Raw genomic sequence first — 57,671 nt, 5'->3', positions numbered from 1 at the left:
GCAGGCGGGCGGCAGGATCGTCTGGTGCGACGAGGCCGTCGTCGCCGATCAGCTGCCGGCCGAGCGGCTTACGCGCGAGTGGGTGCGTAGGCGCGCGTTTTGGTCGGGAAACTCGTGGGCCGCGGTGGATATTCGCCTCGCGGCCCCGGGCGGACCGCGGCTTGCGGCTCGAATGCGGCAATTGGCCAGGGGCGGTGTGCGGGTAGCCGGGGGCATGGCGAAGATGCTCGCGGCGGGCGCTAAGCGGGATGAGGCGGCACAATCGCGTGCCGTTCGGGTTTATGAGCGCGGCCGCGGGATGTGCGCGGGCGCACTGGGGCGGCGTTGGATGCCCTACCGCCGTGACTGAAGAGATAGCATCGTTAAGCACGCTGCGAGACAGGCGCCCGGCCCTGCGGATGCCTGGACTCCTTCATCCGGGTACCGCCGTATTCAAGCGGTATTGAAACTTACTAAGGAACCCATGCGCATTCTGATCCTCTGGGCCTCGCTCGATCAGCCCAACCTTGGCGTCAGGGCGTTGGCCGTTGGGACCAGGGCGCTCGCCGCACAGGTGTTCCCAGGCGCGGAGGTACAGATCCAGGGCACCGGCCACGGCGACGCGCCCACCTCCCTGTTCATGAGCCGGCGGGGGCTGCTCAAGGAGCGGGTCACCGGTGCGCGGGGCCTGTTCGACTGGCTCGCCTCCTTCGACCTGGTGCTGGATACCCGCTCCGGCGACTCCTTCGCCGACATCTACGGGCTGGAGCGACTGCGCAGCATGTCTCGGGTGCCCGAGGTCCTGCACCACCTGGGGGTGCCGTTGGTGCTCACCCCGCAGACCATCGGCCCCTTCAACACGCGCCGGGGCACGGTGCTGGCACGCCGCGCGCTGCAGCAGGCGCGGCTGGTAGCCAGCCGGGACAGGCGCTCGGCCGCCTGCGCGGCGCAGCTGGGGCGCCCGGTAGATGTGGAGTCCACGGATGTGGTCTTCGCAATCGACCACCCGCCGGTGGCGACCACCAGGGATGTAGTGCTCAACGTCTCCGGGCTCCTGTGGAATGACAACCCGCACGTGGACGCCGCGCGCTACCGCCGCGACATACTTGCGCTCGCGCGCAGGCTCCAGGCCGAGGGGCGTACCGTCACGCTGCTGGCACACGTCGTCGGCCCCGACGATTCCGCCGGCGACAATGACCGCTACCCGCTTGCCGACCTGCGGCGGGAGCTCGGGGACGTGGAGGCCATCGTGCCGCAGGGGCCCGATGCCCTGGACCAGGTGCGCGCCGCCGTGGGCTCGGCCCGGGTGGTACTGGGCTCGCGCATGCATGCCTGCCTGAACGCCCTGTCAATGGGAACCCCCGCCGTCCCCCTGGCGTACTCCCGCAAATTCGCGCCACTGCTAGCCGGAATCGGCTGGGACCACGTGGTGGAGCTGCAGGCCGACGACGTCGTCGACCGCGCCCTGGCCGCGGTTGCCTCGCCGCGGCTGTCCGAGGACGTGCACGAGGTCAGACACCGCGCCGACCGGGACCTCAGCCGCTTCACGCGGGCCCTGGGAGAGCTGCTGTGACCGGCGCGGACTCGGAACGTACTGAACGTGCTGAATGCGCCGAACGTACTGGGGCCCAGCAGCCCCCCGCGTCCCCGCGGCCCGTGCCGCCTCGGCAGCCCCTGCCCGCCTCGCCGCCCGGGATCGGCCCGCACCCGCCGGGCGGGGACCGCGCCGGTCTGGGTAAGCGAGCCGCCAAGGCGGCCGGACAGACGGTGTGGACGCAGGGTCTGCGCATTCTGCTCCAGCTCGGCAACGTCGTGGTGCTGGCACGCCTGCTCGACGACCGCGCCTACGGCGTGGTCGGCATGGTCACGGCCGTGGTTGGTGTGGCCGCCATCTTCCAGGACTTCGGCCTGTCCACGGCAGCCATCCAGGGGCGCACGCTCAGCCACGGCCAGCGCTCCAACCTGTGGTGGATCAATACGGCCGCCGGGCTCGTCCTCACCGGGCTCGGGGTGGCGATTGCACCGCTGCTGGCGGGCTTCTACCACGAGCCCGCAGTGGCCGGGGTCTGCGCCGCCATCGCCCCCACATTCCTCATGGCCGGGATGGTCAACCAGTACCGTGCCGACCTGAATCGCAAGCTCCTGGTGGGGCGGGCACTGGCAGTTGACCTGACCGCCGCGGCCGCAGCCCTGGCCCTCGGGGCGCTGACCGCAACCTGGGGATGGAGCTACTGGGCACTGGTGGTCCAGCGCATTGTCACCGCGCTGGTCCCGTTCATCTGCCTGCCCATAATCGCGGGCTGGCTGCCGCGCTGGTACGACCGGCGCGAGCCCATGCGCGCCCTGCTCGGTTTTGGTGTGCAGATGGCAGGCACCCAGATGGTCTCCTACCTCGCCTCCAACCTGGACTCCATCCTCATGGGGCGCCTATTCGGCGCCGGCACCCTGGGGCTGTACAACCGCGCAGTACAGACACTGCGCACCCCGCTGAATCAGTTCCGCCCCCAAGTCACCACGCTTGGGCTGTCCGTTGTGGCCAAGCTTCAGGACGACGACGAGCGCACCCTGGCCTACCTGCGGCGCGGACAGCTTGCGCTGGGCTACCCGGTCTTCCTCACCATGGGCATCGTGGTGGCCGCAGCCCCGGCGGTGGTCTCGGTGGTGCTCGGGGACCACTGGCTGAGCGTAGTCCCGTACATGAGACTGGTTGCGGTGGGCGAGGGCCTGACCACGCTGTCAATGGTTGGGGGCTGGATCTACACCTCGCGGGCGCTGGGGCGCGCATATCTGCGCTACACGCTGTTCTCCGCAATGATCCGGCTGGCCGCGATCATCGCGGGGGCGCAGTTCGGTGCGCTTGGTGTCGCATACGCCTACGTGGCCAGCCCGCTGATCCTCTGGCCCGTCTCCCTGCTGTGGTCCGGACGCGCCTCCGGGCTCGACACCGCGCCACTGGTGTGGAACGGGATGCGGATTCTTGCCGTGTCCGCCGCGGCCACGGCCGCCGCGTGGGGGCTGTGTGCCGTGGTCCCCGTATCCTCCGCCGTCCTGGCCTGCCTGGTTGCGGTGGCCGGCATGGGTCTGGCCATGGCGCTGCTGTGGCTGGTGCTGCCGGTTGTCCGCTCCGACATGCGCGACCTAGCCACAATGGCGCGGATGATGCTCAGGCGCTGACGCTCCTGCGCACCCCGATTCGGATGAGAGACTCGGAACAGAAAATGACCAGAAGCACCTTGCGTTCCGTGAGCATCGCCACGGAGATTAACCGCGTGGTCGACTCGCTCAACTGCTCGGGGTGCGGCCTGTGCGCCCAGTTCGAGGGCGTCACCATGCAGCTGCATAACGGCTTCATGCGTCCGGTGGTAGATCCCGAAGCGGTTTCCCGCACGGGAGCCGCCGAGTTGGCAGAATTCCGTGCCTCCTGCCCAGGTATCCGGATACAGGCGCAGCGCGGCGCGGGTATCCACTGGGACCCGGACTTCGGGCCGGTGCTAGGCGCCTGGGAGGCGTACGCCACCGATGAGGGCATGCGCCATGAGGGCAGTTCAGGCGGCGTACTCACCGCCATCGCGTCATGGCTGCTGGAGTCGGGACGTGCCTGCCGTGTGGTCGGTGCTCGCAAGGACCAGGCCGATCCCTCCCGCACCAGGTCCGTAAGCGTTCAGGACCCGCAGGAGGCACGCGCCCTTGCCGGCAGCCGTTACGCTCCCGCGGCCAATGCGGCAGCGCCGGATGCGGCCAGCAGCGGGACAGCGTTCATCGGTAAGCCCTGTGAGGCGCAGGCGATACGCAGCCTCAGCCGGGAACGCGGGCAGCGCCCCATCATCCTGAGCTTCTTCTGCGCCGGGACGCCAGACCAGCGTGCCACCGACAGGCTCCTCGACGAGCTCTTCGCAGGAACGGGCGCTGACCGCGACTTGCCGCTGTGCGATATGCGCTACCGCGGCCACGGCTGGCCGGGGGAGTTCACCGCCGTGGCCGCGGACGGCACCACGGTGAGCACCTCCTACTCCGAGTCCTGGGGCAAGGCCCTGGGGCCAACCGTGCAGTGGCGCTGCCGGCTGTGCCCCGACGGCGTCGGGGAGTACTCCGATGTCACCGCGTCGGACTTCTGGCGGGCCACCCCCGACGGATACCCGGACTTCACGGACGGAGAGGGCGTCAGCGCCCTGCTGGCCCGCACCCCGCGGGGCCTGGAGATAATCCGGGAGGCGGAGAAGGCGGGCGTGATCACGGTGACTCCGCTGCGTCTGGACGACTTGCGTCAAGTCCAGCCCTACCAGCACGAGCGCCGGGACTACCTGGTGCCCCGCCGAACGGCCGCCCGGCTCATGGGGCTGCACACCCCGCGCATGCGCGGCTTCGGAGCCTGGCGGCGGGCGCTGGCACGTCCCCGGGACTCATGGCGCCAACTGCGCGGCTCCGTCAGTCGGCTCCGGCGCAAGTTCGCCGTCGACTGGCCCTGGAACAGGTCCCTGAAGCAGGGCGGGCGCGACCGGGGCGGTGCCGGGACCGGGCCGCGGCGGGGCTGACACGGGCCTGCGGTCCACTCGCAGCGAGCGCGGGAGGGGCACGGGCCTCGTACACTCCCCACCGTGCGTCTGACTGCCCTCCTGCCCCCGCTGCTGACCGACCCCGCCATCGACGCCCTGGTGACGAGGGCCGCCGGCCGCTCGCGCACCGACCGCAGCGTCGTCGTCGCCCCCGGCGCCCGCCCCGCCGTCCTGGCTGCCATGGCCCTGGGGGAGGCCGGCATCGCCCGCGCGACCGGGAGCGGCCCGGACGCCTCGGGGCGCATAGCGAGCCCGGGAACCGAAGTACCCGCTGACGGCACGCCCCTGCTGGTGGTCACTGCCACCGGCCGGGAGGCAGAGGAGCTGGCCGCCGCCCTGCGCTGCTACCTGCCCGACCCCGACGTGGCCGTCTTCCCCGCCTGGGAGACCCTGCCCCATGAGCGGCTCTCCCCGCGCGCCGACACCGTCGCCACCCGGCTGGCCGTGCTGCGGCGCCTGGCCCACCCCGAGGACGGCGACCCGGTCGGCCCCGACGCGATGCCGGACCCGTGGCGCGGACCCATCCGCGTGCTCGTGGTGCCCGTGCGCGCCCTGCTGGCCCCGGTGGTCGGCGGCCTGGGGGAGCTGGAGCCGATCCACCTCGCTCCGGGGATGCGCGTCGACCTGGAGCAGCTCGCCACCCGCCTGGCCGAGGCCGCCTACACCCGGGTGGACATGGTCACCGCTCGCGGCGAGTTCGCGGTGCGCGGCGGCATCCTCGACGTCTTCCCACCCACGCAGCCGCGACCGGTGCGCGTGGACTTCTTCGGTGACGAGATCGAGTCCGTGTCCTCCTTCGCCGTCACCGACCAGCGCACCATCGCCGACCTCGGCGCCGTCACCGCCACCGCCTGCCGGGAGGTGCTGCTCACTCAGCAGGTGCGCGAGCGCGCCCGCGCCCTGGCGGAGGTCATCCCCGCCGCCGCCGACATGCTGGAGAAACTGGCTGCCGGCATTCCGGTGGAGGGCATGGAGTCCCTGGCCCCCGTCCTGACCGAGCGCATGGTGCCGCTGCTGGACCTAGTGGGGGAGCGGCTCGTGGTCTTGGCCGAACCGGAGAAGGTGCGCAAGCGCGCCGAGGACCTGGCGGCCACCACCGAGGAGTTCCTCGCCGCCGCCTGGACCTCGGCCGCCTCCGGCGGCACCGCCCCCATCGACCTTTCCGCCGCCGCCTTCGCCCACCTCGCCGAGGCCCGTGCCCTGGCCCTGTCCACGAACCGCGGCTGGTGGTCCTTCACGTCCCTGAAGGCATCCCCGGACACCCTGGAGCTGCCGCTTCGCGACCCCGAGAGCTACCGGGGGCGCCTGGACGCCGCCGTGAAGGACATCGGCGAGTTGACCCGGGGCGGCTGGAGCGTCGTCGTCGCCACCGAGGGACCGGGCCCCGGCCGCCGCATGGCCCAGCTGCTGGCCGACGGCGGCGTGCCCGCACGCATCGTCACCGGCCTGGATGACGCCGCCGACCTGTCCTACCAGGCCCCCGACGGCGTCGTGCGCGTCACCCAGGCCTCTACCGGGCACGGCTTCGTCGCCGAGGGCCTGCGCCTGGCCCTGGTGGCCGAGTCCGACCTGACCGGGCGCGCCCCCGCCGCCGCCCGCTCCGCCAAGACCCTGCCCGCCCGCCGCACCCGCAAGAGCGTGGACCCCCTCTCCCTGCACCCCGGCGACCTGGTGGTGCACGCCCAGCACGGCGTCGGCCGGTTCGTGGAGCTGCTGCGCCGCGACGTCGGCTCCGGGCGGGGCGCGGGCAAGGAGAAGGCCACCCGCGAGTACGTGGTCATCGAGTACGCCCCCTCCAAGCGCGGCCAGCCCGGCGACCGGCTGCTGGTGCCCACCGACGCCCTGGACCAGGTCACCAAGTACGTCGGCTCCGACAACCCCGCCCTGAACCGCATGGGCGGGGCGGACTGGGCCAAGACCAAGCAGCGGGCCCGCAAGGCCGTGCGGGAGATCGCCGGGGAGCTGGTGCGCCTGTACGCCGCCCGCTCGGCCACCACCGGCCACGCCTTCAGCCCCGACACCCCCTGGCAGGCCGAACTGGAGGAGGCCTTCCCCTACACCGAGACCCCCGACCAGCTGGCCACCATTGACGACGTCAAGGCCGACATGGAGAAGACCCAGCCGATGGACCGGCTCATCTGCGGGGACGTCGGCTACGGCAAGACCGAGATCGCCGTGCGGGCCGCCTTCAAGGCCGTCCAGGACGGCAAGCAGGTGGCGGTGCTGGTGCCCACCACCCTGCTGGTGTCCCAGCACGCCGAGACCTTCACCGAGCGCTACGCCGGCTTCCCCATCAACGTCGCCCAGCTCTCCCGCTTCCAGACCGCCGCCGAGTCCGAGCGGGTACTGGCCGGCCTGGCCGACGGGACCATCGACGTCGTCATCGGCACTCACCGGCTGATCACCGGGCAGGTGCGCTTCAAGGACCTGGGGCTGGTGATTATCGATGAGGAGCAGCGCTTTGGCGTGGAGCACAAGGAGACCCTCAAGGCGCTGCGCACCGACGTGGACGTGCTGTCCATGTCCGCCACCCCCATCCCGCGCACCCTGGAGATGGCCGTGACCGGCCTGCGGGAGATGTCCACCCTGTCCACCCCGCCGGAGGACCGCCACCCCATCCTCACCTACGTGGGCGCCTACGAGACCAAGCAGGTCAGCGCCGCCATCCGCCGCGAGCTGCTGCGCGACGGGCAGGTGTTCTTCGTGCACAACCGGGTGGAGGACATCGAGTCCGTCGCCGCCCGGCTGGCCGACCTGGTGCCGGAGGCGCGCGTGGCCACCGCCCACGGGCAGATGCACGAGTCCCGGCTGGAGCGGGTCATCGACGACTTCTGGCACAAGGAGATCGACGTCCTGGTGTGCACCACCATCGTGGAGACCGGCCTGGACGTGTCTAACGCCAACACCCTGATCGTGGACCGGGCAGACCGCATGGGCCTGTCCCAGCTGCACCAGCTGCGCGGCCGGGTGGGGCGCGGCCGGGAACGCGCCTACGCCTACTTCCTGTACCCGGCGGACAAGCCACTGACGGAGACGGCGCTGGAGCGGCTGCGCACCATCGCCACCAACACCGACCTGGGGGCCGGCATGCAGGTGGCCATGAAGGACCTGGAGATCCGCGGTGCCGGCAACCTGCTGGGCGGCGAGCAGTCCGGGCACATCGCCGGGGTCGGCTTCGACCTGTACGTACGCATGGTCTCCGAGGCGGTCGCCGCCTACAAGAAGTCCCTCCAGGTGGGGGACGCGGGCGGCGCGGCGGCGGAGGCGGCCGAGGATGAGGACCTGGAGCTGCGGGTGGACCTGCCCGTGGACGCCACCATCCCCGAGGAGTACGTGCCCCACGAGCGGCTGCGCCTGGAGGCCTACACCAAGTTCGCGGCCGCCCGCAGCCAGGCGGACGTGGCCGACGTGCTGGACGAGCTCACCGACCGCTACGGGCCGGTGCCCGAGCCGGTGCGCCGTCTGGCGGCCCTGGCACGGCTGCGGGCCCTGGCCGCCGAGCTGGGGGTGCGGGAGATCGTGGCGCAGGGCAAGTCGATCCGCTTCGCGCCGGTGAGTCTGCCCGAGTCGGCACGCATGAAGGTCACCCGCCTGTACCCCGGCACGGTGCTCAAGCCCGCCACCCGCACCATTGTGGTGCCGGCCCCCGGCACCGCCCGCATGGGCGGCGGCGCCATCGAGGGGGAGGAGCTGCTGCGCTGGGCGGAGGTGCTGCTGCACGCCGTCGTCGCCGGGGAGGCCGAGTACGAGACCGAGGCGACCAAGTACCGCCGTCGGCGCTGAGACCGGCACTAGTAACGTGCCGAAACCGGCACTTGTTACGTGCCGAGACCGGCACTTGTTACGTGGCGAGACCGGCACTTGTTACGTGCCGAGTTCGGTACCGGCTGCGGGGCGGCCGCGACGCCTCGGCGGCATAGGGGCGTATGGTGACGAACTGTCGTGTGCAGCGTCCGGGACCGGTGACGGTACTCACCACCGCTTCGGAGCCCGCCCGTTGCGCCGGGACTCCTCACCGACGTCGACCTAGCAAGGAGCAGACCGTGACCCGATACGCCGCCCGCCCCGCCCTGCCCACCCGCCTACTCGGAGCCGGCGCCGCTCTGCTGCTCGGCGTCGGCGCCCTCGCCGGCTGTTCCGCCCACCCGGGGCAGGTCGCGATCGTGAACTACACCGACGCCGACGGCGTCTCGCGCACGGTCGCGATCTCCGAGCAGGAGGTGCAGGACGCCGCCGAGGAACTCGGTGAGTACTCCGCCGTTGCAGGCGATCAGGGGTACAGCGCGGTCTATGTGGCTAACGCGCTTATCGATCTGCCGGTGATCGAGCAGCTCGGAGCCGAGTTCGGGGTCGCGGTGACGGATGCTGAGGCGCTGGAGGAGCTGCAGCAGGTAGCGGTCGACGTCGACTACTCGCCGGCCGCAGTCGGGGCCTTCCGCTACCAGAAACTCGCTTTGCTGATCAACACGCTGGAGGACCAGGAGGCTGTCGGCGCCCGGTATCAGGAGCTGTGGAACGGCATCAGCGTCGAGGCCGCGCCGCGCTATCAGGGTGATGGGGGCTGGCTGCTGCAGGACGACACCCAGCTGCAGCTGGGCTGAGGCTGATGCCGGGGCAGGGTGAGTCCCCGGCTGTCGGGGATGGTGGGGCGACGTCGAGGAGGACTGGGGGACGCCGTCGTCACCCGGCCCTGTCTCGCCCGGCGTGAACAAGTTTCGAACTGACCGGGGCAATGCACTCGTGGTGAACGGCGCGGGCCGCTAGGCTGGCCTCGCATGTGCCTGTCCCCAGGCAACACAACTTCAGCAAGGAGCATCAAGTGGCCCTCATCGAGAACGTTCACGCGCGCGAGATCCTAGACTCCCGCGGCAACCCGACCCTCGAGGTCGAGATCCTCCTGGAGGACGGCTCTTCCGCCCGCGCCGCCGTCCCCTCCGGCGCCTCCACCGGCGCATTCGAGGCCGTCGAGCTCCGCGACGGCGACAAGGGCCGTTACCTCGGCAAGGGCGTCGAGAAGGCGGTCGCCAACGTCAACGACACCATCGCCCCGGAGATCATCGGCTACGACGCCGCCGACCAGCGCGGTCTCGACCGCCTCATGATCGAGCTGGACGGCACTCCCAACAAGGGCAAGCTCGGCGCAAACGCCATCCTCGGCGTGTCCCTCGCTGCTGCGGCCGCCTCCGCCGACTCCGCCGGCCTGGACCTGTACCAGTACATCGGTGGCCCCAACGCCCACACCCTGCCTGTCCCCATGATGAACATCATGAACGGTGGTTCTCACGCGGACTCCAACGTGGACATCCAGGAGTTCATGATCGCCCCGATCGGCGCCCCCACCTTCCGTGAGGCGCTGCGCATGGGCGCTGAGGTCTACCACTCGCTCAAGGCCGTCGTGAAGGGACGCGGGCTGTCCACCGGTCTGGGCGACGAGGGCGGTTTCGCTCCTAACCTCGACTCCAACCGTGAGGCCCTGGAGCTGATCGTCGAGGCGATCGAGAAGGCCGGCTACACGCCCGGCAAGGATGTGGCCCTGGCCATGGACGTTGCCTCCACGGAGTTCTTCGACGCCGAGACCAAGACCTACCAGTTCGAGGGCGAGGCCCGCGACAACGCCTACATGGTTGACTACTACGAGAAGCTCATCACCGATTTCCCGATCGTCTCCATTGAGGACCCGCTGTCCGAGGACGAGTGGGACGACTGGAAGGCGCTGACGGACAAGATCGGCGACCGCGTCCAGCTGGTTGGTGACGACTTCTTTGTCACCAACCCGGAGCGTCTGGCCAAGGGTATCGAGCTCGGTGCGGCCAACGCCCTGCTGGTCAAGGTCAACCAGATCGGTTCTCTGACCGAGACGCTGGAGGCCGTGGAGATGGCGCACCGCGCCGGCTACAAGACGATGACCTCGCACCGCTCCGGCGAGACCGAGGACGTCACGATCGCCGACCTGGCGGTTGCCACCAACTCCGGCCAGATCAAGACCGGTGCTCCGGCCCGTGGCGAGCGCATCAACAAGTACAACCAGCTGCTGCGCATCGAGGAGGCCCTCGGCGAGGACGCTGTCTACGCCGGCGCCAGCGCCTTCCCGCGTTTCAAGGCCTGAGCCGAAGCGGTAGCGGAGGCTCGGGGCGGGCACGGCGCACAATGCCTGTCTGAGCCGAAGCGGTAGCGGAGGCTCGGGGCGGACACGGCGCACAATGCCTGCCTGAGCCGAAGCTGACGGTTTCCGGTTTCGTCCCGGGGTATGCACGCGTTGATCGTGTGTATACCCCGGGACTGCGCATTTCGCCGTATTCCTGGCGACGCCGTCGTGCAGCTACTAGCGCGTGTCCGGGAGTGCGTTTCTTTGGGGGTGTCACCGCAAATGTTGCGGTGTGGGTCGGCGTGTGGCGGGGTGCCAGCCGTAGGCATTGTCAGCTGGGCCGCGGTTGTGTACTTGGACCGTCTGAGAGCGCCGCGGAGTTGGACCCAAGTGGAGGCAGGTGGCCGTGTTCGGGGCGATTCAGCGTTGCGGGGCGGTGGCAGCCTCCGGCGCGGCGCCCGGCAGCGGGGTCGTCTGCTACGCCACATCGCCGCCTGCTACGCCACTTCGGGGTTAACAACGCCTGTTAACGGTCTGCTGAAGGGCTGGGAGGTATACAGCAGGCCGTTAAGTAGCGTTGTTAACGTCCAACCGGCGCACCAGACACCACCATCTCGGGACGTAACGTCTACCGACCTCGGGACGTAACGTCTACCGACCTCGGGACGTAACGTCTACCGACCTGTGCACGTAACGTCTACCGACCTCGGCGGTGGGGGACGGTTCGTGACGCGTCGTATCCGACGCACCGGCTTCGCACCCTCGCAACGGGCCGTTCCGTGAGGCAGTATCGGTCGCATGACGCCGCGCCGACCCGTACCTGCACGCCCAGGTGCCCGCAGGACATCCCGCCCCGGACAGGCTCGCGATGCCCGCTCGGCCACCAGCCGGGACCAGGCGGATTCCGCCGCGGCCCGCGAAGCGGGACACGCCGTCGGGGCCGATTCCGAGCGCGCCCGCACGAGCGACTCCCAGCGGGCCGCCGCATACGCCGGCCCCCGCCTGGGCGGCGCCGACGGGCTGTCCACGCCGATGCGTCTGCTGATCCTGGCCGGTGTGGTGCTGTTGGCATTCGTGGTCGTATTCCCGTCATTGCGCGGATACCTCACCCAGCGCGCTCAGTATGATGCCGTGTTGGAGCAGATCGATGAGGCGCGTGCTACCTCAACCGCTCTGGAGGAGGAGATGGCCCGTTGGGAGGATGATGACTATGTCAAGGCTCAGGCCCGCGAGCGTCTGTCCTACGTGATGCCGGGGGAGACTACCTACGTAGTCGTCGGCGCGGATAGCTTTGGTGATGACGCCGACGCCGCCACTTCCAAGAGCGCTGCCGAGGCGCGTCTGCCCTGGTATCAGGAGTTGCGAGAATCGGCCCGCGTGGCCGGGCAGGTTGAGGAGGAGGAGCCCGCGGACCCGGCCCGGCAGGGATGGTCTACTGCCACCCCGACCCCGCCTTCCGCTCCAACCCCGGATGCGACTGCCACGTCCTCTGACAATGCCACCCCGTCCGCAGAACCAGGAGACCAGCAGTGAGTGTCAGTGAAGCCGACCTGGAGACCCTGCGCGTGCAGCTGGGACGCATACCGCGCGGCGTCGTCGAGATCGCGGCTCGCTGTGCGTGTGGACGCCCCACGGTAGTGCGCACGGCTCCGCGCCTGCCGGACGGCTCGCCCTTCCCAACCACCTACTACCTCACGCATCCGACGGCGGTACGAGGCTGTTCCACCCTTGAGGCGGAGCACCTGATGGAGGACTACAACCGGCGCCTGGCTGCTGATCCGGAGCTGGCCGCCGCCTATGCCGCAGCTCATGCCGACTACCTGGCCCGCCGGGCCGAACTGGGCAGTCCTGCGGAGATCGACGGTATTTCGGCCGGAGGCATGCCCACGCGGGTCAAGTGCCTGCACGCGCTGGTCGGGCATGCGCTTGCCGTTGGCCGCGGCATCAACCCGATCGGCGACCTCACCCTGGATGTGCTGCGCGAGCGCGGCCTGTGGGATCCCGCCCAGTGCTCGTGCTGAACGCCTTCGGCAGTCACCATAGAGTCGCCGGTGTAGCCGCCATCCAGAGGGGAACCAACCATGACCCGCGTAGCCGCCGTTGACTGTGGCACCAACACCATTCGCCTGCTCGTAGCTGACATCGTTCGGGACGGGCCCGACGGCGCCGTCCGGCTCCGGCCCCTGCACCGGTCCAGCTCCATCGTCCGGCTGGGGCAGGGGGTGGACCGCACCGGGCGCTTCGATGCCGAGGCCCTGGAGCGCACACTCGCGGTGGTGCGCGAGTACGCCGCCACCTGCACCGCGCTGCAGGTACCCCTGGACGCCGCCCACGCCCGTTTCGTCGCCACCTCCGCCACCCGCGACGCCGAGAACCGGGACGAGTTCGTGGCAGGCGTGCATGACGCCCTCGGCATCCTCCCCGAGGTCGTCACCGGTCAGGAGGAGGCCCGCCTGTCCTTCGCCGGCTCCCTGCTTGGAGCTGGGGGAGGAGCGGTGGCCGGGGACGAGGACGGGGAAGCGGCTGGGGGCGGCGCCCTGAGCAGCCCCAGGCTTGTCGTCGACCTGGGCGGCGGGTCCACCGAGCTGGTGCTGGGGGTTGCCGCCCCACAGTCCGCCTATTCGATGAACACCGGGTCGGTGCGCATAACCGAGCGGCACCTGGCCGACGGCGTCACTCCCGCCGCGGACGCGGCGGCCCGTGCGGAGGTACGGGCGCTGCTGGACCGGGCCGCCGACGCCGTCGACCTGGGCGCCGCGGCCCGGCTGGTGGGCCTCGCCGGCACCATCAGCACCGTCACCGCGCACGCCCTTGGCCTGGAGTCCTTCGACCGCGAGGCCATTGACGGCGCCGAGTTGAGTGTTGAGCGGGTACTGGCCGCATGTGACGCAATCGTCCACTCCACCGCTGCGCAGCGGGAGTCCTGGGGGTACCTGCTGCCGGGGCGCCGTGACGTCATCGCCGCCGGGGCGCTGGTATGGAGCGAGGTGGTCGCGCGGGTGGTGGCTGACACCACGGCCGCCGGGCATCCGCTGACCATGACCGTCACCAGCCTGTCGGACATCCTGGACGGCATCGCCGTCTCGCTCGCACCCGCCGGTGAGGCGGCATGAACATGGGCGGCGGGCGCGGGAGCGAAGCCGCGGCGGCGGGAGGTCCGGTGGATCTGCGCCGGTATGCGCAGAATCTGAGCTCCCGCCTGGAGGCGCGCGGTGTAGCGGTGCCGGGGTCGGCGGCCTGCGCCCGACCGGTCACCTGGCGGGGAGCGGTTCTGGGTGGTGCCCGCCCCGCGGTAGCCGTCGCCACCACGGGGAGCGACCCAGAGGCCTGCGCCGCGCAGGCCCGGGCGGCCCACCAGGCGGGAGCGGACCTGGTCGAGTTGCGCGCCGACCTGCTGGCGGCGCCTGTGTCCGATATGGCGGGGAATGAGCCGGAGCTGCCAGAGGCGTTGGCGGCCCTGTGGCTGCGCGGCGCCGCAGCAGTCGCGCAGGCGCTGCGCGGCTTAGACATGCCGGTTCTGCTGACCGTGCGCACCGCCTCCGAGGGCGGCGGGCTGGACGCCAACGACGCCGTTTACCGGGACGCGCTCGCCCGCGTCATCGAGCGGCTGGGGCGGGAGCGCCCTGCCGCGGCCAACTGTCGGGACGCCGTTGGAGCCGATGATGCATCCGGCGCTTGCGCCGCGGCCGTGGTCGCGGCGGTGGACGTCGAATTGGCCCGCGGCGACCTGCCGCGGATCGTGCAGCTGGCGCGTGGCGCCGGACTGGACGTGGTCGCCTCCAGCCACGATTTCACTGCCACCCCTGACGAGGCAGAGCTGCTACGGCGTCTGCACGCCATGCAGAGTGCGGGTGCCGCCGTCGCCAAGATCGCTGTCACTCCGCGGGGGAGGTCCGATGTGGAGCGAGCGCTGGGCGTGGCGGCGCGTGCTCGGGAGGAGCTGGAGATCCCGGTGGTGGTCATTGCTATGGGGGCCAGTGGCGCTGTGACGCGGTTGGCCGGCGGAGTATTCGGATCGGCGCTGACCTTCGCAACCGCCGGGTCGGCGGCGTCCGCACCGGGCCAGCTGCCTGTGGCTCAGGTGCGTTCGGCCCTGGCCGCGCTCCACCCCTGACGCCGCCAAGCCCCGTCCATTCACCGAGGTCGGTAGACGTTACGTGCCGAGTTCGGTAGATCTGACGGGCATGGGCGGTTGGCGATCGGCAGTGGGGCGGGTCACCGTCGGCGACGTCGTCGGATGGTGCTGTCATCGCGTAGAGTGGCGGCATTGCCCCGGCGAGGGATGCGGCCAACGCATCCGTGATCGACGTGGTGGTGCCGGAAGGTGCTGCACGTCGTCGTGCCCGCCGGACCACCGAACCGCGGGGCGCGCTCCCCGCCGATACCGAGGAGAATGCATGTCCACCAACGCCATCTCGCTTGACGCCACCGACCGCACCGAGTTCGGCAAGGGCTCCTCCCGCCGGGCCCGCCGCGCCGGCCAGGTCCCCGCCGTCGTCTACGGCCACGGCACCGACCCCCGCCACCTGCTGCTGGACGAGCACGCCACCCGCCTGGCCCTGCGCGGCAACGAGAATGCTCTGGTTGAGCTGAACGTCGAAGGGGAGACCCTGCTGGCCATCGCCAAGGACGTGCAGCGCCACCCCATTCGTCCGGGCGTGCAGCACGTCGACTTCCTCCTGGTCAACCGCAACGAGAAGGTTGAGGTGGAGGTGCCCGTCGTCGTCACCGGTGAGTCCGCCCCCGGCACCATCCACATGATCGAGCTCGCCCACGTGCTCGTGTCCGCTCCGGCCATCGCCATCCCGGAGACCATCGACGTCGACATCACGGGCATTGAGGCCGGCACCGCTGTGCACGTGGCCGACCTGGCCCTGCCCGAGGGCGTTGAAGCGATCACTGACGCCGACGCCGACGTCGTCAATGTTGCCGCCGAGGCCACTGCCGCATCCGCCGAGCCCGCCACCGATGAGGCCGCTGGTGAGGCCTCCGACGGCGCCGAGTGACACCGTCGCACGCGGAGTATCCATGAACGCCCCTTGGCTCGTGATCGGGCTGGGGAACACCGGGGCCCGGTACGCCCGTAACCGCCACAACGTCGGCCACATGGTGCTTGACGTTCTGGCTGGGCGTGCCGGGTCCCGCCTATCCAGCCACAAGACTCGCACGCAGGTTGCCGAGGTGCGTCTGGGCTTCCTGCCCGGCGGCGCTCCGGGGCCGCGCGTAATCCTGGCGCGGACCACCGGTTACATGAACGAGTCCGGGGGGCCGGTCAAGGCGCTCGCGCGCTTCTACGACGTCGATCCCGCCACCCGGCTGCTGGTCATCCACGACGACCTCGACCTGCCCGCACACGCGCTGCGCCTCAAGCGCGGGGGCGGGGAGGGCGGACACAACGGCCTGCGCTCGATCTCGACGGCGCTCGGTACGCGTGACTACGCGCGCCTGCGCATAGGGGTGGGGCGCCCCCCGGGCCGGCAGGACCCGGCTGACTTCGTGCTAAGTGACTTCCCCACGCGGGAGCAGGCGGAGCTGGCCGTCACCTTGGAGCAGGCGGCCGACGCCGTCGAGCAAGTGGTTACGGACGGCTTCACTGCCGCGCAGCAGCGGCTGCACTCCGCCTGAGCCGACCGGCGCCGCACCGCGCCATATCGACCGATCTCGGCGGTGGGTTGGGCGCATCAGCGCATGAGGCCGGTCTCGTAGGCGACGACGACGGCCTGCACGCGGTCGCGCACGTTCAGTTTGGTCAGCACATTGCCTACGTGCGTCTTCACGGTGGTGGCGGATACGACCAGGTGGTCGGCGATTTCCGAGTTGCTCAGGCCCTGTGCCATCAGGGTCAGGATCTCGCGCTCGCGCGGGGTGAGCGAGGCGATGCGCTCATCCTCCTGCGACTGGGAACCGCCGCTGTCAGGGAAGTGCGAGGAGAACATTTCCAGCATGCGGCGGGTGATGCGCGGGCTGACTACCGCCTCGCCGTCGGCAACAGTGCGGATCGCCTCCGCCAGCTCGCCCGGGCGGGTGTCCTTGAGCAGGAATCCACTCGCCCCGGCGCGCAGGCCGGCGAAGGCGTACTCGTCCAGGTCGAAGGTGGTCAGGATGAGGATCTTCGTGTCCGGGCACTGCCGGGTGATCGCGGCCGTGGCGTCGATCCCGTTCATTCCCGGCATCCGCACATCCATGAGGATCACGTCGGGCTTCAGGGCGCGCGCCTGCGTTACGGCGGTGGCTCCGTCGGAGGCCTCCCCGACGATCTCAATGTCCTCGGCCGGATCCAGCACCATGCGGAAGCCCATACGCATCAGCGCCTGGTCATCGGCCAGCACCACCGTGATCGGCCGGGTGCGGCCGGGAGTGCTGGTGGCCTCAAGCGGATCCGGGCCGTCGGCCCCGGTCGGATCGGATGCGTCACTCACTGCGGCATCTGCCACGGCGCTGTCCCTTCGTCGTAGTCGTCCCAGTCCTCGTCCCAGTGCAGTATGGCGCGCACGCGCCACCCGGTCGCGGTCGGCCCGGCCTGCACAGTGCCACCATAGACGGCTGCACGTTCCCGCATGCCGATCAGGCCCTTGCCGGACCCGTGCAGCGGCTTCGATCCGGGGGCGGCGTCGTTGTCTATGGTCAGGACGGCCGTGCCCGCGTACCTGTCAACGGTGATGGCGACCTGGCGCGTAGTGGGGGCGTAGCGCAGCACATTGGTCAGCGCTTCCTGGGCGATGCGGAACAGTGTCAGCTGCAGGCCCTTGTCCGCGGGAAGCTGCCGCCCGGTCCACCGATAGGTCACGGGCACCCCGGCGGCACGGAAGCGCTCCACCAGCACCTCCAGGTCGGCCTGCTCGGGTGCGGGAGCGAGTGGCGTGTTCCCGCCGGACACATCCGCGTCAGCTGCGGTCGCCTGCCGGCGTAGGTCTGCGATCTCCTGGCTGGGTTCTACCGGGGCGACGGTTCCGGGCGGGGCGAATTCTGGAACCGGAAGGTCACGGATGGTTGCGCTCGCGGCGGCGGCGGTGACGGCGCCGTGCGGGTGTTGTGCCGTGGCGTCGGCGTCAACAGGCGCGGGCAGGCTCGCGCCGTTACCCGGGGACGACGTCGTATCCGGCGAGGTGGGGGAGAGGGCCGGGTCCTCGCGCAGAACGCCCACGAGCCGGCGCGTGTCAGCCAGGGCGGCGCGGCCGGTCTCGGCCAGGGTGGTGAGCGCTTCCCTGGCCATGGCGGGGTTGCGGTCGACGGCGGCGGCAGCGCCGTCGGCGAGGGTGATCATCACGGCCAGGGAGTGGGCGACTACGTCGTGCATCTCGCGGGCGATCCTGCTGCGCTCGTTGGCGGCGGCGAGCGCAGCCTCCTGCTCGCGGGCCAGCATCAGGCGCGCCGAGCGCGTCTCGGCCTCCCGCAACTGGGCCGCCTGAGCGCGGATCACCGTGCCCACGAGCACGCCGATGATATTGGTCAGCCCGTAGGGCATGATCAGCGCCCCGAGCGTGTCGATCGCGTAACCGCCGAGCAGCGCCTGGCCGATCACGGTGACGAAGGTGGAGACCACGCAGGCGGTCCACACCCAGGCCGAGCGGTAGCGCATGGCGAGCGTGGCCAGGGTGAACGGCACGCCCAGCAGGGTGAAGGCCCGCAGGGCGTCGGCTACGTAGCCGATCTCGACGATTCCCATATCGGCGAGGCCGAGCGCTATCACAGCTTCGTGCAGGATCGGCAGGAAGGTCAGCACCGCCCAGGTGGACACCAGGTGGCGCCGGCGGAAGACCAGGGAGAGGGTGCAGATCAGGCATGCCGCCAGGGTGAGTGGCAGCCAGGAGCTCGCGGAGGGGATGCCGGCCTGGCGCAAAGGCCACAGGCCCATGAAGACGTTCAGTACCAGCACCACCGTGGCCATGGCGGCGTCGGCCAGGTAGGGATGAGCGGTCTGCCAGCGCAGCAGGTGAGCTGCGGTAGACGGCGTACTCATCACATAGGCTCCCCTCTGCTCGACGGGCTAATTGTGCCCCGTGCCGGTGATGTATCGGTAAAGCGGTGCGTAGGCGGACTAGCTGCCGAGAGGTGGTGGCGCCGCCCGGGAAAACTGGGCTTCACCACCACCTCTCGGGGCGCGCTCAGGCGTCGCGACGGGTGAAGACCACCCAGCCGAGTGCGAGCGGAACGAGCGCCCAGGCGCCGAACACCAGCGCCGCCTGCCACTGCTGGAGGAAGTAGATGGAGCCTGCCGTGCCCCAGCTCACGATGTGGTGGAAGGGATCGTAGACCGCCATGGCGGTCTGCAACGGCTCGAGGCCCTGCAAGGAGACGGCCCAGTCCCACTTGATGCTCATCGCCGAGAGTGGGATGTCGACGACGAACAGTAGCGTGATCGCCAGGGTGATCGCGCCGGCGGTTGAGCGCAGCAGGAAGCCCAGCCCCAGGGACATAAGCGCAATCCCGGCGAAGGACAGCCCGGTGCCCCACACGAATCCGAGGTACTCCGGGTCGGTCAGTGAGCCTCCGTGCCCGTCCATGAAGGGCGTGGACACCGCCCAGGTCAGCAGCGTGGACACTGCACCGATGGCGAAGCTCAGCGCGCCCACCACGATGGCCTTGGCCAGCAGCAGCCGCCAGCGGTGGGGTACGGCTGCGAGCGAGGAGCGGATCTGCCCGGAGGAGTACTCGCCGGTGATGATGAGCGCCCCCAGCACGGCTACAACGATCTGGCCGAACTGGTTGCCGGCGATCACCGCGTCGGCGGCGGAGTCCGCAGCCTCCGGGATGGAGGCGTAGGCAATGGAGATGGCTGTGCTGAACAGCACCGTGATGGCGACTGCGATCAGCGAGGTGATCCAGGTTGAGCGCAGGGAGGCGACCTTGATCCACTCGGCGTGTACCGCGCGCGCAAAGGTCTGTCCGTCGGCGAGCTCGGCGGGACGGGTGGATGCGGAGCGCTGGGGCGGGCCTGCCTCGGTGCGAGCGTCCTGCGTGCGGGTCCGCTTCCGGCCGCCTGATGCGACGGCAGAGTCCGCGACGGCGCGTGAGTCGGCGGGGCCTGTGGATGCGGCGGATCCAGTTGTGTCGGTGGTGTGGGATAGGGCGGTGGTGGTCATGAGGCTGCTTTCGTGTATCAGAAGGCTTGCGGGATGCTCGGAAGGGACTGCCGTGCCCGCGTACGGGCGGCGGAGTCGTCTTCAGGCGCGGGCGCTGGCCGGGGCGGGCGCCTGCTCTGATCCGGTGGTGTATTCGACGTCGTTGCCGGTCAGCTCCAGGTAGGCGTCCTCCAGGGAGGCGCGCTGGGTGGCCAGCTCGTGCAGCACGATGCCGTGGGCCGCGGCTATCTCGCCGATGCGGGTCGCGGGGGCCATCGTGGTGGTCAGCACTCCCGGCTCGGGGGTGGAGGTATCGATGCCGGCGGTGTTCAGCGCGGCCGCCAGGTCGGTGGCCTGCGGTGAGGCCACCCGGACGACGTCACTGGTTGCGGAGGCGATTACCTCGCCGACGGGCCCGGAGGTGAGGATGCGGCCCCGGCCGATGACCAGCAGGTGATCGGCGGTCTGGGCCATCTCGCTCATCAGGTGGGAGGAGATGAATACGGTGCGGCCCTGCCCAGCGAGGTGGCGGCAGGTGTCACGCACCCATTTCACGCCCTCGGGGTCCAGGCCGTTGACAGGCTCGTCAAAGATCAGCACCTGCGGGTCGCCCAGGAGGGCCGCGGCAATGCCTAGGCGCTGGCCCATACCCAGGCTGAAGCCCTTGACCCGCTTCTTGGCCACCGGGGTCAGCCCGGTCAGTTCCAGCACCTCGTCCACGCGGCGGGTGGGGATGCCGTTGGAGACGGCGAGCTGAGTCAGGTGGGCGCGGGCAGAGCGGGAACCATGCAGGCCCTTGGCATCCAGGAGCGCGCCGACCTGGCGCAGCGGGGCGGACAGCTCCTGGTAGGCGTGGCCGTTCACCTTCACCGACCCCTCGGTGGGCTTGTCCAGCCCCAGGATCAGGCGCATGGTGGTGGACTTGCCCGCCCCGTTGGGGCCCAGGAAGCCGGTTACGGTGCCTGGCTCAACGGTGAAGGAAATGTGGTCGACGGCGGTCTTGGAGCCGTAGCGCTTGGTGAGATCGACAGCTTCGATCAACAGGATCAACTCTTTCCGGGATTCTCGGTTGCGCGGCGGCTGTACCGGTGGGATACCGGTCGGCGCCCGAACAGCTCCAGGCTAGAAATGTCGCGCACGCCGTTTATCGGCCCGGTTGGGGAATCTGGGAGTCGCGACAGTGGGCTTGGCGGAGGAGCCGCGGTCCTCCTGGAGGATGAGTCGGCCTGAGCGCACGCCGGGTGACGTGCATCCCCGGCTCTGCAGCAGCGCCGCCGTCGGACCCGTGCGGGCGGCAGCGGTGCCGGGGATGCGGCCGCAGAACACACAGGACATCTTCAGGAAGATCGGGGACAATACTGGCGATGAGTAACCCGTACTTCTCTCACAGCCCCGTTTTCAACGGGAGCGCCGCTACGGCGTCGGCCCCGCAGCGCACCCCCAACGGCTACCCAACCATGCCGGGATATCAGCCCGGTCAGGCTGGCACGCAGGCCACCCAGGCCTACGGCCAGGCACCCGCCTACGGCTACCAGGCCGGCGGCCAGTACGGCCAGGCGCCCGCTTACGGCGGCGTTTCCCCGCAGCAGGTCTCTGACCTGGAGGCCCAGTACGGTGCGCCGTCGGCCACCAACGTGGACCGCGGCCGCATGACCTATGACGACGTCATCGTCCGTACCTTCGGCATCTTCGCGGTGATTCTCGCCGCCGGTGCCGTCAGCTGGATGCTGGCGGTCAACGAGGCCACCATGGGACTGGGCATGCTGGCGCTGATCGTTGGGGCGATCGGAGCCCTGGTCCTGGGCCTGGTCAACTCCTTCAAGCGCGAGCCCAGCCCCGCGCTGATCCTGACTTACGCCGTATTCGAGGGCACCATGCTGGGGGCCTTCTCAGGCGTAATGGAGATGATCTACCCGGGCATTGTGATGCAGGCGGTGCTCGCCTCGGCGACGACCTTCGGCGTAGTCCTGCTGGCATACAAGTTCGCGGGCTTCCGCCTGAGCTCGCGGGCGCAGCGTATTCTGCTGACCGTCATGGGCGGTTACCTGATCTTCAGCGTGGTGAACCTGGTGCTCAGTCTCACCGGCGTGGTGTCCGATCCGTGGGGTCTGCGCGGCGTCACGATCATGGGCCTGCCACTGGGGCTGATCATCGGACTGGTCGCGGTGGTCATGGCGGCCTTCAGCCTGACCATGGACTTTGAATTCGTTCAGCGCGGTGTCGAGCAGGGCCTGCCGACGCGGTACGCCTGGGCCGGAGCCTTCGGCCTGGTTGTCACCCTGGTGTGGCTGTACGTTGAGTTCGTGCGTATCCTCGCCATTTTGCGCGACAACTGACGGTGCGCTCGCGAATCTGACACTGGACGCCAACAGCGGCGTCGGCGGTGCCCGCGGTCCGGTTTCCGGTTCCGCGGGCACCGTCGCGTCTTGTACGTGGCGGGTCCGCTCCCGGCGTTGCCCAGCCCGGGTGTGCGGCTTTGGCTAATTCGTCCTCTCCTGCCGTAGCCTGTCCCGCATGATCAACATCAACATGCCCACTGTCTCCGGCGCCAAGGGCGCCAAGCCCACCCTGACCTTCCCCGGGCCGGAGGCCCCCGAGGGTCTGCAGGTGCAGGTGCTTGACGCCGGCGACGGCGCCGTCATTGAGTCCGGTGACACCGTCGTGTGCCACTACCTGGGCCAGGTTTGGAACGGGCGCGTCTTCGACAACTCCTACGACCGCGGTCAGCCGCTCAACTTCCAGGTCGGCGTCGGCATGGTCATCCGCGGTTGGGACGACGGGCTGGTTGGCCAGCGCGTCGGCAGCCGGGTGATCCTGTCCATCCCCTCTGAGCTCGGCTACGGCTCGCGCGGGGTGCCTCAGGCCGGCATCAAGGGCGGCGACACCCTGGTGTTCGTCACCGAGATCCTCGGCACCATGTGACACGGGCCTTCGCCAGTACTGACGCCTCGCGAACGTCGCTGACGTTGGGCGAGCTCTGGCCCTCGGGCCTTCCCCAGTACGGGCGCCTCGGACGCCGCATTGGCGGCCTTGGCACCGTGTGACACGGGCCTTTGCCTCCCGGCATGAGGCACGGAACCGTGCACTGGTACGAGCTTTTGTCCCCCGACACGAACTTTTGCACCCTGGTGTGCGGCAAAAAGGCGTACACCAGGGTGCAAAAGCTCGTAGTAGAAGGCAAAGGGTCGTAGTAGGGGCGGGGCGCGGCTGGCGGGGACGAGGTGGCGTCCTCCGGAGTGAGTCTCCGTCGCCTAGTGGGTATGCAGTTGCGCCGCCACCGCCAGTAGCAGATCCTCTCGTCCCGCGCGGGCCACGAGCTGTGCACCTACGGGGAGGCCGTGTGAGAACCCCGCCGGCACCGATAATGCCGGATGTCCCGAGACGTTGAAGATCGCAGTGTTGGAGATCGTCGGCGTCGAAGCGAGCATCGCCGACAGCCAGCTTTTACCGTGCAAGTCGTGCGCGGCGCCGGGCAGGTCTAGCAGGGTGGGCAGTAGCAGTAGGTCTGCCCGCCCGAAGGCGGCCTCGACGCCGTCGTGCACGCGCTTGGCCTGACTCAGCGCCGCGCGCACCACCGGTTGTGGAATGAGCGCGCCCAGACGCGCCGAGGTCCTGGTGCGCGACTCCAGACGGTCCGGGTGCTCAACCTGCTGCGCCTCGACGTGCATGCCGGCGAAGTACAGCGTCAGGAACGGTGCGGTCGGTACCGGCCAGGCCACCCGAGCCGGGCGCACATCATGGCCCAAGCCCTGTAGGGCGGCGGTGACGGAGCGCACAGACTGGGTGATGGCCGGCGTCGGGCGCGCACCCGGCATGACCGCATTGGATGCGGAGAGGATGCGTAGTCGAGGCGGTGGTGCGCTTACGGCGTCAATGAACTGCCGAGTAGGAGCGTCGAGCCGCCACCGATCCACCGGCTCATTACCGCTGACGACGTCCATGACCACGGCCAGGTCATGGGCAGTGCGGGTGATCGCGCCGAAGCTCGCCAGTCCGAACCAGTGCTCGTCCAGCGGTGCCGAACTGACCCTGCCGCGTGTCGGCTTCAGTCCCAGCACCCCGCAGGCCGAGGCCGGAATGCGTAGCGAGCCCCCGCCGTCGGCACCCATGGCTACCGGAACTGCGCCGGTGGCGACGGCGACCGCCGAGCCTGCCGAGGAGCCGCCGGGGGAGCGGGCAGGGTCCCAGGGGTTCAGACAGTCGCCGTGATACGCGGATTCTCCCACCGGGAACTGGCCGAACTCGGGCATGTTCGTGCGCCCGACGATGATGGCGCCCGCCTGCCGCAGCCGTCGGACGACGGCGCAGTCCGCCTGGGCGGGACTGCTATTGCCCCGGCCACCGACAGTGGTGACCTCCCCGGCGACGTCGTACTCCTCCTTGACCGCCACCGGTACTCCCGCTAGCGGTCCGGCTGCGCTCGGGCCGGCTGCCGCGATGCGCCGGTCGAGGACGTCGGCCTCCCGCAGGGCGGCTTCACGCCGCACCGCGGTGAAGGCATTGAGACCCGGGTCGAGTGCATCAATGCGTTCCAGCGCGACCTGGATCGTGGCCCGAGCGGTGATGTGTCCGGCGCTGACGGCATGGGCGATGTTGACGGCGTTGCGCGGAATGGTCGTGCGGCCTCCGTTGATCCGGTGCTCAAGAGTGTAGGGGGAGCGTTGTTTCGGCTCGGGCGGCTGGGGAGGGCATGGCGGCGGGGCAGGAGATGGGAGGCGTGAGGGGCGTGTGTCGTAATTCGGCAGGTGGATGCGAGGCTTTTCGCTCACCGGCGAGCGGAGGCGGCGTCGTCGGAACGTTGCAATGCCGCAGGAAACCGAGGGCTCGGTGAGTGAACACACAGGGACTGTCGACGCCGCTGACACTACGCTGTGGCCATTCGAAAATCGTCCGCATCCCAGGAGACGCTCATGCCCCGCTATCGCAGCGCTACCTCCACCACTGGCCGCAACATGGCCGGCGCCCGCGCCCTGTGGCGCGCCACCGGTGTCAAGGACTCGGACTTCGGCAAACCGATTATCGCCATCGCCAACTCCTTCACCGAGTTCGTTCCCGGGCACGTGGGCCTGCGGGATGTGGGCCGGGTGGTCGCCGAGCAGATCGAGGCCGCCGGCGGCATTGCCAAGGAGTTCAACACGATCGCCGTCGACGACGGCATCGCCATGGGGCACGATGGCATGCTCTACTCCCTGCCCAGCCGCGAACTGATCGCGGACTCGGTGGAGTACATGGCGAACGCCCACTGCGCCGACGCCCTGGTGTGCATCTCCAACTGTGACAAGATCACCCCCGGCATGCTCATGGCCTCGATGCGCCTGAACATCCCCACTATCTTTGTTTCCGGTGGTCCGATGGAGTCCGGCAAGATGGTGGCCGCCGACGGCACCACCCGCAAGCTCGACCTGATCGACGCCATGATGGACGCCGCCGACCCTACCGTCCCCGATGAGACCATTTCCGCCATTGAGCGCCTGGCCTGCCCCACTTGCGGCTCCTGCTCCGGCATGTTCACTGCCAACTCCATGAACTGCCTGACTGAGGCCCTGGGCCTGGCGCTGCCGACCAACGGATCGCTCCTGGCCACACACGCCGACCGCAAGGCCCTGTTCCAGGAGGCCGGCCGCCAGATCGTTCAGATCACCAAGGCCTACTACGAGGAGGACGACGCCTCCGTCCTGCCGCGCTCGATCGCCACCAAGGCCGCCTTCGAGAACGCCATGAGCCTGGACATCGCCATGGGCGGGTCCACCAACACGGTGCTGCACCTGCTTGCTGCCGCCCAGGAGGCGGAGGTCGACTTCAAGATGGCTGACATCGACCGGCTGTCCCGCAAGGTGCCCCACCTGTGCAAGGTGGCTCCCTCCACCAACGTCTTCCATATGGAGGACGTCCACCGTGCCGGCGGCATCATGGGCATCCTTGGGGAGCTGGACCGTGGCGGGCTGCTAGACACCGCCACTCGTACCGTGCTGCGCGGCACCCTGGCCGACGAACTCGACCAGTACGACATCGGCCGCCCCGGCGAGGACGGCGTGCGCGACCCGCAGGCGAGCCGTGTCGACGAGGCGATCCGCACCCGCTACCTGGCCGCACCCGCGGGCGTGCGCACCACTGAGATGTTCTCCCAGTCCTCCCGCTGGGAGGCACTGGACACTGATCGTGAGAACGGTGCCATCCGCGATGTCGCCCACGCCTACTCCGCCGACGGCGGGCTGGCGGTGCTGTTCGGGAACATCGCCGAGAAGGGCTGCATCGTCAAGACCGCCGGGGTGGATGCCTCGATCCTGACCTTCTCCGGGCCCGCCGTCGTCTTCGAGTCCCAGGATGAGGCGGTGGAGGGCATCCTCGGCGGCAAGGTGAAGGCCGGGGACGTCGTCATCATCTCCCACGAGGGGCCTCGCGGCGGCCCGGGCATGCAGGAGATGCTGTACCCGACCACCTACATCAAGTCCATGCACCTGGGCAAGGAGTGCGCGCTGCTCACCGACGGCCGCTTCTCCGGCGGTACCTCCGGGCTGTCCATCGGGCACGTCTCCCCGGAGGCCGCCGCGGGCGGGCTCATCGGACTGGTACGCACCGGCGACCGCATCGTCATCGACATCCCGAACCGCTCCATCGAGCTGGATGTGGACGAGGCGGAGATCGCCCGGCGTCGCGCCGAGGAGGAGGCTCGCGGGGAGGACGCGTGGACGCCGCACAACCCGCGTCCCCGCCACGTGTCCAAGGCGCTGCGAGCCTACGCCATGCTGGCCACCAGCGCCGACCTCGGCGCCGTCCGTGACCTTAGCCGGATCCGCGTTCGCTGACGCCTGTCGCATTCGGAACTAACGCAGCTGAGCGGGTGTGCGCGTCCCGCCGTCGTCGGGGGCCGCACCCGCTCAGCGTGTGAGCGCCCAGCACGCGGTGGAGAGCACGCAGGCGACGAGTGCGGGAACGTACTTGCGCGGGTGGCGGATAACTTCGCGCTCGGACTTCCAATCGAGCAGCGGCCAGCGCCATTCCATGAGGACGGCGGCCAGGGCCGCGGATGAAGCCGCGGTGACCACGAAGACGACGTCGCTGCCGAAGTGCGCGAGGGTTGGTTCGGGAGCGAAGACGGCGACGGCTCCGCAGGCCAGGTACAGGGCCGTGAGTTGGAGGGCGTAAACGCATAGCGTGCGCCACGTACGCGGACAGGTCTTGACCACGAGCCAGGTGCTCGGATGCCGGGAGAAGTAGGCGTTGAGCGGGGTGTTTTGCACCACCATGACGGCGCCGAGCGGCAGCGCGGCACCGTGGTTGTGGAGCATTGCGTTAAACATCCAGCCGAAGGCAACCAGCGCGGCGGTGTTGATCTGCGTCATTCGGGAGCTCGCCAACTCACCGAGTACGAGGCTGGAGACGTGCAGTCCGGCTCCTCGCCTTCGTGCGGCGTCTTCCACGATCTCGAAGCCGAGGAGGAAACAGACGGTGCCCTCGACGGCGAGCACCACGGCCGCAATGAGCGGATTGAGGACAATGCCAAGGACGATCCCGGCCGCCAATGCGATGAGCGCTCCCAGGCGATGGTGGCGCGTGGAGCCGCTCCAGAGCAGGAGGACCGGGGGCGCCATTCCGAGGGCGAGCAGAGTCACCGTGATGGCATCGGTCCACGTGATGCTTTGAGCCGTAGAGATGAACGCGATCACAGGTAGAACGACTTCAAGGAGCACCACCAGCGAACCGACGAGGTAGGCGGCGCGAGCCAGGTCCTTGGTGGCGATCGGGAAACGTGTCAGGCCCGGCCACCGCTCGCTGTGGACCCAGGTCCAGGCGATTGATGACATGGCTGCCGCCGTGGCCAGGAAGACCCCGGCGGAGGCGACCCGCAGGTTGACCACGACGCCCAGGTGCATGCCAACCCACGCCGCGACCGCCGTCAAGATCAGGCTGGACCATATGGTCCGTTTGCTGAGGAACTCGCCCGCCACGGCGCGAGCTGCCAGAGCGCTAGTTGACGAGGGCTGCGACAGCATCGGAATCCCCAGGAGTGTCGAAGGGGCCGCTGAGTCGGCCCGCGGAGAGTACGTAGAGCCGGGTGGTGCATCGGGTGAAGGACTCGGCGATGTGGGAGCTCAGTAATACCGCCTGTCCACGCTCGGCGGCAGCGACTATGCAGTGGTAGAGATATTCCGTTGCCGCGAAGTCGAGGAAGTCCACCGGCTCATCGAGGAACAAGATGTCGGCCGGCGTTTGGAAGGCGGCGATGAGCGCGGCCTTCTTTCGGGAGCCGCTGGACAGCTGCCCGAATGGGGTTGACCGATAGCCGCCGAAGTTGAAGCCGTCGATGAGTTCGTCGAGCAGCTGCGGGCGTTCTCGCCGCCCATAGGCACGGTCCAGGAAACGAATGAAGGTGTCCAAAGACCAGGTGGGGAACGAGGTGTCGTTGGTTAAGGCGAAATAGCGCTGCTGTTTGAATGCGGGCGTATCCGGTCTGCATGCGCGTTCGCGGTACCGCATGGACCGGAACTCGTAACCCCGGTGCGCGTCGCAGAGCGCCTTGAGCATGGTGGTTTTTCCGGCGCCGTTGACGCCCAGTAGCCCCACGGCCTCGCCCGCATCGAGTGTCAGCGAGACATCGGTCAGGACGGGGGCGGAGCGTTTGTACCACGCTCGTAGCCCCTCGACTTCAAAAAAATACTCCATGGATCGTCCTCCGATTCGGGTGAGATGGAGCTCCCGGTACATTGCATACGGGCTGGAAGACTATCTGCGGGTATTGGGGCAGCGAAAGCATGCGGACGCAATGAAAAGTAGCCCAACAACAAGTGCGACGACGCCCTCAAACACGTTTCCAATGCCGAATCCCAGCACCGCCGCAATAATAGCGATCACCCCTATCGCGCCTCGGAATAAGCGGCGAGAGCAGGAGTGCTCAGAAGAATCTAACGATGACATAAGCGGATCCTCATCCTGTCGAAGTGTAAATCGTGCAGTCAATATGGCGACCGTCTGACAAGATGCAAGCATCGCCGCTTAGCGTGGTGTTTGCGCCGAGCTCTACCATTGATGTGGCGGGCATGGATTCTTGGCCAAAACTGGAGCGAACCCAGGCGCCAACGCACGCCCAAGAGTATAACCCCGCTACCGCGAGTAGTCTACAATAAAACGATGCTAATTGTCAAACAGCTAGGCGAGCCTATAACAATACGAAATCGCAATCAACCGCCTCGTAAAAGAAACGCCTCGAAGCCTGTATTGATGGAATCCGCGTCAAGACCGAGATCGAGTACACGATCCATCTCCCTAATGAAGAATGCTGGCTGGGCAAGGAGAGCGTGGTAACGAGCCAATACCGCTTTCCTGAAATCAATACTTTCCCAACGAGGTACGATGCCACGCGGCAATGCGCATTCAAGACGATCGCGAATAAATCGCGTGACGCCGTTCGCACAAGCGCTACTATCCATGCGGCTGCGGCCCTCGACCTGACACGATGGCGGTATGCAAGCATTGACCTTAACTCGAGTAGAGAGCTCGCTGCCGAAATAAAGCTGCGTGGTAACTGCGCCTGATAGGCAAGCTTGCCGAAGAACTTGCGAAAGCTCCTGTGCGGCAGGTATCTCGGACCTGCTGGAATTACGCGTGCCGTAACTCGAACAACACATGTAAACATCATGGGGCGCTCGATGACGGTACTCTGCCTTAACCAAGGGCATTACGCAGTCGAACAGCTTATCGGTAATGTCGACGGCCGCGAAGTCAGCGTAGTTCGATAGGGAGGCCTCTTGCCGAGGCAATATTGAGAGAGTGATCCGACGAGCCGTTGTAACGCCGAATGCGACGACATTCTCTGCGCGAATTCTGTCACGATTCGCTTCCATGATACAGTGTTCTAATAAGTGCGCCTGCTCGACGCTCGTAATATTCTGAACGTCGATATGGATCCTACAAAGCCCGGATACCGGGCTCTGGCGTATGTAGGTCCGATTGTCGGAATAGGTCTCGAAATCAAAGTACTGAGTCATGGCTTGTCGCAGTAAATAGTAAATGGGTGTTTCGGCCACCGAAGTACTGTGTTACAGTCATCGACTGTTAGATCCCTGAATTCCGCCATGAAGCCCCTCGCTGAATCAAACTGAAGTTTCAATGTAGCGTTCTGAATTGCGCGGTCAAGTGAGCCTGCATAGCGCATGTCAACTTCGACGGCGGCACAGGCACGAAGAAATCCTTCTTGATCCAGAGGTGCGGTTGTTACCGAATGCACAGTTCTATGGCCGGCGAGGTGAGCAGCGGCCGGGACGAAAACTCCGAAGCACAAGGTGCAAGAGTCGCGAGAAAATGTGGACATGTATGAATATGCAGAACCAGACCGACGAAGGCATGCAATTTCTTCGGTAAAGTAGTCATTGCTCCAAAGTTGTGCTAATGTGAGGCATGCTAGATATGAGCGAAGTCCAAAAGACTCTGGCGCAACAAAACACGCTCCAACCAGGAAATCCTTGTCTCCTGCGTAACATTCTGTGTTTTCAAGTATATCTACATGCTGCCTAGCTTCGAATGGCCAATAGCTATGCCGCGTCAGTTCCGCAGGCCGACGGAAACATATTACGTCCTCAAAGGACGTTTCAAGCGTATGTTCGAGGTCGTCGTCGCTCGGCATTTCAAGGGAATGGCAGTCATACATCAGACGATCTGCGCACGTTACTACGTCGATAGTCACGCGCAGGTTTTCGGCGAGACCTTCCTTATGTTTTCGCATTAGGCAGTTTATATGTTGACAAAGCGAGTTGTGGATCGTCTCAGTCGCCTGGTATCCGGTTGTTGCGACGAACTCCCAATAACCATGTCTTACTGTTCCAGTAACGCCGTGGCTCGTAATTACTTGGTTACGGAATGCTTCGGAGTCAACATTGTTTGCTATCGCTCGGCAGGCATTGCGGAACCATAGTGCTTCACGATAGCCGCCGTGGACCGGTCTGGCGTAAACATAAGCGTTGTTGTATGACAGTATAGCGGAGTCAGTTGGCATCGTGAGGCCTCTTGCGGGAGATTGTGATCGGTTCCGGTTCTCGGCGTACTAACCCGACGAGTGCCTGAAGCTCGTTTTTCCGGATCCATGAGCAATATGCGTTCGCTGGTCGGTTTGCATTCACATTGAGACCCCGTAAATAGCAGTTGTGGCATTCGTAGAAATGATCGCAGTCGCGAGAACAGCCGTTCGCTTCAGATGGTGCGGGAATACTCTCGAGAGCCCGGTGTAAAGGAGTTTCCAGAATCGATGACAGACTGTCGTCTCTGACGTTCTTTAGCTTATTGCTTGTTGGGAATAGAGGACATGGGCGGACGGTGCCATCGGCGCCGATAGATACACTGCTGGTTCCGGCACCACAGTTTCGCCGCGTGTTACTCAACTCTTCACCCTTGAATATTGGTATGAGTCGCCGATATTTTTCAATCACCGTAGACACGTATTTCGAGTAACCCGGATCGAAGTTCGCTGATTGCTGCTTCTTGACGGCCTCGCCTCGCCCAAATCCTTCTACGAAATTGAAGCTGAACGCTCTCGCTCCGAGAGATATCGCGAGTTGGGCTAGTTCGTCAAGTTGCCACATATTGTCTTCTACAATTACTGACGACATCCTGACGAGGATTCCATTAGACGCTAGAGTGCGGATTGTCCTGGTCGATCGTTCGTATGCTGTACGGCCGCCACGCATGCGGTTATGTAAGTCCGGACGTGCGGAATCGATGGAGATGCTTACGGTAACTTGGCTACGGTGTTGCTTCAGGAGGTCTATGGCAGCCTGCGGGAAGACGGTTCCGTTGGTGAGGAGCCCGACGCTCGGAAAACGGTTGCAAGCGTATGCTAGGATTTCAATCGCGTACGGGTGGAGGAAAAACTCGCCACCGGTCAAGGACACGGCTACTACACCGTGTTCTTTGAAGTCGTCCAAGAGATCTGTAATCTCTTGGTAGTCAAGGCGGTCACGTTTGTCGGGGCCGGCGCATAGGTAGCAGAAGGAACATCGCAAATTACATGCGTTTGTCACCTCGATTGAGACGTGCGATGGGTAGATGTCATCGCCGGTACCGACGACGGTTAAGGGAATGTGGTTGGAGTGCCGACCGACTCTTAAGATTCCGCGTTCGATCATGTTGTCGACGAAGGCGGTGACCCAAGGGCGTGACTGTGTTTCGTCAAGAGCGTTTGAGTCGCAAAGTTCTTTGACGACTTCGTTGATGTTTCGGTTGCCATCGATGGCCTGCAGGATCAGCTTGCCGGCTAGATTGATTTCACACTTGATGTGGCCGAATACATTTCCTTCAGGGTTGTCAGCTATGAGCCAGTATCCGTCTCGATGCTGATGTAGGATTGTGTGTGTTGAGATTGTGATTGGCTCAGTCTGGGAGTTTATCGTCATGATTGCGTTCCTGTCAGGGAGTTGTGAGCGCGGCCCGAACTCGAGTCTCGTCAGACGTGAGTGATCGCTGGTGTCATGTGCGAAGCTAGAACGCGCCTGCGATGAGGGCCACTCCGACTACTTCGGCGTCCGGGAATGGTCCATCTGCGAGGCATCCTGCTCCGACTGCACAGAAGGAGCATTCCTTCCATTCGAGTACGGTTGCTGGTTCGATCGTCATGTCACACCTCCTCCGTATGGTGGAACGTGCAGAAATTCAGGGTTGGTCTGGCAGAGGTTCAGGCCGCGCTCGGTATCGAACGTATCGCTGTGTGGACATGTATGCAAGGAGTGTGTGGATTCAATTCAAGATTCGAGATGTTATGTGTTCGGATTGTGAGATATGGGTTGCGTTGTTGGGAGCCTGTTGGTGGTCAGCGTGGTTTAGCTTGCTCCTCGGTCGGTTCCCCTAATCGGCGATCACCATCCGCCCGCCACCACGGGTGACAACACCCCGGATCGTCGAATGATAGGCGCGGGACATCATGCCGACAGGGGCTGGCCTGACCCCGGACCACGTTGAACCACCAACAAGGTAACAAGGCTAGTGTCGGTTTCAGAGCGTGGTCACTCCCGGCACGCAGTTGCCGATGCCGTTGTCGACCGTCGGGCCGGGCGCTGGCCGTGCTTGCGGCAGCAAGCAGGGTGTGTGGGGCCGGGCGCTCCGCATGCGCGCTTGGGTCGTGAGGCGGGGCGGCGTTGTGTTGGTGTCCGTGGACGGGGGTGTCTACTACGCAGGTTAGGTGTCTGTTGAGGGTGTCTGGAGCCTTCAGCAGAGTTCAAACCGGCGTAGTAGACGCCGAAGGAGCGTACCCAACGCCATCCCACGGCCTCACACTCCGGCACCTTCACGCCGCCCCGCCCCGAAGGCCCGCACCGCCATCTCGGCACGTAACTTCTACCGATTTCGGCACGTAAGATCAACCGACCTCGGTGAAGGGGTTGCGGCGGGGTCAGCGGGCCAGGAAGAAGCGGGCGGAGGGGTCGTCCGTCTCCTCTTGGTAGGCGTAACCGAGCCGGTCCATGTGCTCGGTCAGCTCGGCGTCGTCCGGTCCGGCCTCGAAGGCCGTCAGGATGCGCCCGTAGTCGGCGCCATCGGTGCGGTAGTGGAACAGGGTGATGTTCCAGCGGGTCCCTAGGATCTCCAGGAACCGGGTCAGCGCCCCGGGGGACTCGGGGAACTCGAAGCTGAACAGCCGCTCCACCAGGCCCTCGGGGGCGCGCCCGCCGATCATGGAACGCACATGCACCTTGGCGAGCTCGTCCTCGGTCAGGTCCACCACGCCGTAGCCGGCGGCTTCCAGGTCGGCGACGATCTCGCGGCGCTCCTCCCGGCCGCGGGTGAGCCGCACACCCACAAAGATTCGGGCCGGTGCGCCCGCGGGCGCCGAGGCGGAGACCCGGTAGTTGAATTCGGTGACCGCCCGGCCGCCCAGTACGGAGGCGAAGCGCAGGAACTCTCCCTGCACCTCTGGGATGGTCACGCCCAGGATCGCCTCGCGCTGCTCGCCGATCTCGGCTCGCTCGGAGATGTAACGCAGCTGGTGGAAGTTCAGATTCGCCCCTGACAGCACGCAGGCCAGTCGCTCTCCGGACAGATCGTGCGCTGCCACGTACTGCTTCAACCCCGCCAGGGCAACGGCGCCGCTCGGCTCCGGCACGGCGCGCAGGTCCTCGAACAGGTCGCGCACGGCGGCGGAGACCTCGTCGGAGGAGACGGTGACGACGTCGTCGAGCAGCTGCGCACACAGGCGTAAGGTCTCATCCCCGATGCGGCGCACTGCCACCCCCTCGGCGAACAGGCCGACGTGCTCCAGCGTGACCGGCTCCCCGGCGGTAAGGGCGGCGCTCAGACAGGCCGACTCCTCGTGCTCGACGCCGATGACCTGAACCTGCGGCATTAGCTGCTTGATCAGTACAGCGATGCCGGAGATCAGGCCGCCGCCGCCCACAGGCACGAACACGCGATCCAGATTGGCGTCCTGCTGGATCATCTCCAATCCGATAGTGCCCTGGCCGGCGATCACCCGCGGATCGTCGAAGGGGGCGATGTAGGTCAGCCCGTCGGCCTCGGCCAGGCGGAGGGCCTCGGCCTTAGCAGCGTCGAAGTTGTCGCCGGCCAGAAGCACCTCGCCCCCCAGGGCGCGTACGGCGTCGACCTTGATGCGGGGGGTGACGGTCGGCATGACAATCAGCGCGTGCACACCCAGCAGGGCGGACGAACGGGCTACTCCCTGCGCATGGTTGCCGGCGGAGGCGGTGACCACGCCGCGTTCGCGCTCGGCGTCGGACAGGGAGCGCATGGCGTTGTAGGCGCCACGGATCTTGAAGGAGTGGACCGCTTGCAGGTCCTCTCGCTTGGCCTCGACCGTGTTGCCCAGGCGGGCGGACAGGGCGGGCATGATTTGCAGGGGGGTGTGCTCGGCGGCCTCGTAGACAGGGGCGCGCAGGATCTCCCGCAGGTAGCGGGCGCCCTCCCAGGGGGAGTTGTGGACCGCGTGGTTTCCGTTGCTTCCAGCATCGCTCACGCTCCCAGCCTAACCGGGGCTGCTCCCCGGGCTTGTGCGGTTTTTCAGAGGCGACGACAATGAGTATGAGTAAGGCCATAAATTACACTCTGGGTTGACTGGGACCTATGGCCTACAGTCTGGTCTGTTCGTTTTGCTTCCAACTGTGCTTTCAAGGAGCGCAACATGACCAAGATCGCCGTAATCACCGGATCTGTCCGCCCCAACTCCATAGGCGGGCCGGTCGCCCAGTGGGTTGCCGACAAGGCCAACACCGTTGACGGCGTGCAGGCCGAGGTCCTCGAACTCGGCTCGTTCGACCTGCCGGTCTTTGCCGAGGAGCTTCCCCCAATGGCAGCCCCCGCCAAGGACCCGGCCGCGGTGAAGTGGAACGAGGCCCTGGCGGCGTACGACGCCTATATCTTCGTCACCCCGGAGTACAACCACTCCGTCCCGGGCGCGCTGAAGAACGCGATCGACTTCATCACCCCGTCCGTGCTGGCCAACAAGGCCATGGGCCTGGTCGGCTACTCCTTCTCCGCCGGGCACCGCCCGATCGAGGCCCTGCGCCTGATCCTGTCGAACTTCACCACCGGCGTGGTGGGCGCCCAGGTAAACCTGCACCTGGCCACCGACTTCGAGAACATGAGCGTCTTCGCACCCGCCGCCTACCACGACGCGGAGGTCCCCGCGATGGTCCAGGCCATCGTCGCCCAGGACCGGGCCCTGGCCGCGCTGCGCTGAGGCCAGCAGGGCGTGCGAGCCGTTGGGTGCCGCACGCTTACGCACTTCGAGCCCAGTCACGCCGACTGTCACTAATCGCTGCAATAGCAGCAGAAAATAGAGATTCGCCGGCACTGGTCAGCGAAGAGATAGGGGCTTCCAGCGTGCGCCGCAGCCTCGGCCGCACGCTGGAAGCCCCTTATCCATTTCGAGACAATCAGCTAAACCGCTTGATTACGCGGTTCTCTCTGAGCCCACCCGGACGTTAGCGTGCGGCGCGACGTCACCTGACGCCGCGCCGCACACCTCAGGCCAGCTTGAGCCTCCGGTAGCGGTTCACCGCGGCTGCCACGTCCACCATGCGTGGGCGCACTAGGAAGGCAGGGCGGCGGTCCAGGGCGTCCAGGCCCTCGTCATCCAGCAGGGCGTCCAGGTCCTCCAGGCACTGCGCCAGCGTCGACTCCCCGTCGAAGCGCTGCTCCAGCAGTGCCCGCAGGGCGTAGGCCACCGCCTCCGCCTGGCCGGACTCGACGACACCCGCCACATCGGAGATGTCGATGTCCTCGCGGTCCAGCGTGAGCGTGTCGGTGCCGCGTGAGCGGGTGCGCACCGGGCCGCGCTGGGTGCGCTGCGAGGGCAGTGGCACCCGCGGCGTCTGCATGGGGAAGTCCACCAGTGCCGTCGTCTCCCGCGGCTGCGCCGCGGTGACCTCGACTGCACGCTCGGTGGCGTCGTGCAGCACGTAGGAATCCAGCAGCAGCACCCGGTCGGCCACGTCCAGGTAGTCCCCTGAGCCGCCCATGACCAGCACTGTGGAAACGCCCGCCTCGGCCAGCGCCCCCACCCGGTCCACGAAGGGGGTGATCGGCTCCTGGTCGTCGGACACTAGCGTGCGCATGCGGGCGTCACGGATCAGCAGGTTGGTGGCGGAGGTGTCCTCATCCAGCAGCAACGCGGAGGTCCCCGCCTCGATCGACTCCACGATCGAGGCAGCCTGGGACGTCGAGCCCGAGGCGTTGGTGGTGGTGAAGGAGGCGGTGTCGCGGTCTCCGGGCAGGTGGGAGATGAAGGGCGTCAGGTCCACGCCGGTCACTGCCCGCCCGTCGGCGGCCCGCACCTTGATGGCGTCTGGGACCGTGGCCACCAGCTCGCGGCCGTCGCCCGGAACGTGCGGGTAGACGCCGCGCTCGATCGCGCTCAGCAGCGTGGACTTGCCGTGGTAGCCACCGCCGACCACGAGCGTGACCCCGGAGCCGATCGCGGTGCCGCGTACCTCACCGGCATGCGGCAGGGTCACGGTTGCGGCCAGTGAATCGGGGGCGGTCAGTGCGATGGCGCCCTCCTCCATGGGGGCGTCGCTGACGCCGGAGCGGCGCGGCAGGACTGAGTCGTCGGCGAGGAAGGCCACCCAGCCGTTGTCGAGCACCGCCTGGGTCAGGGCCCGGTGGTCCTCCAGGGCGGCAATGTGCTCCAGCAGGCGCTCGCCCCGCTCGCCGGTCAGGTCTAGGGCGGCGTTGATCTCACGGGTCAGGTCGTGGCTGAAGATGTTGGCCGCCTCCCGCCCACGGATGGAGCGGCCACGGGCAGGCAGCGCCACTCGGGCGCGAATCTCAATGACGACGCCGGAGCCCGCAGGGGCCTCGCGCTTACCGGTGCTTTGCACGGCGTCGGCGTCCGCATCGGCTTCGGTGTCTGAGTCCGTGGCGGCACTGGCGGAGGGAGCTGATTCCTCGGGCGCCTCCCCCTCGTCGGTGGGGGAGCCGGGCTCCTGCGCCACGTCGTCTTCCCCGGTGAGGTCGGTCGGCTCAGTGGAGCCGATGGCGGCGGCGAACGTGTCAGCTGCGGAGCCGTCCACCGCTTCATCAAGGTCGGTGCCTGCCGACTCCGAGGATGTGGTGGCGGGAACGGCGTCCTCGCCGGTGCCCGCATCGGCGTCCTCATCGCTTTCGGTCAGCACAGTGAAGAGGTCCAGGATCTCGTCGCCCTGCTGGTCCGTGGTAGGCGATGCGTCGGTGGCCGCACCGTCCGTCGCGGGCGCGTCGGCGTCGTCATCGGCGTCGGCAGGGGCGGAGACGATTACGGAGCAGCGCTCGAGGATCTCCTGCCCGGGCGAGGCGATCGACAGGTTGGTGCCGCGGAAGCCCCGGTGCAGCTCGCGGGTCAGGAAGTCGCCGACAGCGATGCGCCGGTCGCGAGTGGAGGTCAGGTCCGCATCCTGCAGCAGTTTCAGGCCGGGCAGATCGGCCGGAGCCTGGATGCGGATCCGTGTGGGCGGGGCGTATGGGTCCGGCTGAACGTAGTCCACGTGCAGCATCCAGCCCTCGGAGGCGCGATAGTGGCCGACGGTGTCGCGGTAGGCGCCGTAGGGGCGGTTGTCCAGCACGTGCAGGTAATCCACCAGGTCGCTGAGCGTTCCCGTGCGCGGACCCTTGTCGTGACGGCGGCCCTCGTGCCGGTAGTCGCGGTCCCGGCCGTCGCGCTCGTATCCCCGGTCGCGGCGGTCCCGGTTGTAGCCGCGGTCCCGGTTGTAGCCGCGGCCACCGCGGTCGTAGCGGCCCTCCCGGTCACCCTCGCGGCGGTCGCCGTAGCCGCGGTTGTTGTCCCGTTCGTACCCTCGGTTGCCGCGATCGTAGCCACCGCGGTCGTAGCCGCCGCGGCGCTCGCTGAAGTCGCGGTCGCGGCCATAGCCCCGGCCACCGCGGTCGTATCCCTGGTCACGGCGGTCCCGGCCGTAGCTGCGGTCCTGGTTGTAGCTACGGTCGTAGCGGCCCTCCCGGTCATCCTCGCGGCGGTCGCCGTAGCCGCGGTTGTTGTCCCGGTCGTACCCTCGGTTGCCGCGGTCGTAGCCCCGGCCACCGCGGTCGTAGCCGCCGCGGCGGCCGCTGAAGTCGCGGTCGCGGCCATAGCCCCGGCCACCGCGGTCGTAGCCGCGCCCGCCGTCGTCCCGGTAGCCGCTGCGGTCGCTCCGCTCGTCCCGGTCATATCCCCTGTCATATCGGTCGTATCGGTCGCGACGGTTGCCGCGATCACCGTAGCCGCGGCCGTCTGTGAAGTCACTGCGTTCACTCATGCCCTGATATTGGCACATTTCCGGCGTAACACCCGACGCGCGTGCCGATGACGGCGGGTCGTGCCCGCCGGGCGCGGGTGGCGCGATGAGCCCTGCGCAGTGCCTGCGGGTGCACCGGGCGGCCGGAGGGAGCCGCGCAGTCTCGCGCCGGTGCTTTCGGCGTCCGCCCGTCTTACGGGCTGACGCCATACCCCATAGGGTCGACCCATGACGATTCTGCTCGCGCCGTCGACGTCCCCACATGCCCTGGCGGCTGCGGGGGCGGCATCAGCGGCCCCCGCAGCCGCGGGCCTGATTACTGCCTCGCTGGCGGTCTGCGGCTCCTGGTCCGGCTTCGCGCCTGCCATCACCGGCTTCGCCACCGGGCTGGGGCTGATCGTGGCCATTGGCGCGCAGAACGCCTGGGTGCTGCGGCAGGGCGTGCGGCGCGAGCACATCGGGCTGGTGATCGCCATCTGCGCCCTCAGCGACTTGGCGCTCATCGCCGTCGGCACCGGCGGAATCGGCGTGGTTGCGCGCCTGGCGCCGTGGGTGCTGGAACTGCTGCGCTGGGGCGGTGTGCTGTACCTGATCGGCTTTGCGGTCTCCAGCTTCCGGTCGGCCATGCGTCCTGGTGCGCTTGAGCAGGAGCAGGCGCGCCCGGCGTCGTCGGTCGTGCTGACCACGTTGGCGCTGACCTGGCTGAACCCGCACGTCTACCTTGATACCGTGCTCATGCTCGGCATGGTGACCAACGGTTTCGGGCAGGCGCGGTGGTTGGCCGCCGCCGGCGCCGGGACGGCGTCGATCCTGTGGTTCACGGCGCTGGGCCTGGGGGCGCGCGCCCTGTCCGGGCCGCTGTCCAGCCCGCGCACCTGGCGGGTGGTGGATGTGCTGGTCGGCCTGGTCATGCTGGGGGTGGCGCTGAACCTGGCGCTGGGCTCTTGACCCGGGTCGTATCCCCTCCCGCCGTGCTCGCGCCTCTCCTCCCCCTCACGCCGAGACCGGCACTAGTGACGCACCCAGACCGGCACTAGTGACGCACCCGTACGGGTAGGCCACGGGCCGGCCGGAGACCTCTAGCGCCTCCGGCCGGCCCGCGCCGACTATGTGCGACCTACTTGAGCACTTACACCGTCTCCGGCGGCAGCACGTCCGTCTGCGCGGGCACGTTCGCGATCCCCACCGGGCAGGTGATGCCGTTGGGGCCATGGTTGCAATAGCCGTTCGGGTTCTTGTCCAGGTAGCCCTGGTGGTAGTCCTCGGCCAGGTAGAACGGCCCGCCGAACTCGTCATACAGCTCCGTGGCCGGGGCGATAGTGGTCACGCAGGTGCCGCGTCCGAGGCGGGTCAGCTCGCCCTGGAAGGCAGTGCGGATTGCCAGCGCGGCGTTGGCCTGCGCCGCCGTCGTGGTCCATACCGCTGAGCGGTACTGGGTGCCGATGTCATTGCCGTGCCGGTTCAGCTGCGTGGAGTCGTGGTTCTCCCAGAAGGTGCGCAACAGGCTCTCCCCGCCCTCGCCGCACACGGCCGGATCGTAGGCCACGCGCACCGTCTCGGCATGACCGGTGGCGCCGGTACAAACCTCCTGGTACGTGGCGTTCGGGGTGGTGCCGCCCATGTAGCCCACGGCGGTGGCCACCACGCCGGGCTGGCGCCACAGGAAGCGCTCCACACCCCAGAAACAGCCGCCCGCCAGGTAGAGCACCTGGGTGCCTTCGGGCCAAGGGCCGTCCAGGGGTGTGCCCAGGACGACGTGCTCGCCTGGGAGTGGCAGAAGCGAGGCTTCGCGTCCAGGAAGCACGGCATTACGGGCCGGGCGGGGCCGCGCCGCCGAGCCGGTAGCTGGAGTGGACTGCGTAGATGCTGTCATGGGGGCGACCGTACTCGCGGGAGCCGAACAGGTTAAGGGCCAATCATGGGAGTACGCCGGGGGCATATGAGCGGGAGCCACGGAATAGGGCGGATGCGGCACGGGAGGCGCGACGGTCGGGTGGGTCCAGGTAATGAGCGTCCCGCTCCAGTCACGGGTGACAGGAGCGGGACGTGAGGGTGATACGCTGCGGCCAGTCAGAGCGCCTTGACGTCGACGATCTCCGCGGTGATCTCCCTGCCGTTGGGCGCGTTGTAGCTGACCGTGTCGCCGGCGCGGTGGCCCATGAGGGCGCGGCCCAGGGGGGCGTCGGGGGAGAAGACCTTGACGCCCTCGGGAACGTCCTCGGTGATCTCCTGGCCGCCCAGGGCGAAGGTCTGCTCGCGGCCGGCCACCTTCGCGGTGACGATTGTGCCCGCGGTTACGGAGCCGTCGAAGGCGGCTGCGCCGACCTGCGCGTGCTCCAACATCTCGGTGAGCGTGACAATACGGGCCTCATTGAGTGAGGCCTCCTCGCGAGCCGCGTGGTAGCCGGCATTCTCGCGCAGATCGCCCTCCTGGCGGGCGGCCTCCACGCGCTGGGCGATCGCCTTGCGCTCAACGCTCTTGCGGCGTTCAAGCTCCTCGGTGAGTCGGTCATACGCCTCCTGGGTGAGCCAGGTGCCCTGCGGTTCGGTGGTCTCGTCGGCCATGGTCCCTCCTTGAGAACGGCGGAAATGATGCTCAGGGGCTGTTCGGGTATAAGGCGCAAGTCTATACGTTCCTGCCGGATCGTGCTGCAAGGGTGACCAGGGCGCCAGGCGGGCTCGGGCTGCTTTGCCCGATCCGGGGTGGCTCGCGGAGCAGGCGGAGCTGGCTGCGCAGGGGCAAAGTGTCCATTCTTCGCCACTTTGACTCCGGCGGTGCCGTTAGCGCCTGCGGGAAACCGGTTCTGACCTGCGGAAATGTGGTAGCAAGTGCCTTCGGGGGTGGGTACGCGACCGCAAAGTGGCGAGAGATGGACACTTTTTCTGTGGTTCGGCTCGGCAGTGCGGTAGCGTCGACGGCCAAGAGTCGTGCGCCTTCGCCAGTTCGCCCGCTGGCCGAGTTGCGCGGATCATGCAGCCAAGAGCACTTTCGACGGTTCGCGTACTCGGGGTGGCCGCGTCGCGATAGGGAGCGGCCGCCCTGGGCAGGACCTCAGCGGCCCAGCACCGCCAGATAGCAGGCCACGCAGTGGCAGGCCCACGCGGCCACCGTGCAGGCGTGGAAGATCTCGTGGAAGCCGAACCAGCGGGGGAAGGGATCGGGCCGCTTGTGGGCGTAGATGACGCCGCCCACCGTGTAGACGAGGCCGCCGGCCACCAGCAGCCAGAAGATCGCCGGACCGCCCGTGACCCAGAACTGGGGCAAGAACCACAGTGCCACCCAGCCGAGCAGGATATAGAACAGGGTCGAAAGCCAGCGCGGCGCCGTTGGCCACAGCAGTGTGGTCAGGATGCCGAGTACGGCCCCGCCCCACACGATTCCCAAGACCAGGCGCGCGGTTCCGGCATCGAGCAGGGCTACGGACAGCGGTGTGTACGTGCCTGCGATCAGCAGGTAGATGTTGGCATGGTCGAATCGCTGCAGAACGGTGGAAACCGTCCGGGGGAAGTGTCCGTTGGAGATGTGGTAGACGCCCGAGTTGGCGAACAGCAGCAGGGAGCAGGCCAGGTAGGCGGCGCATGCCCACTTCAGTCCTGCGCCCGGCGCCAGCGCTGTCAGCACGATGCAGGCCGCCAGCGCCAGCGGCGCGGTGCAGGCATGGATCCAGCCGCGCAGCTTGGGTTTGACGGCGCGGGCGAGGTCGCTGGCGGCGCTGACTGCGGCCGCGCCACGCGACTGGATGGTGGTGCGCATCAACGGAACTCCTCACGGGCGGTGGCTCAACAACAACTTACGCTACCGTAGGTTACGCTGCCGTAGGTTACCTGGAAAGGTGGGCTGTGGCTCAGTCTCGCGCTACCCTCGGACCTGGGCGCGCCCGCCGACCCTGGCGCGGTGGCGTCATGGCCAACCGGCGCGCACAGGAAAGAGACGAGTGATGGCGGGCGACAACCTCCTCTACAACCTCTATGAGCGCCGCCTGGTCGCCCAGGTCAAGCCTGATCGTGTGCCCCAGCACGTGGGCGTCATCCTCGACGGCAACCGGCGCTGGGCCCGGGCCATGGGCATCGGCACCGCCCAGGGGCACAAGCGCGGCGCAGACAAGATCGAGGAGTTCCTCGGCTGGGCGGAGGATGCCGGTGTTGGGGTGGTCACCCTGTGGCTGCTGAGCACGGACAACCTCTCCCGCGACCCCGCAGAGCTCTCCCCGCTGCTGGACATAATCGCCCACGCCGTCGACGAGCTGGCCGCCGCCGGCCGCTGGCGGCTGCGCCTGGTCGGGGCGGTAGACCTGCTGCCCGCGCCGGTGGCCGACCGCTTGCGTGCCGCTGTCGCCTCCACCGCCCGCAGGGGCAAGGGCGGCGGTCAGGACTCCGGTGCCCGGAATGGCGGTGACTCCGCGACCGCGGCGGAGGTTATGACGCCCGCCGACCACGCGGATGCGCGCATGCAGGTAAACGTCGCTGTCGGCTACGGAGGACGCCAGGAGATCGCCGACGCCGTCCGCGACCTACTGCGGGAGCGTGCCGCCGCAGGCGCTACCCTGGAGGAGGTTGCGGGCTCCCTGTCCGAGGAGGACATCACTGCGCACCTGTACACCAAGGGGCAGCCTGATCCGGAACTCGTCATCCGCACCTCGGGGGAGCAGCGCCTTTCCGGCTTCCTGCTTTGGCAGTCGGTTCACTCCGAGTACTACTTCTGCGAGGTCTACTGGCCGGCCTTCCGGCGTATCGACTTCCTGCGGGCGCTGCGCGACTACGGCCAGCGCGAGCGCCGCCTGGGCAGGTAGCCCGGGGAAGGGGCGGGCGCGCGACCGTCCGGGTGAGTTGCCGCGGGTGTTGTTGGTGCCGTCAAAGCAGCGCCTGCTTAGCGGGGGCTGGCTGTACCCGCCTATGGTCGACGCCGAGCACGTCCTCGATCCCTTCTGCACACAAGCGAGTATGGTGAGCAGTATCACAGACGCGCTGTTTCTGGGCGTCCGGCGCTGCTCGCCGAGAACAGATGGAGACGGCACAGGCGGAGATACAGCTGGAGGCGACCATGCGAACCTACGTCCTGGACACTTCGGTCCTGCTTTCCGACCCGCGCGCCCTGCTGCGCTTCGACGAGCACGCCGTGGTGCTGCCGGTCGTGGTGGTTACGGAACTGGAGGGAAAGCGGCACCATCCCGAGCTCGGCTACTTCGCCCGCTCAGCGCTGCGCCTGCTCGATGGCCTGCGTGAGCAGCACGGTCGGCTGGACCGTCCCATCCCGGTCGGTGACCGTGGCGGTACGGTGAGGGTAGAGCTCAATGGTGCTGACGATCACGTGCTGCCCGCCGCCATGCGCCTGGGCGACAACGACTCCCGCATCCTGTCGGTGGCGGTAACGCTGGCACGCCGCGCCCACCAGGGCGCCGGCGCGGACGACGGAGAGGTGGTCGTCATCTCCAAGGACTTGCCGATGCGCATTAAGGCCGCCGCCGTGGGGCTGACCGCGGAGGAGTACCGGGCTGAGCTTGCCAGCGAAGACATTTACTCCGGCATGACCGCAGTGGCTGTCACCGACGAGGAGATCTCCCGGCTATGGGGCGACGGCGTCCTGGACCTGTCCGGGCTGGCGGATGAGGAGGCGGCCGACGACCTGGCGGCCCAGCCCACCCACACCGGCGTGGTGGTTAGCTCCCCGCGTGGCTCGGCCCTGGCGACCGTTGTGGGTGGAGCCTTGCACCTGGTGGACGCTTCCCGCGAGGTCTTCGGTGTGCGTGGGCGCAGCGCCGAGCAGCGCATCGCCATCGATCACCTGCTCAACCCTGACATCGGCATCGTCTCGCTCGGTGGGCGCGCCGGCACCGGCAAGTCGGCCCTGGCGCTTAGCGCTGGGCTGGACGCCGTCGTCAACCGGGGCGAGCACCGCAAGGTCATGGTGTTCCGGCCGCTGTACGCGGTGGGGGGACAGAGTCTCGGATTCCTGCCCGGCGACTCCGCGGAGAAGATGTCGCCCTGGGGGGATGCGGTTTTCGACACCCTCAGCTCGGTGGTGCCCACGGACCGGATCGATCGGATCGTCGCCGCCGGGCAGCTGGAGGTGCTGCCGCTTACGCACGTGCGCGGCCGTTCCCTGCACGACGCCTTCGTGATCGTGGATGAGGCCCAGTCGCTGGAGCGCAATGTGCTGCTGACGGTGCTGTCCCGGATCGGCCAGAACTCCAAGGTGGTACTGACTCACGACGTCGCCCAGCGGGACAATCTGCGGGTGGGGCGCTGGGACGGCGTGGTCAGCGTGGTGGAGTCCCTGAAGGATCGGGACCTGTTCGCGCACGTGGACCTGGTGCGCACCGAGCGCAGCGATATCGCCGAGCTGGTCACGCGCATGCTCGACGAGGTGCCGCTGTACTAACGCGTGCCCGCGTTGGCGCCGAAACCCGCAGTCGCCTGCAACGTCTACCGATCTCGGCATGTAATGTCTACCGACCTCGGTGAGGGGGGGCGAGTGTGCGGGGGCGGGGGGTTAGACGGTGGGTGACTCCAGCTCGGCGCGGGTGGGCGGGTTGGCGCCGGCGCGAGAGACCGTGATGTCGGCGATGGCGGCCGCGTGCCGCAGGACGCGCTCCAGGGCGGCGGCGTCGATGCTGCGCAGCGCCTCGCGCTGCTCGGCGCCCACCAGGCCCTCGGCCCAGATGCCGTCCTCGAGCCCGCCCATGAAGGAGTCGCCCGCACCGACGGTGTCGGAGACCACCACGGTGGGGTCGGCGGGCACCTCCATGCGCAGCCCGGACGCGGTCACCGCCAGCGAGCCCTGCTTACCCCGGGTAACGACGACGACGGCCGCGCCCAGGGCCAGCCACTCGCGCGCCACGGCCTCGACGTCCGCGTCCTCGCCATAGAACCACTCGATGTCCTCATCGGAGCACTTGACCACATCGGCAAGGGAGATCAGCCGCTCCACCTGGGTGCGCGCCTGCTCGGGGGTGCCCATCAGCTGCGGGCGGGCGTTGGGGTCGTAGCAGATCGTGGAGGTGGCCCGGAAGTCTGACAGCACGCGCTCGACCGTGGCCGCGCCGGGCTCCAGGATCGCTGCGATCGAACCGGTGTGCACCAGCAGCGGCGCCGCCGTGCCCTCAGTGCGCTGCGGGTACGGCGGGTTCCAGTCCAGGTCGAACACGTAGGTGGCGGCACGGTTGGCCCCGATGGTGGCCTGCGCGGTGGAGGTGCGCGCGGCGCCGTCGGAGCCTGGCGTGAGCCGCACACCGGAGGCCTCGAGGTGAGAGCGCACCGCCTGGCCGCGCGGGTCGGTGCCGATCCAGCAGTCCAGCTCGGCGTCGCGGCCCAGGCGGCTGAGTCCCAGGGCGACGTTGGCGGGGGAGCCGCCGGGGATGTCTTGGGCGGGCTCGCCGGGGTGGATGACGACGTCGACGAGTGCCTCGCCGATGACAAGGGCGGTTCCTGCGGGGCCGGGTGCTGACATGTTGGGGCTCCTCATGGTTGGTGGGCGGTGGCGAGGGCTGACGGTGACAAGCGAGTGCGGGTGGAAGAGCGCTCAGAAGGGTGTGGAGCTGGCGCCGGGGGCGCCGGGGCCGGCGGAGTCGGCGGACTCGCTCCCATCGCCGGCGACGGCGGCCAGGCGGGCGCGGGCGTCATCCAGCCAGGACTGGCAGCGGGCGGCCAGGGCCTCGCCACGCTCCCACAGCTTCAGCGCCTCTTCCAGCGGAACCTGACCGGCCTCCAGGCGCTGGACGACGCCGACCAGCTGCTCGCGAGCCTGCTCGTAGGGCAGGGAGGCGACGTCGGCGTTGGCGTCTGCGGGGCCGGTCGGCTCAGCGGGGGAGGGCGCGCTCATGGCACTGATTGTTGCATGTGCGCGGTCACTGCGCGCCGGTTATCACGGCAGGGTACTGGCTCGGCTTGCCGCCCTGCGTCATCTGGCGGCTCGCGCAAAACCGCTCGCAAAAACGTCTTGACAGCAGGATGGGAGGCGGGCAAGATATGCCTGCCAAATCGTTTAGGGCGCTCGTATCTTGCCGTCTCAAGCGAACGGCGCTCACTCCCCGCCTAGATGGAGGACAACGATGTCTAGTCCCGCCCCCGCCGCCGCCAGGCGGCGTCGCACGTCCCTGTGGGCGCGCGTAGCCCGCCATTGGCAGCTGTACCTGCTGCTGGCCCCGGCGCTGATCTACCTGGTCGTATTCAAGTACTGGCCCATGTACGGCGTGCAGATCGCCTTCCGCAACTACAACCCCATTGACGGCTTCCTGGGCAGCGAGTGGGTGGGGCTGGAGCACATCAGCCGTTTCCTGCACTCCTTCCAGTTCACCCGCATCTTCTTCAACACCATCGCCATCAACGTCCTCGGACTCGTCTTCGGCTTCCCCGTGCCGATCATCCTGGCGCTGCTGATCAACCAGCTCGCCTCCCGCAGGCTCAAGTCCTTCATCCAGACGGTGCTGTTCTCGCCCGCCTTCATCTCCACCGTGGTGGTGGTCGGCATGCTGTTCGTGCTGCTCTCGCCCCGCTCCGGGCTGGTCAACAACATCATCACCCTGACGGGCGGGAGGCCGATCAACTTCATGAACGAGGAGGGCTGGTTCCGGCCCATCTACGTCATGAGCGACATCTGGCAGAACGCCGGTTTCTCCATGATCGTCTACCTCGCCGCCCTGGCGGGCATCGACCCCAGCCTGCACGAGGCCGCGCGCGTGGACGGCGCCAACCGCTGGCAGCGCCTGTGGCACATTGACCTGCCCGGCATCCGTCCGATCGTGTCGATCATGCTGATCCTGGCGGTCGGCAACCTGCTCAACCTGGGCTTTGAGAAGGCCCTGCTGATGCAGACGGACCTGAACCTGGGCGCCTCGCAGATCATCCAGACCTACGTCTACGACGTGGGCCTCAAGAGCGCCCAGTTCTCCTACTCGGCCGCCATCTCCCTGTTCAACTCCGTCCTCAACATGATCCTGCTGCTGGTGTTCAACCAGGTCGCCAAGCGCGCGGGTCAGTCGAGCCTGTTCTGACCGCCCGCGAGATACTCGAGGAGACCCCATGACCACCGCACCCGCGTCAGTGCTCGACGCCGCCCCCACCTTCCGCAGCTCCGGCCCGCGCCGCCTCATGGAGCGGATCGCCGACCCTCTCTACACCGCCTTCGTCGTCCTGCTGCTGGGCGGCGCCGTAATCGCGATCATCTACCCGCTGTACTTCGTCGTCATCGCCTCGATCTCCGACCCCAACCAGGTCTACGAGGGCAACGTGTGGCTGTGGCCCAAGAACATCACCTTCGAGGGCTATCAGCGCATCTTCTCCACCTCCACCGTGCTGCGCGGCTTCGGCAACTCGCTGCTGTACACGGCGGTGGGAACCGCCATCTCGGTGTGCTCGATCCTCGGGGCCGGCTACGCCCTGTCCCGCAAGTCCCTGCCCGGCCGCAACTTCTTCATGGTGCTGTTCATCATCACCATGTTCTTCGACGGCGGCATGATCGCTCGCTACCTGGTGGTGCGCGACCTGGGGATGCTCAACACCATGTGGGCCGTGGTGCTGCCCGGCGCCATCGGTGTCACCAACCTCATCATCGCCCGCACCTTCTTCGAGACGACCATCCCCGAGGAACTGCACGAGGCCGCCGCCCTCGACGGCGCCAGCGAGTGGCGCTACTTCTTCCGCATCGTGCTGCCGCTGTCCAAGGCACTGATCATGCTGCTGGTGATCACGCACGCGGTGGCCTACTGGAACTCCTTCTTCGACGCCCTGATCTACCTCAACGACGACGCCAAGTACCCCCTCCAGCTGGTACTGCGCAACATCCTCATCCAGTCCGACGTGTCCGGCTCCGGCGTATCGGCCACCGGCATGGACTCCTACGCCGAGTCCCAGCGCATCGCCGAGCTGATGAAGTACGGAATGATCGTCGTCTCCACCTTCCCGCTGCTGTCCATACTGCCCTTCACCCAGAAGTACTTCGCCCAGGGCGCCCTCATCGGCGCCGTGAAGAGCTGAGAGGTCCCCCAAATGCTGCCCCGTAACACCGCTACCACCACTGCCGCCGTCAGCGCACCGCTCCCCACCGACCGTCTGGCCGCCGTCTCCGGCATCGCCCGCCGACCGGTCAGCCGCCGCCTGCTGCTGCGCGGCACGCTCGCCGGCGCGGGCCTGCTCGCCCTGGCCGCCTGCTCGAGCAAGAAGAGCGACGCCGACTACCGCGTCCCCGACGAGTCCGCCTCCGCCGGCCTGGCCGACGCTCCAGACTCCCTGCCTATCGTCTCCACTCCGATCACGGTCACCGCCACCGGCTCGCGCTCAGCCCTGTCCGTGCCCTACGGCCAGATGGAGCTGACCCAGCAGTGGGAGCAGGAGACGAATATCCAGGTGCAGTGGAACATGCTCACCGAGGACGTGTACGCAGAGAAGAAGAACCTGCTGCTGGCCTCCGGGGACCTGCCGGACATCCTGTGGAACACCGGGCTGACCGACGCCGAGGTATCCACCTACTCCGCCAACCACACGCTGGTGCCGCTGGACGAGTTCTTCGCCGACAACTGCCCCAACATCACCGCGCTGCTGGACGCCCGCCCCGATATCCGCTCGGCCATCACCAGCGAGGACGGGCACATCTACACCCTGCCCAGCGTGGAGGAGCTCGGGCTCGTACCCTTCCCGAACTTCCTGTACCTGAACACCGACTGGCTGGACGCCGTCGGCCGCGACATGCCCACCACCATCGAGGAGCTGCACGAGACGCTGCTGGCATTCAAGGAGCAGGACCCGTCCGGAACCGGGAAGCTGCTGCCGCTGTCATTCATCCCGGGCTCCTTCTGCGCCAACCCGTGGGACATCATCGCCGCATACGGCGGCCAGGCGGACAACAACGACCACCGCATCGTGATCGACCGGAAGGCCGTATTCACCGCCTCCACCGAGGAGTGGAAGGAAGGGGTCAAGCAGCTGCACACCTGGTACGCCGAGGGCCTGATCGACTCGGAGTCCTTCTCTCAGGATGACACCGCCTACCTGGCCAAGGGAAAGACGGAGCAGGAGTCCTTGGCGGCCTTCTACTGGTGGGAGGCGACCGAGTTCGTGGGGGAGGACCGCGAGGGCCATTACGCGCTGTGCCCGGTGCTGGCGGGAGTGGACGGCGTGCGCCGCGCCTCGGTGTCCAACAACCAGGAGATCTCCCGCGGCGCCTTCGCCATGACCCGCACCTGCCGCTACCAGGCGGCGGTGATGCGCTGGGTGGACCGCATGTATGACCCGGTCATGTCTGCCCAGAACAGCTGGGGGCCGATCGGCGTGACCCTGGAGTACGACGAGGACGGCATGCTGGCCCAGATTCCGGCGGCCGAGGGCGAGTCGGAGGGGGAGCGGCGGCAGAAGGTGGCTCCCGGCGGCCCGAAGTCCACCACTGCGCGTGACTTCGAGGAGGTCGTGCTGCCTGAGCCGCGTGCCTCCCTGCGCCAGGAGCAGGTGGCCGCCGAGTACGCCGAATGGGCCGCCAATGACGCCTTCCCGCCCGTGGTGTTCACCAATGCCGAGCTCGATGACCTGTCCCTGATCGACTCGGATGTGTCCACCCTGGTCAAGCAGAAGTTCGCCCAGTGGGTGGTGGGCGGCGGCATCGACGCCGACTGGGACGGCTATCTTAAGGACCTCGAGACCACGGGCCTGAGCCGAATGATGGAGATCTATCAGGCGGCGCTGGACCGCTACTACGAGGAGCTGGACGCACGCTCATGACTACCGCCTCCACCACCGCATCAGCGCGGCCCTGGCTCATTCGCTCGGAGGACCGCCTCAGCCTGGCCCCGGCCGAGCAGGCGGCTCACGCCCAGGCGGACCCAGCCCGCCCCCGCTGGCACGCGACCGCTCCCTGGGGGTGGATGAACGATCCCAACGGCCTGAGCGTATGGCCCGGTCCCGACGGCGAGCCCCTGGTGCACCTGTTCTACCAGCACAATCCCCACGCCCCGGTGCATGAGCGTATCGAGTGGGGCCACCAGTACTCGGCCGACCTGGTGCACTGGCACGACCTGCCCACCGCGATTCGGCCCAGTGAGGGCGGCCCGGACGCATTCGGCTGCTGGTCTGGCATCGTGCTGGCCGATGAGCGCGTGGCGGCGGACGGCACCCGCACCACTGTGCCCACCATGGTCTACTCCGGAGCCTCGGAGCGCGCCACCCAGACCGCCTGCCTGGCCACGGCCCTCCCGGAGGACCCGCTGCTGACCCATTGGGTGAAGCACCCGGGCAATCCGGTCATCGACGCCGCGCCCGCCTCCACCGAGGGGCTGGTGGTGCCGGAAATGCGCGACCACTCGGTGTGGCGCGAGAACGGGCGCTGGTTCCAGGTGATGGGGAGCGGCGTGCCTGGGGCCGGTGGCGATGACAGGCAGGTAGGCGCGGCCCTGTGCTTCTCCAGCGAGGATCTGCGCCACTGGGCCTACGAGGGGCCGCTCGCCGTCGGCGACGGCGACGTGGATGCCACGGGCACGGTCTGGGAGTGCCCGGAGCTGGTGCGCCTGGGGGAGACGGACATCCTGTTCGTCTCTGCCTGGCACGCCTCGCGCACACTGCGCTCAATGTGGATGCGTGGCTCGCGTAACGGTACCCACATGCGCATCGACGTTGTCGGCCGCTCGGACCTGGGGGAGAACTACTTCTACGCCCCCCAATCGGTGCTCCTGCCCGACGGGCGGCGCGTGACCATCGGCTGGATGCAGCCCAATGCCACACGCGCCCGGCGCCTGGAGGCGGGCTGGGCCGGCTCCATGAGTGTTCCCCGGGAGGTCAGCCTGGGCCCGGACGGAACTGTCCGGTTCCACCCCATCGCGGAGATCGACTCCCTGCGCTCCCAGGTGCTGGCCGATGCCGCTGGTGCGCGGGAGGTCACTGCGGTCGGCGCCCGCCTGGGCGGCGACAGCCTCGATCTGGTGCTGACCGGACGGCTGGGGGAAGCGGAGGGGCTGGTCATGGATCTGGCCGTGTCCGCGGACGGCACGCGGCGCACGCGCCTGCGCCTGACCCGCCGTGCCCCGAGCGGGCCGAAGGGACAGGACGCCTGGACGGGGTGGCTGTCCCTGGACCGCTCCGCCTCCGCCGCACCCGGTACCCCCTGGGAGGCGCCGGACCGGCGGGAGCTGGCCGGGCCCGTGCCCTTGGGCCCCGAGGGGCAGGTGCACTTGCGGGTACTGCGCGATCGCTCCAGCCTGGAGGTCTTCGTCAACGGCCAGCCACTGTCCGCGCGCCTGGGGACGGCCCCGGGCGACGACGGCGTACGCATCGACGCCGGCTCGCTTGCGGACGCGCGCCTGCAGGCCTGGTCCATGGCCGACGCCTACACCACCAGGCTCGACCCCGCCGCATCCTGAAACCGGCCCGGTCCACGGACCGCGGCGCCGGCACCGCCCTCGCTGTCGCCGTAACCCGCGCCGAGGTCGGTTGATATAACCGCCGAGTTCGGTAGACGTTACGTGCCGAGATCGGTCGAAACTGCGGGGACGCGCAGGAGCACGCTTGCTCCCGATACGGGCGCGATTCGGCCTGTGCCTGCACCCGCGACGGACTGCATGGGGGATACTTACCGCCTGCCCGAGCGTTTGCAGGAGGGAGTGACCGATGAGTCCTGGTCGCGCGACTGACCGGGTCACCATCAAGGACGTGGCCCGCGAGGCTGGCGTGTCCGTCACGACGGTCTCGCACGCATTGAACAATCCGGAGGGGTCGCGCGTCTCGGAGGAGACCCGCAGCCACGTCAAGTCCGTCGCTGCCGCCCTCGGCTACCGCGCCAACCCCTCCGCCCGCGCCCTGCGCACTCGGCGCACGGACACGATCGCCCTGGTTGGGCGCCAACTGGCCACCACGGAGCACCTAGGCCGCATGGTGCTGGGCGCTCAGGACGCCGTGCGTGCCCACGGCGGGCTGCTCATCGTCGCCGACACCGCCGACGACGAGGACGACGTGATCGGCACGCTCATTGACCACCAGGTGGACGGCATCATCCTCGGTGCGCTCTACCACCAGGCGGTTACTGTGCCCTCCGCATTAGCCGGTATCCCAACCGTGGTGGTCAACGCCTTCACCAGTGACCCCCGCTACTCCTGGGTGGTGCCCGACGAGGTGGCCGGCGGCCGTGCCGGTGCCGAGGTTCTGCTCGCCTCCGGGCACCGGCGTGTGGCGATGATCAATAATCACGATGACATTCCCGCGGCTCACGGGCGCGCGGAGGGCTTCATTGCCCGTTGCCGGGAGAGCGGCGTCGAGCCCGTCGTCGTCTCCTGCAAGCCAGCTGGTAGCGCCGCCTATGACGAGGCCGTGCGGCTACTTCAGGCGGCACCCGATGAACGCCCCACTGGAGTGTTCTGCTTCGCCGACGCGATGGCCATGGGCGTGTACGCAGCCGCCGCGCAGCTGGGCCTGCGCATCCCGCAGGACCTGTCCGTGGTCGGATTCGATGACATGATCCTGATCAACGAGTCACTGTCCCCGCGGCTGACCTCCATCGCCCTTCCCCACGCGGAGATGGCGGCGTGGGCGGTGGAACGGCTCTACGAATTGCTGGACACCCCGGGAGCCCAGGCGCAGAACCTGCGGATTGTCGGGCGGGTGGTGGAGAGGGACTCGGTGGCGCGGCCGGATCACTGAGGCCCCGGGCCGCGCCGGCGCGCCCATGGGCAGCAGAAGTCGTCGGTGCCAGCTGTGAGTCCGGGGCTGGCTCCCGCCCGGTGCCAGGCGAGGGGAAAGACTAGGTGGCGGACTCGCTGGAGGGCTTGGTGGTGCCGACTACCTGCGCCACCAGGCGCCCCGAAGCCAGCACTCCCTCGATCAGATCGCCCTTCTTCAACTGCTGAGCAGACTTGACGACGCCGACGCCGGGGCTGCGCAGGATCGCGTAGCCGCGGTCCAGGACTCCCTGCGGGGACAATGCGCGCAGTCGGGCCTGGTCGGCGCGCAAGTCGGCGGTGGCCAGGGACAGGGTGGCGGATAGTGCCCGGCGCATGCGCTCGCGGGCCTGCTCCAGCTCGGCAACCCGGTCGCGCACGATGACAGTCGGGTCGGACATCACTGGGCGGGCCATCACCTGGTCAAGGCCCTGCTGCTCGGTGTCCAGGCGGGAGCGCAGCGCCGTGCGTATACGTTCGCGCGCCTGGTCCAGCCCCACCGTCTCCTCCGCCAGGTCCGGGACGATGCGGCGGGCCGCGTCCGTGGGTGTGGAGGCACGGTAGTCGGCCACCAAGTCCAGCAGCGGGCAGTCGGTCTCGTGCCCGATTGCGGAGACGATCGGGGTGCGGGCGGCAGCCGCTGCCCGCACCAGGCCCTCATCGGAGAAGGGCAGCAGGTCCTCGACGGCGCCGCCCCCGCGGGCCACCACGATCACGTCGACCCCCGGGTCGGCGTCCAGCTCGCGGATGGCGGCGGTGACCTCCCGCACCGCCTGCGCACCCTGCACGGCAACCTCGCGGATCTCAAAGGGCAGGCCGGGCCACCGCAGGCGCGCGTTGACGACGACGTCGTCCTTGGCCTTGGCGTTGCGTCCGCACACCAGCCCGACCTTGCGGGGAAGGAATGGCAGCGGGTGCTTGCGCTCGGTGTCGAACAGGCCCTCGGCTGCGAGAATCCGGCGCAGCTGCTCGATCCGGGCCAGCAGGTCACCGATGCCGACCGGCCGGATGTCATCGGCGCGCAGTTCAAGGCTGCCGCGCTTGGCCCAGAAGCGCGGCTTGGCATGGACGACGACGCGGTCGCCCTCGGTCACCTGCGCTCCGGTGTTCCGCTCTATGGCAGCGAGCTCTCGGGTGAACACGGACACGGACATGGACATGTCGGCGTCGGCGTCACGCAGGGTCAGGTACTGCATTCCCGAGCCGGGGCGCCGGTTGAACTGGACGATCTGCCCCTCCACCCACACGTAGGTCATCTTGTTGATGTACTCGTCGATCTTGGTGGACAGCAGCCGCAGCGGCCAGGGGTTCTCCGGCGTGGTCTCACGTGCCAGGCGGGCCAGCTGCCGCCCCGCGCCACTGGCCGCAGGCGTACCGGCCGACGTATTCATGGGAGTGCGCGCGGGCGAGTGCGTGGGTGCACGGCGGCTGGGCGGGAACTCGGTCACGGGCTCCACTGTGCCACGTTAAACGCCCCGCGGGCGTGTTCGCCGGGCAGGCTCCTGTGGCACAGTGGTGGGCGTGACCATGAGCGAAACCACCACCGACAGTGCTGCGCCGGGGCGTACCCGCGCTGCCAAGCGCATACTGCTGGCCGCTCCGCGCGGCTACTGTGCCGGCGTGGATCGCGCCGTCGACGCCGTGGAGCAGGCCCTGGCCCATTACGGCGCGCCGATTTACGTGCGCAAGGAGATCGTGCACAACAAGTACGTGGTGGAGGCGCTCACCAAGCGGGGGGCCGTGTTCGTCTCTGAGACCGATCAGGTACCAGAGGGTGCGCGCGTGGTGTTCTCTGCGCACGGCGTGTCCCCGGCCGTGCACGCGCAGGCTGCCGCCCGGCACCTGCAGACCATTGATGCCACCTGCCCGCTGGTGACCAAGGTTCATAAGCAGGCGATCCGCTTCGCCAAGGATGACTACGACATCATCCTTGTAGGTCACGCTGGCCATGAGGAGGTTGAGGGAACCCAGGGGGAGGCGCCTGACCACATCCAGGTAGTCAACGGCCCGGCAGAGGTCGACTCGGTGCAGGTGCGCGACCCGGACAAGGTCGTGTGGATCAGCCAGACTACGCTGTCGGTGGATGAGACCATGGAGACGGTGCGGCGTTTGCGCGAGCGCTTCCCCCACCTGAGTGACCCGCCGGGGGATGACATCTGCTACGCCACGCAGAACCGGCAGGGCGCAGTCAAGGCCATCGCTCCGCAGGTCGACGTCATGATCGTGGTCGGCTCCGGCAACTCCTCCAATTCGGTGCGGCTGAAGGAAGTCGCCCTGGAGGCCGGCGCGCCCGCCGCCCACCGGGTCGACTATGCGCGGGAGCTGGACGCGTCCTGGTTTGACGGCGCCAGCACCGTGGGCCTGACTTCCGGGGCCTCCGTGCCGGAGATACTGGTGCGCGAGGTCATTGAGAGGCTGGGGGAGATGGGCTTCTCCGAGGTCGAGCAGGTGCGCACGGCCACGGAGAAGATCGCCTTCTCCCTACCCAAGAACCTGCGCGCCGATCTTAAGGAGGCGGCCGGCGGCCAGGCACCCGAGCGACGGCGTCGTCCGGCCCAGGACCACACCTGCTGACCGTTCCGGCAGTGGGCCGGTAGGCCGCCGACACGGCTCGGCCGCCTACCGGGACCGCCGATCAGCTGATGATGCTGCTCAGGGCTTCGGCGTCGGCCACCACCCGGTCGAAGGGAACCACCCACACCGAGCCGCTCGGGCCGGTGATTTGCACCACCAGCTGCTCGGCCTGCAGGCATTCGAGCCGTGAGGCGGTGTCGTCGCCCTGAGTCTGCCAGGAGGGTTCCTCGCTGGGGATGATGTAGCCGCCGAGGGCCGGATTGGCCCAGCGCAGGAGCAGCACCCGGGCGCCGGCACGCGCCGGCACTGCGGGATTGGTTGCCAGTGAGGAGGCGACGCCTTTCGCTGAGCCGATGCCTACCGCCTCGGCGAGCGCGCCATAAGTAGTGCAGATCGGGGGCTCGTGGGCTACGAGCTTGGCCATGGCCTCGGCCACCCGCTCCCGCGCAGAGGAGTCGGCGGCGGCGTCGGCAATGGCCCGTACGCGCGCGCCCGTCAGCTGGGCCTTCTCGGCCAGCTCGGATGAGCTCAGGCCGCTGGCGAGTCCGCGCAGGATGAGGTCGTCACGCTCGTCCCGGAGCGTACTGAGCTGGTCCTGAAGCTGCTGTTGCCTGGCGGCGAGTGTGTTCAGATGGCTCAGCACCTCGGCGGGGTCGTCGCTCCCGGCCCGCGGGGCGGTGCCGGGGAGCTGGCCCGAAGCGGCGCGGGCCGAGGTGCTGCTTGTGGTTGCGGCTGCCATAGGAAGATGGACCTCCACATGTTGCGGTCGTGGGTTGCCAGGTACGCTATGGGGCGTACCTGGGAGGTTGCTGCAAAATATCGCAGGAGACCAGTTTATGGTAATGGTACTGCGTACGTAACCGCAACGTTGTGATCAGCTCGGTGGTGTGAGGCTGTTGGGGGAGGCGACTCCCGGCGCCGTACCGCCCGGCTGGCCGCCATGGACTGGCGCAGCCATGCGAGGTGGTGGCCCGCTACTCGGTGACTGCGGTCAGCTCGGTGCTGGTGAAGCGGCGGATCTGTGCGTCATCCGGGGAAACCGCCTGCGGCGCGGCCAGGTCACCGCCGAAGGTCTCGAAGGAGCGGGCCGTGACCAGTAGCCGCGACTCCATGGACCCGACCACTTGGTTGTATGCGCTCACGGAGCGCGTCAGGGCGGAGCCCAGGGCGTCGAGGTGCTTGGCGACCGTGCCGAGCCGCTCGTAAAGCGTGCGGCCCAGCTCCACTAGCTCCCGTGCGTCGTCGTTGATGGCGGTGCGGGCCCATGCGGATGCGCAGGTGCGCAGCAGTGCCAACAAGGAGGCCGGCGTGGTCAAGGAGACCCCGCGCTCGAGCGCGTGCTCCATCAGCGCGGGATCTGCCTCCAGGGCCGCGGCCAGGATCGGCTCGGCCGGGACGAACAGCACCACGAGCTCCGGGGAGTCCTGAAGCGTGCGGGCATAGTGGCGGTCCGCCAGGGCATCGATGTGGCCGCGCAGCGCCCTGGCGTGTGCGGCGAGCAGCTTGGCACGGTGCTGTTGGGCGTCCGCCTCGGAGGTTGCGGCATCCGGGCCGGAGCCCAGGGCGCAGGCCTTCAGATAGGAGTCCAGGGGGACCTTGGCGTCCAGCGCCAGGAAGCCGTCGCCGGGCAGGTGCACTACGACGTCGGGACGCGATCGGCCCGCGCCGTCCCGAGTGCGGCCCGCACCTTGACGACGGCCTACTAGGGAGGCTACTGAGCGTTGTTCAGAGAAGTCGATGTGCCGCATCATTCCGGATGCCTCGAGCACGCGTGCGAGCTCGACCTCGCCCCATACCCCGCGCGAGGAGCGCGAGCGCAGAGCGCCCTCCAGCGCCGTCGTGGTGCGGCGCAGCTCCCGATCGGACTCTGCCCCCGCCCGCAGCTGCTCGGTCAGTGCGGCGTGCTCGGCGGCGCGCTGCTGCTCCATCTGCTCCACCCGGGCGCCCACCTGCTCCAGCTGGGCGCGGACCGGCGCGAGGGCGCGCAGCACCGAGCCGTCGCGTTCGGCGCGCTCCTCGGCCACCGCGGTGCGCGCCGTCAGCTCCTCGGCGCGGGCCCGCCACTGGGCCGCCTCGGCGCGCAGGGCGGC

Annotated in this window: 46 protein-coding genes (1 of these 46 running past the window's edge); 26 read left to right on the top strand and 20 right to left on the bottom strand. The window is 68.1% G+C overall.

Annotated elements, in window-relative coordinates; genetic code table 11:
* The 13 genes from GZ997_RS02640 to pth form a co-directional block, all read left to right on the top strand.
* On the top strand, positions 1–349 hold the final stretch of the coding sequence (locus GZ997_RS02640) for a glycosyltransferase (RefSeq protein WP_238994200.1). Its footprint begins 614 nt before the window's first position; the window shows 349 of its 963 coding nt (coding positions 615–963); its start codon lies beyond the left edge, outside the window; its stop codon occupies positions 347–349.
* Positions 350–463: 114 nt separating this feature from the next.
* On the top strand, positions 464–1,552 hold the full coding sequence (locus GZ997_RS02635) for a polysaccharide pyruvyl transferase family protein (protein WP_162678737.1): 1,089 nt from the start codon (positions 464–466) through the stop codon (positions 1,550–1,552).
* An 83-nt stretch (positions 1,553–1,635) separates the two neighbouring features.
* On the top strand, positions 1,636–3,153 hold the full coding sequence (locus GZ997_RS02630; RefSeq protein WP_162678736.1) for a lipopolysaccharide biosynthesis protein: 1,518 nt from the start codon (positions 1,636–1,638) through the stop codon (positions 3,151–3,153).
* A 68-nt stretch (positions 3,154–3,221) separates the two neighbouring features.
* Positions 3,222–4,511 carry a Coenzyme F420 hydrogenase/dehydrogenase, beta subunit C-terminal domain gene (locus tag GZ997_RS02625; protein WP_162678735.1) on the top strand — a complete coding sequence of 430 codons (1,290 nt, stop codon included), beginning with the start codon at positions 3,222–3,224 and terminating at the stop codon, positions 4,509–4,511.
* Positions 4,512–4,574: 63 nt separating this feature from the next.
* Positions 4,575–8,315: a transcription-repair coupling factor gene (mfd, locus tag GZ997_RS02620; RefSeq protein WP_162678734.1), complete on the top strand. Its 3,741-nt coding sequence runs from the start codon at positions 4,575–4,577 to the stop codon at positions 8,313–8,315.
* Between the two features lie 260 nt (positions 8,316–8,575).
* Complete coding sequence (locus GZ997_RS02615; protein ID WP_162678733.1) at positions 8,576–9,133, top strand: hypothetical protein; 558 nt, start codon at positions 8,576–8,578, stop codon at positions 9,131–9,133.
* 218 nt (positions 9,134–9,351) lie between these two features.
* Complete coding sequence (gene eno, locus GZ997_RS02610; protein WP_161923595.1) at positions 9,352–10,638, top strand: phosphopyruvate hydratase; 1,287 nt, start codon at positions 9,352–9,354, stop codon at positions 10,636–10,638.
* A 777-nt stretch (positions 10,639–11,415) separates the two neighbouring features.
* The gene (locus tag GZ997_RS02605; protein ID WP_238994199.1) at positions 11,416–12,150 is read left to right on the top strand and encodes a septum formation initiator family protein; all 735 of its coding nucleotides are present in this window, start codon (positions 11,416–11,418) and stop codon (positions 12,148–12,150) included.
* A complete protein-coding gene (locus GZ997_RS02600) occupies positions 12,147–12,638 on the top strand; it encodes a DUF501 domain-containing protein (protein WP_161923596.1) in 492 nt (163 codons plus the stop codon). The genes GZ997_RS02605 and GZ997_RS02600 overlap by 4 nt, the downstream gene beginning before the upstream one ends.
* Before the next feature lie 60 nt (positions 12,639–12,698).
* On the top strand, positions 12,699–13,730 hold the full coding sequence (locus GZ997_RS02595; protein ID WP_162678732.1) for an exopolyphosphatase: 1,032 nt from the start codon (positions 12,699–12,701) through the stop codon (positions 13,728–13,730).
* A 47-nt stretch (positions 13,731–13,777) separates the two neighbouring features.
* Complete coding sequence (locus GZ997_RS02590) at positions 13,778–14,731, top strand: type I 3-dehydroquinate dehydratase (protein ID WP_162678731.1); 954 nt, start codon at positions 13,778–13,780, stop codon at positions 14,729–14,731.
* Positions 14,732–15,014: 283 nt separating this feature from the next.
* The gene (locus GZ997_RS02585) at positions 15,015–15,623 is read left to right on the top strand and encodes a 50S ribosomal protein L25/general stress protein Ctc (protein WP_162678730.1); all 609 of its coding nucleotides are present in this window, start codon (positions 15,015–15,017) and stop codon (positions 15,621–15,623) included.
* Between the two features lie 22 nt (positions 15,624–15,645).
* A complete protein-coding gene (gene pth / locus GZ997_RS02580; RefSeq protein ID WP_162678729.1) occupies positions 15,646–16,242 on the top strand; it encodes an aminoacyl-tRNA hydrolase in 597 nt (198 codons plus the stop codon).
* 56 nt (positions 16,243–16,298) lie between these two features.
* Here the strand turns inward: pth and GZ997_RS02575 are convergent, their stop codons facing one another.
* The 4 genes from GZ997_RS02575 to GZ997_RS02560 form a co-directional block, all read right to left on the bottom strand.
* Complete coding sequence (locus GZ997_RS02575; RefSeq protein ID WP_272927773.1) at positions 16,299–16,955, bottom strand: response regulator transcription factor; 657 nt, start codon at positions 16,953–16,955, stop codon at positions 16,299–16,301.
* Between the two features lie 77 nt (positions 16,956–17,032).
* Complete coding sequence (locus GZ997_RS02570; RefSeq protein WP_162678727.1) at positions 17,033–18,577, bottom strand: histidine kinase; 1,545 nt, start codon at positions 18,575–18,577, stop codon at positions 17,033–17,035.
* Positions 18,578–18,722: 145 nt separating this feature from the next.
* Complete coding sequence (locus tag GZ997_RS02565) at positions 18,723–19,700, bottom strand: ABC transporter permease subunit (RefSeq protein WP_162678726.1); 978 nt, start codon at positions 19,698–19,700, stop codon at positions 18,723–18,725.
* A gap of 81 nt (positions 19,701–19,781) precedes the next feature.
* Complete coding sequence (locus GZ997_RS02560; RefSeq protein ID WP_162678725.1) at positions 19,782–20,720, bottom strand: ABC transporter ATP-binding protein; 939 nt, start codon at positions 20,718–20,720, stop codon at positions 19,782–19,784.
* A gap of 323 nt (positions 20,721–21,043) precedes the next feature.
* Between GZ997_RS02560 and GZ997_RS02555 the strand changes: the two genes are divergently transcribed.
* Both GZ997_RS02555 and GZ997_RS02550 read left to right on the top strand, forming a co-directional pair.
* Positions 21,044–22,015: a Bax inhibitor-1/YccA family protein gene (locus GZ997_RS02555; RefSeq protein WP_162678724.1), complete on the top strand. Its 972-nt coding sequence runs from the start codon at positions 21,044–21,046 to the stop codon at positions 22,013–22,015.
* A gap of 178 nt (positions 22,016–22,193) precedes the next feature.
* On the top strand, positions 22,194–22,601 hold the full coding sequence (locus tag GZ997_RS02550; protein WP_161923602.1) for an FKBP-type peptidyl-prolyl cis-trans isomerase: 408 nt from the start codon (positions 22,194–22,196) through the stop codon (positions 22,599–22,601).
* 329 nt (positions 22,602–22,930) lie between these two features.
* Here the strand turns inward: GZ997_RS02550 and GZ997_RS02545 are convergent, their stop codons facing one another.
* Positions 22,931–24,448 carry an amidase family protein gene (locus tag GZ997_RS02545; RefSeq protein ID WP_162678723.1) on the bottom strand — a complete coding sequence of 506 codons (1,518 nt, stop codon included), beginning with the start codon at positions 24,446–24,448 and terminating at the stop codon, positions 22,931–22,933.
* Between the two features lie 141 nt (positions 24,449–24,589).
* Between GZ997_RS02545 and ilvD the strand changes: the two genes are divergently transcribed.
* Positions 24,590–26,485, top strand: coding sequence for a dihydroxy-acid dehydratase (gene ilvD / locus GZ997_RS02540; protein WP_162678722.1), 1,896 nt, complete (start codon positions 24,590–24,592; stop codon positions 26,483–26,485).
* A 72-nt stretch (positions 26,486–26,557) separates the two neighbouring features.
* Here the strand turns inward: ilvD and GZ997_RS02535 are convergent, their stop codons facing one another.
* The 6 genes from GZ997_RS02535 to ilvA form a co-directional block, all read right to left on the bottom strand.
* A complete protein-coding gene (locus tag GZ997_RS02535; RefSeq protein ID WP_162678721.1) occupies positions 26,558–27,673 on the bottom strand; it encodes a hypothetical protein in 1,116 nt (371 codons plus the stop codon).
* Positions 27,648–28,343, bottom strand: coding sequence for an ATP-binding cassette domain-containing protein (locus tag GZ997_RS02530; RefSeq protein ID WP_162678720.1), 696 nt, complete (start codon positions 28,341–28,343; stop codon positions 27,648–27,650). Before GZ997_RS02530 ends, GZ997_RS02535 begins: the two co-directional genes overlap by 26 nt.
* Positions 28,344–28,858: 515 nt before the next feature.
* A complete protein-coding gene (locus GZ997_RS02525) occupies positions 28,859–29,704 on the bottom strand; it encodes a hypothetical protein (protein ID WP_162678719.1) in 846 nt (281 codons plus the stop codon).
* 954 nt (positions 29,705–30,658) lie between these two features.
* Positions 30,659–32,062 carry a radical SAM protein gene (locus GZ997_RS02520; RefSeq protein WP_162678718.1) on the bottom strand — a complete coding sequence of 468 codons (1,404 nt, stop codon included), beginning with the start codon at positions 32,060–32,062 and terminating at the stop codon, positions 30,659–30,661.
* 85 nt (positions 32,063–32,147) lie between these two features.
* Entirely contained in the window at positions 32,148–32,282 is a 135-nt protein-coding gene (locus GZ997_RS12995) for a subtilosin A family bacteriocin (RefSeq protein ID WP_162678717.1), read from the bottom strand.
* Positions 32,283–33,054: 772 nt separating this feature from the next.
* A complete protein-coding gene (gene ilvA / locus GZ997_RS02510; protein WP_162678716.1) occupies positions 33,055–34,629 on the bottom strand; it encodes a threonine ammonia-lyase, biosynthetic in 1,575 nt (524 codons plus the stop codon).
* Positions 34,630–34,794: 165 nt separating this feature from the next.
* On the opposite strand from ilvA, the gene GZ997_RS02505 reads away from it, so the two are divergent.
* On the top strand, positions 34,795–35,352 hold the full coding sequence (locus GZ997_RS02505; protein WP_162678715.1) for an NAD(P)H-dependent oxidoreductase: 558 nt from the start codon (positions 34,795–34,797) through the stop codon (positions 35,350–35,352).
* A gap of 286 nt (positions 35,353–35,638) precedes the next feature.
* Here the strand turns inward: GZ997_RS02505 and GZ997_RS02500 are convergent, their stop codons facing one another.
* A complete protein-coding gene (locus GZ997_RS02500) occupies positions 35,639–38,401 on the bottom strand; it encodes a P-loop domain-containing protein (RefSeq protein WP_238994198.1) in 2,763 nt (920 codons plus the stop codon).
* 207 nt (positions 38,402–38,608) lie between these two features.
* Here GZ997_RS02500 and GZ997_RS02495 point away from each other — a divergent pair, with 207 nt between their 5' ends.
* Entirely contained in the window at positions 38,609–39,328 is a 720-nt protein-coding gene (locus GZ997_RS02495; protein ID WP_161923607.1) for a LysE/ArgO family amino acid transporter, read from the top strand.
* A gap of 181 nt (positions 39,329–39,509) precedes the next feature.
* Here GZ997_RS02495 and msrA read toward each other — a convergent pair whose 3' ends face one another.
* From msrA to GZ997_RS02480, 3 genes are all read right to left on the bottom strand, one after another.
* Complete coding sequence (gene msrA / locus GZ997_RS02490; RefSeq protein ID WP_161923608.1) at positions 39,510–40,253, bottom strand: peptide-methionine (S)-S-oxide reductase MsrA; 744 nt, start codon at positions 40,251–40,253, stop codon at positions 39,510–39,512.
* A 197-nt stretch (positions 40,254–40,450) separates the two neighbouring features.
* The gene (greA, locus tag GZ997_RS02485; protein ID WP_161923609.1) at positions 40,451–40,945 is read right to left on the bottom strand and encodes a transcription elongation factor GreA; all 495 of its coding nucleotides are present in this window, start codon (positions 40,943–40,945) and stop codon (positions 40,451–40,453) included.
* A gap of 487 nt (positions 40,946–41,432) precedes the next feature.
* Complete coding sequence (locus tag GZ997_RS02480; RefSeq protein ID WP_162678714.1) at positions 41,433–42,134, bottom strand: hemolysin III family protein; 702 nt, start codon at positions 42,132–42,134, stop codon at positions 41,433–41,435.
* A 184-nt stretch (positions 42,135–42,318) separates the two neighbouring features.
* Here GZ997_RS02480 and GZ997_RS02475 point away from each other — a divergent pair, with 184 nt between their 5' ends.
* Together GZ997_RS02475 and GZ997_RS02470 are read left to right on the top strand one after the other, a co-directional pair.
* The gene (locus GZ997_RS02475; protein ID WP_162678713.1) at positions 42,319–43,170 is read left to right on the top strand and encodes an undecaprenyl diphosphate synthase family protein; all 852 of its coding nucleotides are present in this window, start codon (positions 42,319–42,321) and stop codon (positions 43,168–43,170) included.
* 251 nt (positions 43,171–43,421) lie between these two features.
* Positions 43,422–44,759, top strand: coding sequence for a PhoH family protein (locus GZ997_RS02470; protein WP_162678712.1), 1,338 nt, complete (start codon positions 43,422–43,424; stop codon positions 44,757–44,759).
* A 111-nt stretch (positions 44,760–44,870) separates the two neighbouring features.
* Here the strand turns inward: GZ997_RS02470 and GZ997_RS02465 are convergent, their stop codons facing one another.
* Together GZ997_RS02465 and GZ997_RS02460 are read right to left on the bottom strand one after the other, a co-directional pair.
* Positions 44,871–45,827 (bottom strand): carbohydrate kinase, encoded by a 957-nt coding sequence (locus GZ997_RS02465; protein WP_162678711.1) that lies wholly within the window; start codon positions 45,825–45,827, stop codon positions 44,871–44,873.
* A 72-nt stretch (positions 45,828–45,899) separates the two neighbouring features.
* Positions 45,900–46,199 (bottom strand): exodeoxyribonuclease VII small subunit, encoded by a 300-nt coding sequence (locus GZ997_RS02460; protein ID WP_162678710.1) that lies wholly within the window; start codon positions 46,197–46,199, stop codon positions 45,900–45,902.
* A 229-nt stretch (positions 46,200–46,428) separates the two neighbouring features.
* Between GZ997_RS02460 and GZ997_RS02455 the strand changes: the two genes are divergently transcribed.
* The 5 genes from GZ997_RS02455 to GZ997_RS02435 all read left to right on the top strand — a co-directional run bounded on the left by GZ997_RS02455 (position 46,429) and on the right by GZ997_RS02435 (position 52,990).
* Entirely contained in the window at positions 46,429–47,370 is a 942-nt protein-coding gene (locus tag GZ997_RS02455; protein ID WP_162678709.1) for an ABC transporter permease subunit, read from the top strand.
* A 28-nt stretch (positions 47,371–47,398) separates the two neighbouring features.
* The gene (locus GZ997_RS02450) at positions 47,399–48,352 is read left to right on the top strand and encodes a carbohydrate ABC transporter permease (RefSeq protein ID WP_161923615.1); all 954 of its coding nucleotides are present in this window, start codon (positions 47,399–47,401) and stop codon (positions 48,350–48,352) included.
* Positions 48,353–48,364: 12 nt separating this feature from the next.
* The gene (locus GZ997_RS02445; RefSeq protein ID WP_162678708.1) at positions 48,365–50,086 is read left to right on the top strand and encodes an extracellular solute-binding protein; all 1,722 of its coding nucleotides are present in this window, start codon (positions 48,365–48,367) and stop codon (positions 50,084–50,086) included.
* Positions 50,083–51,717: a glycoside hydrolase family 32 protein gene (locus GZ997_RS02440; protein WP_162678707.1), complete on the top strand. Its 1,635-nt coding sequence runs from the start codon at positions 50,083–50,085 to the stop codon at positions 51,715–51,717. The genes GZ997_RS02445 and GZ997_RS02440 overlap by 4 nt, the downstream gene beginning before the upstream one ends.
* Positions 51,718–51,964: 247 nt before the next feature.
* Complete coding sequence (locus GZ997_RS02435) at positions 51,965–52,990, top strand: LacI family DNA-binding transcriptional regulator (protein ID WP_161923619.1); 1,026 nt, start codon at positions 51,965–51,967, stop codon at positions 52,988–52,990.
* 100 nt (positions 52,991–53,090) lie between these two features.
* Here GZ997_RS02435 and xseA read toward each other — a convergent pair whose 3' ends face one another.
* On the bottom strand, positions 53,091–54,398 hold the full coding sequence (gene xseA / locus GZ997_RS02430; protein ID WP_162678751.1) for an exodeoxyribonuclease VII large subunit: 1,308 nt from the start codon (positions 54,396–54,398) through the stop codon (positions 53,091–53,093).
* A gap of 136 nt (positions 54,399–54,534) precedes the next feature.
* Between xseA and GZ997_RS02425 the strand changes: the two genes are divergently transcribed.
* Complete coding sequence (locus tag GZ997_RS02425) at positions 54,535–55,581, top strand: 4-hydroxy-3-methylbut-2-enyl diphosphate reductase (protein ID WP_162678706.1); 1,047 nt, start codon at positions 54,535–54,537, stop codon at positions 55,579–55,581.
* A 61-nt stretch (positions 55,582–55,642) separates the two neighbouring features.
* Here the strand turns inward: GZ997_RS02425 and GZ997_RS02420 are convergent, their stop codons facing one another.
* Together GZ997_RS02420 and GZ997_RS02415 are read right to left on the bottom strand one after the other, a co-directional pair.
* Positions 55,643–56,320, bottom strand: coding sequence for a hypothetical protein (locus GZ997_RS02420; protein WP_203233925.1), 678 nt, complete (start codon positions 56,318–56,320; stop codon positions 55,643–55,645).
* A 235-nt stretch (positions 56,321–56,555) separates the two neighbouring features.
* On the bottom strand, positions 56,556–57,665 hold the full coding sequence (locus GZ997_RS02415) for a DNA recombination protein RmuC (RefSeq protein WP_238994201.1): 1,110 nt from the start codon (positions 57,663–57,665) through the stop codon (positions 56,556–56,558).
* Between the last annotated feature and the right edge of the window lie 6 nt (positions 57,666–57,671).

The organism is Actinomyces sp. 565 (assembly GCF_010365615.1).
Lineage (GTDB): Bacteria > Actinomycetota > Actinomycetes > Actinomycetales > Actinomycetaceae > Actinomyces.
Note: the sequence above shows the minus strand (reverse complement) of the source record. Positions and strands in the feature narration are given on the sequence as shown.

Excerpts from the sequence above, each read along its gene's own strand:
- GZ997_RS02420 (WP_203233925.1), bottom strand. The coding sequence starts at position 56,320 with ATGGCAGCCGCAACCACAAGCAGCACCTCGGCCCGCGCCGCTTCGGGC.
- GZ997_RS02595 (WP_162678732.1), top strand. The coding sequence starts at position 12,699 with ATGACCCGCGTAGCCGCCGTTGACTGTGGCACCAACACCATTCGCCTG.
- GZ997_RS02495 (WP_161923607.1), top strand. The coding sequence starts at position 38,609 with ATGACGATTCTGCTCGCGCCGTCGACGTCCCCACATGCCCTGGCGGCT.
- GZ997_RS02635 (WP_162678737.1), top strand. The coding sequence starts at position 464 with ATGCGCATTCTGATCCTCTGGGCCTCGCTCGATCAGCCCAACCTTGGC.
- GZ997_RS02570 (WP_162678727.1), bottom strand. The coding sequence starts at position 18,577 with ATGAGTACGCCGTCTACCGCAGCTCACCTGCTGCGCTGGCAGACCGCT.
- GZ997_RS02530 (WP_162678720.1), bottom strand. The coding sequence starts at position 28,343 with ATGGAGTATTTTTTTGAAGTCGAGGGGCTACGAGCGTGGTACAAACGC.
- ilvD (WP_162678722.1), top strand. The coding sequence starts at position 24,590 with ATGCCCCGCTATCGCAGCGCTACCTCCACCACTGGCCGCAACATGGCC.
- GZ997_RS02445 (WP_162678708.1), top strand. The coding sequence starts at position 48,365 with ATGCTGCCCCGTAACACCGCTACCACCACTGCCGCCGTCAGCGCACCG.
- GZ997_RS02605 (WP_238994199.1), top strand. The coding sequence starts at position 11,416 with ATGACGCCGCGCCGACCCGTACCTGCACGCCCAGGTGCCCGCAGGACA.
- GZ997_RS02480 (WP_162678714.1), bottom strand. The coding sequence starts at position 42,134 with ATGCGCACCACCATCCAGTCGCGTGGCGCGGCCGCAGTCAGCGCCGCC.
- GZ997_RS02460 (WP_162678710.1), bottom strand. The coding sequence starts at position 46,199 with ATGAGCGCGCCCTCCCCCGCTGAGCCGACCGGCCCCGCAGACGCCAAC.
- GZ997_RS12995 (WP_162678717.1), bottom strand. The coding sequence starts at position 32,282 with ATGACGATCGAACCAGCAACCGTACTCGAATGGAAGGAATGCTCCTTC.
- GZ997_RS02465 (WP_162678711.1), bottom strand. The coding sequence starts at position 45,827 with ATGTCAGCACCCGGCCCCGCAGGAACCGCCCTTGTCATCGGCGAGGCA.
- GZ997_RS02475 (WP_162678713.1), top strand. The coding sequence starts at position 42,319 with ATGGCGGGCGACAACCTCCTCTACAACCTCTATGAGCGCCGCCTGGTC.
- GZ997_RS02565 (WP_162678726.1), bottom strand. The coding sequence starts at position 19,700 with ATGACCACCACCGCCCTATCCCACACCACCGACACAACTGGATCCGCC.
- GZ997_RS02470 (WP_162678712.1), top strand. The coding sequence starts at position 43,422 with ATGCGAACCTACGTCCTGGACACTTCGGTCCTGCTTTCCGACCCGCGC.
- GZ997_RS02550 (WP_161923602.1), top strand. The coding sequence starts at position 22,194 with ATGATCAACATCAACATGCCCACTGTCTCCGGCGCCAAGGGCGCCAAG.
- GZ997_RS02505 (WP_162678715.1), top strand. The coding sequence starts at position 34,795 with ATGACCAAGATCGCCGTAATCACCGGATCTGTCCGCCCCAACTCCATA.
- GZ997_RS02500 (WP_238994198.1), bottom strand. The coding sequence starts at position 38,401 with ATGAGTGAACGCAGTGACTTCACAGACGGCCGCGGCTACGGTGATCGC.
- GZ997_RS02425 (WP_162678706.1), top strand. The coding sequence starts at position 54,535 with ATGAGCGAAACCACCACCGACAGTGCTGCGCCGGGGCGTACCCGCGCT.
- greA (WP_161923609.1), bottom strand. The coding sequence starts at position 40,945 with ATGGCCGACGAGACCACCGAACCGCAGGGCACCTGGCTCACCCAGGAG.
- GZ997_RS02455 (WP_162678709.1), top strand. The coding sequence starts at position 46,429 with ATGTCTAGTCCCGCCCCCGCCGCCGCCAGGCGGCGTCGCACGTCCCTG.
- GZ997_RS02535 (WP_162678721.1), bottom strand. The coding sequence starts at position 27,673 with ATGCTGTCGCAGCCCTCGTCAACTAGCGCTCTGGCAGCTCGCGCCGTG.
- GZ997_RS02520 (WP_162678718.1), bottom strand. The coding sequence starts at position 32,062 with ATGACGATAAACTCCCAGACTGAGCCAATCACAATCTCAACACACACA.
- pth (WP_162678729.1), top strand. The coding sequence starts at position 15,646 with ATGAACGCCCCTTGGCTCGTGATCGGGCTGGGGAACACCGGGGCCCGG.
- xseA (WP_162678751.1), bottom strand. The coding sequence starts at position 54,398 with ATGAATACGTCGGCCGGTACGCCTGCGGCCAGTGGCGCGGGGCGGCAG.
- GZ997_RS02585 (WP_162678730.1), top strand. The coding sequence starts at position 15,015 with ATGTCCACCAACGCCATCTCGCTTGACGCCACCGACCGCACCGAGTTC.
- msrA (WP_161923608.1), bottom strand. The coding sequence starts at position 40,253 with ATGACAGCATCTACGCAGTCCACTCCAGCTACCGGCTCGGCGGCGCGG.
- GZ997_RS02435 (WP_161923619.1), top strand. The coding sequence starts at position 51,965 with ATGAGTCCTGGTCGCGCGACTGACCGGGTCACCATCAAGGACGTGGCC.
- GZ997_RS02440 (WP_162678707.1), top strand. The coding sequence starts at position 50,083 with ATGACTACCGCCTCCACCACCGCATCAGCGCGGCCCTGGCTCATTCGC.
- GZ997_RS02555 (WP_162678724.1), top strand. The coding sequence starts at position 21,044 with ATGAGTAACCCGTACTTCTCTCACAGCCCCGTTTTCAACGGGAGCGCC.
- GZ997_RS02450 (WP_161923615.1), top strand. The coding sequence starts at position 47,399 with ATGACCACCGCACCCGCGTCAGTGCTCGACGCCGCCCCCACCTTCCGC.